52 protein-coding genes and 1 riboswitch (1 of these 53 running past the window's edge) are annotated in these 56,939 nt (G+C 52.4%); of the genes, 27 read left to right on the forward strand and 25 right to left on the reverse strand.

Features of this window, described 5'->3' with window-relative positions; all coding sequences use genetic code 11:
* Nucleotides 1-158: 158 nt before the first annotated feature.
* Nucleotides 159-1,169, reverse strand: coding sequence for an asparaginase (ansA, locus tag FCL42_RS02940; RefSeq protein WP_136861898.1), 1,011 nt, complete (start codon nt 1,167-1,169; stop codon nt 159-161).
* Between the two features lie 134 nt (nt 1,170-1,303).
* Complete coding sequence (sppA, locus tag FCL42_RS02945) at nt 1,304-3,142, reverse strand: signal peptide peptidase SppA (RefSeq protein WP_136861899.1); 1,839 nt, start codon at nt 3,140-3,142, stop codon at nt 1,304-1,306.
* 234 nt (nt 3,143-3,376) lie between these two features.
* Here sppA and FCL42_RS02950 point away from each other — a divergent pair, with 234 nt between their 5' ends.
* Complete coding sequence (locus FCL42_RS02950) at nt 3,377-5,398, forward strand: NADPH-dependent 2,4-dienoyl-CoA reductase (RefSeq protein WP_136861900.1); 2,022 nt, start codon at nt 3,377-3,379, stop codon at nt 5,396-5,398.
* A gap of 249 nt (nt 5,399-5,647) precedes the next feature.
* Here the strand turns inward: FCL42_RS02950 and FCL42_RS02955 are convergent, their stop codons facing one another.
* Complete coding sequence (locus FCL42_RS02955) at nt 5,648-7,177, reverse strand: ShlB/FhaC/HecB family hemolysin secretion/activation protein (RefSeq protein WP_136861901.1); 1,530 nt, start codon at nt 7,175-7,177, stop codon at nt 5,648-5,650.
* Nucleotides 7,170-8,636: an MltF family protein gene (locus tag FCL42_RS02960; RefSeq protein ID WP_169308267.1), complete on the reverse strand. Its 1,467-nt coding sequence runs from the start codon at nt 8,634-8,636 to the stop codon at nt 7,170-7,172. The genes FCL42_RS02955 and FCL42_RS02960 overlap by 8 nt, the downstream gene beginning before the upstream one ends.
* 181 nt (nt 8,637-8,817) lie before the next feature.
* Here FCL42_RS02960 and FCL42_RS02965 point away from each other — a divergent pair, with 181 nt between their 5' ends.
* Together FCL42_RS02965 and FCL42_RS02970 are read left to right on the forward strand one after the other, a co-directional pair.
* The gene (locus FCL42_RS02965; RefSeq protein WP_136861903.1) at nt 8,818-9,897 is read left to right on the forward strand and encodes a hypothetical protein; all 1,080 of its coding nucleotides are present in this window, start codon (nt 8,818-8,820) and stop codon (nt 9,895-9,897) included.
* Nucleotides 9,898-10,048: 151 nt separating this feature from the next.
* The gene (locus tag FCL42_RS02970) at nt 10,049-10,846 is read left to right on the forward strand and encodes an alpha/beta fold hydrolase (protein ID WP_136861904.1); all 798 of its coding nucleotides are present in this window, start codon (nt 10,049-10,051) and stop codon (nt 10,844-10,846) included.
* A 73-nt stretch (nt 10,847-10,919) separates the two neighbouring features.
* Here FCL42_RS02970 and FCL42_RS02975 read toward each other — a convergent pair whose 3' ends face one another.
* On the reverse strand, nt 10,920-11,570 hold the full coding sequence (locus tag FCL42_RS02975; RefSeq protein WP_136861905.1) for a rhomboid family intramembrane serine protease: 651 nt from the start codon (nt 11,568-11,570) through the stop codon (nt 10,920-10,922).
* Nucleotides 11,571-11,731: 161 nt separating this feature from the next.
* Between FCL42_RS02975 and FCL42_RS02980 the strand changes: the two genes are divergently transcribed.
* Both FCL42_RS02980 and FCL42_RS02985 read left to right on the forward strand, forming a co-directional pair.
* Nucleotides 11,732-12,520 (forward strand): ABC transporter permease, encoded by a 789-nt coding sequence (locus FCL42_RS02980; RefSeq protein ID WP_136861906.1) that lies wholly within the window; start codon nt 11,732-11,734, stop codon nt 12,518-12,520.
* Nucleotides 12,521-12,726: 206 nt separating this feature from the next.
* Entirely contained in the window at nt 12,727-13,065 is a 339-nt protein-coding gene (locus FCL42_RS02985) for a YajD family HNH nuclease (protein WP_136861907.1), read from the forward strand.
* 215 nt (nt 13,066-13,280) lie between these two features.
* Here the strand turns inward: FCL42_RS02985 and FCL42_RS02990 are convergent, their stop codons facing one another.
* Entirely contained in the window at nt 13,281-14,183 is a 903-nt protein-coding gene (locus FCL42_RS02990; RefSeq protein WP_136861908.1) for a hypothetical protein, read from the reverse strand.
* Between the two features lie 1,059 nt (nt 14,184-15,242).
* Here FCL42_RS02990 and FCL42_RS02995 point away from each other — a divergent pair.
* Nucleotides 15,243-16,139, forward strand: coding sequence for a LysR family transcriptional regulator (locus tag FCL42_RS02995; protein ID WP_136861909.1), 897 nt, complete (start codon nt 15,243-15,245; stop codon nt 16,137-16,139).
* A gap of 144 nt (nt 16,140-16,283) precedes the next feature.
* Nucleotides 16,284-16,883 carry a short chain dehydrogenase gene (locus tag FCL42_RS03000; protein ID WP_136861910.1) on the forward strand — a complete coding sequence of 200 codons (600 nt, stop codon included), beginning with the start codon at nt 16,284-16,286 and terminating at the stop codon, nt 16,881-16,883.
* Between the two features lie 103 nt (nt 16,884-16,986).
* Here the strand turns inward: FCL42_RS03000 and FCL42_RS03005 are convergent, their stop codons facing one another.
* The 3 genes from FCL42_RS03005 to FCL42_RS03015 all read right to left on the reverse strand — a co-directional run bounded on the left by FCL42_RS03005 (nt 16,987) and on the right by FCL42_RS03015 (nt 19,134).
* Nucleotides 16,987-17,712, reverse strand: coding sequence for an amino acid ABC transporter ATP-binding protein (locus tag FCL42_RS03005; protein ID WP_136861911.1), 726 nt, complete (start codon nt 17,710-17,712; stop codon nt 16,987-16,989).
* Nucleotides 17,705-18,334: an amino acid ABC transporter permease gene (locus FCL42_RS03010; protein WP_136862281.1), complete on the reverse strand. Its 630-nt coding sequence runs from the start codon at nt 18,332-18,334 to the stop codon at nt 17,705-17,707. Before FCL42_RS03010 ends, FCL42_RS03005 begins: the two co-directional genes overlap by 8 nt.
* 74 nt (nt 18,335-18,408) lie before the next feature.
* On the reverse strand, nt 18,409-19,134 hold the full coding sequence (locus FCL42_RS03015) for a basic amino acid ABC transporter substrate-binding protein (RefSeq protein WP_136861912.1): 726 nt from the start codon (nt 19,132-19,134) through the stop codon (nt 18,409-18,411).
* 270 nt (nt 19,135-19,404) lie between these two features.
* A riboswitch (purine riboswitch) is annotated at nt 19,405-19,504 on the forward strand.
* Between the two features lie 39 nt (nt 19,505-19,543).
* Here FCL42_RS03015 and FCL42_RS03020 point away from each other — a divergent pair.
* The gene (locus tag FCL42_RS03020; protein ID WP_136861913.1) at nt 19,544-20,089 is read left to right on the forward strand and encodes an HD domain-containing protein; all 546 of its coding nucleotides are present in this window, start codon (nt 19,544-19,546) and stop codon (nt 20,087-20,089) included.
* A gap of 89 nt (nt 20,090-20,178) precedes the next feature.
* Here the strand turns inward: FCL42_RS03020 and FCL42_RS03025 are convergent, their stop codons facing one another.
* Genes FCL42_RS03025 through potA form a run of 4 tightly spaced genes read right to left on the reverse strand, consistent with a single transcriptional unit; the run spans nt 20,179 to nt 23,994 of the window.
* Nucleotides 20,179-21,222, reverse strand: a complete 1,044-nt coding sequence (locus FCL42_RS03025; protein WP_136861914.1) for an extracellular solute-binding protein — start codon at nt 21,220-21,222, stop codon at nt 20,179-20,181.
* 46 nt (nt 21,223-21,268) lie between these two features.
* On the reverse strand, nt 21,269-22,051 hold the full coding sequence (gene potC, locus FCL42_RS03030) for a spermidine/putrescine ABC transporter permease PotC (RefSeq protein WP_136861915.1): 783 nt from the start codon (nt 22,049-22,051) through the stop codon (nt 21,269-21,271).
* Nucleotides 22,044-22,898 carry a spermidine/putrescine ABC transporter permease PotB gene (potB, locus tag FCL42_RS03035; protein WP_136861916.1) on the reverse strand — a complete coding sequence of 285 codons (855 nt, stop codon included), beginning with the start codon at nt 22,896-22,898 and terminating at the stop codon, nt 22,044-22,046. The genes potC and potB overlap by 8 nt, the downstream gene beginning before the upstream one ends.
* Nucleotides 22,885-23,994 carry a spermidine/putrescine ABC transporter ATP-binding protein PotA gene (gene potA, locus FCL42_RS03040; protein WP_136861917.1) on the reverse strand — a complete coding sequence of 370 codons (1,110 nt, stop codon included), beginning with the start codon at nt 23,992-23,994 and terminating at the stop codon, nt 22,885-22,887. The genes potB and potA overlap by 14 nt, the downstream gene beginning before the upstream one ends.
* 519 nt (nt 23,995-24,513) lie before the next feature.
* Here potA and FCL42_RS03045 point away from each other — a divergent pair.
* The 3 genes from FCL42_RS03045 to FCL42_RS03055 are packed head-to-tail and all read left to right on the forward strand — an operon-like array spanning nt 24,514 to nt 26,598.
* Entirely contained in the window at nt 24,514-25,197 is a 684-nt protein-coding gene (locus tag FCL42_RS03045) for a hypothetical protein (protein ID WP_169308268.1), read from the forward strand.
* 12 nt (nt 25,198-25,209) lie between these two features.
* Nucleotides 25,210-25,995: a glucosaminidase domain-containing protein gene (locus FCL42_RS03050; RefSeq protein WP_136861919.1), complete on the forward strand. Its 786-nt coding sequence runs from the start codon at nt 25,210-25,212 to the stop codon at nt 25,993-25,995.
* The gene (locus FCL42_RS03055) at nt 25,996-26,598 is read left to right on the forward strand and encodes a DUF2987 domain-containing protein (protein ID WP_136861920.1); all 603 of its coding nucleotides are present in this window, start codon (nt 25,996-25,998) and stop codon (nt 26,596-26,598) included. It abuts the gene before it with no gap.
* Between the two features lie 27 nt (nt 26,599-26,625).
* Here the strand turns inward: FCL42_RS03055 and FCL42_RS03060 are convergent, their stop codons facing one another.
* The 7 genes from FCL42_RS03060 to FCL42_RS03090 are packed head-to-tail and all read right to left on the reverse strand — an operon-like array spanning nt 26,626 to nt 35,016.
* Nucleotides 26,626-27,768 (reverse strand): acyl-CoA dehydrogenase family protein, encoded by a 1,143-nt coding sequence (locus FCL42_RS03060; RefSeq protein WP_136861921.1) that lies wholly within the window; start codon nt 27,766-27,768, stop codon nt 26,626-26,628.
* A 4-nt stretch (nt 27,769-27,772) separates the two neighbouring features.
* The gene (locus FCL42_RS03065) at nt 27,773-28,600 is read right to left on the reverse strand and encodes an SDR family oxidoreductase (RefSeq protein ID WP_136861922.1); all 828 of its coding nucleotides are present in this window, start codon (nt 28,598-28,600) and stop codon (nt 27,773-27,775) included.
* Nucleotides 28,587-30,548: an acetyl/propionyl/methylcrotonyl-CoA carboxylase subunit alpha gene (locus tag FCL42_RS03070; protein ID WP_136861923.1), complete on the reverse strand. Its 1,962-nt coding sequence runs from the start codon at nt 30,546-30,548 to the stop codon at nt 28,587-28,589. The genes FCL42_RS03065 and FCL42_RS03070 overlap by 14 nt, the downstream gene beginning before the upstream one ends.
* Nucleotides 30,549-30,557: 9 nt before the next feature.
* Entirely contained in the window at nt 30,558-31,349 is a 792-nt protein-coding gene (locus FCL42_RS03075; protein ID WP_136861924.1) for an enoyl-CoA hydratase/isomerase family protein, read from the reverse strand.
* 17 nt (nt 31,350-31,366) lie between these two features.
* The gene (locus FCL42_RS03080) at nt 31,367-32,521 is read right to left on the reverse strand and encodes an acyl-CoA dehydrogenase family protein (protein WP_136861925.1); all 1,155 of its coding nucleotides are present in this window, start codon (nt 32,519-32,521) and stop codon (nt 31,367-31,369) included.
* 9 nt (nt 32,522-32,530) lie between these two features.
* Nucleotides 32,531-34,141 carry an acyl-CoA carboxylase subunit beta gene (locus FCL42_RS03085; protein WP_136861926.1) on the reverse strand — a complete coding sequence of 537 codons (1,611 nt, stop codon included), beginning with the start codon at nt 34,139-34,141 and terminating at the stop codon, nt 32,531-32,533.
* Complete coding sequence (locus tag FCL42_RS03090) at nt 34,141-35,016, reverse strand: SDR family oxidoreductase (protein ID WP_136861927.1); 876 nt, start codon at nt 35,014-35,016, stop codon at nt 34,141-34,143. Before FCL42_RS03090 ends, FCL42_RS03085 begins: the two co-directional genes overlap by 1 nt.
* Before the next feature lie 191 nt (nt 35,017-35,207).
* Here FCL42_RS03090 and FCL42_RS03095 point away from each other — a divergent pair, with 191 nt between their 5' ends.
* On the forward strand, nt 35,208-35,813 hold the full coding sequence (locus FCL42_RS03095) for a TetR/AcrR family transcriptional regulator (protein WP_229359764.1): 606 nt from the start codon (nt 35,208-35,210) through the stop codon (nt 35,811-35,813).
* A 309-nt stretch (nt 35,814-36,122) separates the two neighbouring features.
* Nucleotides 36,123-37,886, forward strand: a complete 1,764-nt coding sequence (locus tag FCL42_RS03100) for an acyl-CoA dehydrogenase family protein (protein WP_136861928.1) — start codon at nt 36,123-36,125, stop codon at nt 37,884-37,886.
* Nucleotides 37,887-37,952: 66 nt separating this feature from the next.
* Here the strand turns inward: FCL42_RS03100 and FCL42_RS03105 are convergent, their stop codons facing one another.
* Entirely contained in the window at nt 37,953-38,261 is a 309-nt protein-coding gene (locus tag FCL42_RS03105) for a hypothetical protein (RefSeq protein WP_136861929.1), read from the reverse strand.
* A gap of 37 nt (nt 38,262-38,298) precedes the next feature.
* On the reverse strand, nt 38,299-39,582 hold the full coding sequence (locus tag FCL42_RS03110) for a nucleotidyl cyclase domain-containing protein (protein ID WP_136861930.1): 1,284 nt from the start codon (nt 39,580-39,582) through the stop codon (nt 38,299-38,301).
* Between the two features lie 459 nt (nt 39,583-40,041).
* Here FCL42_RS03110 and pssA point away from each other — a divergent pair, with 459 nt between their 5' ends.
* Nucleotides 40,042-41,382 (forward strand): CDP-diacylglycerol--serine O-phosphatidyltransferase, encoded by a 1,341-nt coding sequence (pssA, locus tag FCL42_RS03115; RefSeq protein WP_136862283.1) that lies wholly within the window; start codon nt 40,042-40,044, stop codon nt 41,380-41,382.
* 264 nt (nt 41,383-41,646) lie between these two features.
* Entirely contained in the window at nt 41,647-42,837 is a 1,191-nt protein-coding gene (locus tag FCL42_RS03120; protein ID WP_136861931.1) for an amino acid aminotransferase, read from the forward strand.
* A gap of 83 nt (nt 42,838-42,920) precedes the next feature.
* Here FCL42_RS03120 and FCL42_RS03125 read toward each other — a convergent pair whose 3' ends face one another.
* A complete protein-coding gene (locus FCL42_RS03125; protein WP_169308269.1) occupies nt 42,921-43,832 on the reverse strand; it encodes a glycosyltransferase family 2 protein in 912 nt (303 codons plus the stop codon).
* Between the two features lie 276 nt (nt 43,833-44,108).
* On the opposite strand from FCL42_RS03125, the gene FCL42_RS03130 reads away from it, so the two are divergent.
* The 9 genes from FCL42_RS03130 to FCL42_RS03170 all read left to right on the forward strand — a co-directional run bounded on the left by FCL42_RS03130 (nt 44,109) and on the right by FCL42_RS03170 (nt 54,745).
* Complete coding sequence (locus FCL42_RS03130; protein WP_136861933.1) at nt 44,109-45,266, forward strand: glycosyltransferase; 1,158 nt, start codon at nt 44,109-44,111, stop codon at nt 45,264-45,266.
* Between the two features lie 14 nt (nt 45,267-45,280).
* Nucleotides 45,281-46,675: a lipopolysaccharide biosynthesis protein gene (locus FCL42_RS03135; protein ID WP_136861934.1), complete on the forward strand. Its 1,395-nt coding sequence runs from the start codon at nt 45,281-45,283 to the stop codon at nt 46,673-46,675.
* On the forward strand, nt 46,672-48,069 hold the full coding sequence (locus FCL42_RS03140) for an O-antigen ligase family protein (RefSeq protein WP_136861935.1): 1,398 nt from the start codon (nt 46,672-46,674) through the stop codon (nt 48,067-48,069). Before FCL42_RS03135 ends, FCL42_RS03140 begins: the two co-directional genes overlap by 4 nt.
* Nucleotides 48,066-48,731: an acyltransferase gene (locus FCL42_RS22025; protein ID WP_324612851.1), complete on the forward strand. Its 666-nt coding sequence runs from the start codon at nt 48,066-48,068 to the stop codon at nt 48,729-48,731. The genes FCL42_RS03140 and FCL42_RS22025 overlap by 4 nt, the downstream gene beginning before the upstream one ends.
* Entirely contained in the window at nt 48,728-49,861 is a 1,134-nt protein-coding gene (locus tag FCL42_RS03150) for a glycosyltransferase (protein WP_136861936.1), read from the forward strand. Before FCL42_RS22025 ends, FCL42_RS03150 begins: the two co-directional genes overlap by 4 nt.
* 108 nt (nt 49,862-49,969) lie before the next feature.
* Nucleotides 49,970-50,443, forward strand: a complete 474-nt coding sequence (locus FCL42_RS03155; RefSeq protein ID WP_136861937.1) for a hypothetical protein — start codon at nt 49,970-49,972, stop codon at nt 50,441-50,443.
* Nucleotides 50,433-51,878, forward strand: a complete 1,446-nt coding sequence (locus FCL42_RS03160; protein ID WP_136861938.1) for a GumC family protein — start codon at nt 50,433-50,435, stop codon at nt 51,876-51,878. The genes FCL42_RS03155 and FCL42_RS03160 overlap by 11 nt, the downstream gene beginning before the upstream one ends.
* Nucleotides 51,879-52,973, forward strand: a complete 1,095-nt coding sequence (locus FCL42_RS03165) for a glycosyltransferase (RefSeq protein ID WP_136861939.1) — start codon at nt 51,879-51,881, stop codon at nt 52,971-52,973.
* On the forward strand, nt 52,970-54,745 hold the full coding sequence (locus FCL42_RS03170) for a sugar transferase (protein ID WP_136861940.1): 1,776 nt from the start codon (nt 52,970-52,972) through the stop codon (nt 54,743-54,745). Before FCL42_RS03165 ends, FCL42_RS03170 begins: the two co-directional genes overlap by 4 nt.
* A 194-nt stretch (nt 54,746-54,939) precedes the next feature.
* Here FCL42_RS03170 and FCL42_RS21755 read toward each other — a convergent pair whose 3' ends face one another.
* A complete protein-coding gene (locus FCL42_RS21755) occupies nt 54,940-55,443 on the reverse strand; it encodes a hypothetical protein (protein ID WP_205729215.1) in 504 nt (167 codons plus the stop codon).
* Nucleotides 55,436-55,795, reverse strand: a complete 360-nt coding sequence (locus tag FCL42_RS03180; protein WP_136861941.1) for a putative quinol monooxygenase — start codon at nt 55,793-55,795, stop codon at nt 55,436-55,438. Before FCL42_RS03180 ends, FCL42_RS21755 begins: the two co-directional genes overlap by 8 nt.
* On the opposite strand from FCL42_RS03180, the gene FCL42_RS03185 reads away from it, so the two are divergent.
* From FCL42_RS03185 to FCL42_RS03195, 3 genes are all read left to right on the forward strand, one after another.
* A complete protein-coding gene (locus tag FCL42_RS03185) occupies nt 55,743-56,456 on the forward strand; it encodes a substrate binding domain-containing protein (RefSeq protein ID WP_169308271.1) in 714 nt (237 codons plus the stop codon). The two genes, FCL42_RS03180 and FCL42_RS03185, sit on opposite strands and share 53 nt — an antisense overlap.
* 149 nt (nt 56,457-56,605) lie before the next feature.
* A complete protein-coding gene (locus FCL42_RS03190) occupies nt 56,606-56,938 on the forward strand; it encodes an STAS domain-containing protein (RefSeq protein WP_136861943.1) in 333 nt (110 codons plus the stop codon).
* On the forward strand, nt 56,935-56,939 hold the 5' portion of the coding sequence (locus tag FCL42_RS03195) for an OmpA family protein (RefSeq protein WP_136861944.1). 919 nt of this gene lie beyond the right edge of the window; 5 of the gene's 924 nt are visible here — the first part of the coding sequence; the start codon lies at nt 56,935-56,937; the stop codon falls past the right edge of the window. The genes FCL42_RS03190 and FCL42_RS03195 overlap by 4 nt, the downstream gene beginning before the upstream one ends.

A 56,939-nucleotide genomic window follows, 5' to 3' on the forward strand; every position in this document is an offset into this window, starting at 1 on the left:
AAAGGTAAGCTGCGACATCGAAACGGCTGGTGGCTGGTGAGTGGTTTTGTTTGGCGATGAAACTCTAACCTAACCAGCCGTTTCTGTATCTATTCCCCGCTCATCCGCGAAGAACCTTAAAAAAGGGCGCCAGTGGCGCCCTTTTTAGTATGCAGCAGTTAAGGGGTGAGCTCCCCTCGAAGGCTTATCTCCATCAGCTGACATCGCTTGTCAAAGCTCAAATCTTGGCTTAACAGGAAGTGAAGCTTGGCCAAGGCTGCTTCGGTGGTCATGTCGTGGCCGCTGATCACCCCAACTTGCGACAGGGCGTTGCCGGTAGCGTAGCCAGCCATATTGACCTTGCCTTGCAGGCATTGGGTCAGATTTACAATCAAGATTTCTCGCTGTTTGGCTTCGGCAAACAACTGTAAAATTTCAGGCTCTTCTGGGGCATTACCGACGCCAAAAGAGAGCAAAATCAAGGCCTTTACCGGCTGCTGTAAAATGTTGCGGATCACCTCGGCACTGATTCCTGGGTACAGGGTCACCACGCCGATGGGCTGAGGCGTAATAGGGTGTACCTGCAGTTTTCCCTTTTGTACCAGCGGTGCCACGCCTTTATTGGGCTCAATGTGGATACCGGCTTCCAGCAGCGGTGAGAGGTTTGGGCTGCCAAAGGCGTTAAAGCCGTCGGCGTGAACCTTGGTAGAGCGGTTGCCCCGAAACAGTCGGTTATTGAAAAACAGGCTAACTTCGGCAATGGGATAGTTGGCGGCCAAGTAGAGGGCATTAAGTAGGTTCTGCTGGCCGTCAGAGCGAAGCTCTGCAAATGGAATTTGCGAGCCGGTGATGATCACTGGCTTGCCTAAGCCTTCAAACATGAATGACAGCGCTGAGGCGGTAAAGGCCATGGTGTCGGTGCCATGGAGGATCACAAAACCATCAAATTCATCGTAGCGGCTGTGGATGTCGTCAGCGATGATCTGCCAGTCGTCGGGAGACATGTTGGCGGAGTCCATCAGATCCTTGTATTCGAAGATCTCAAACTCCGGCATTTCAGCTCGTTGAAATTCAAGGTTCGCGCGGACTTTTTCGGTGAGAAAGCCGGGCGTCGGGGCATAACCATGATCGGTTTTCTGCATGCCGATGGTGCCGCCGGTGTAGGCGATGTAGATCCGTTTATTGTTCATCTTGGTAAGGGTCTAACTAACTAATGGCGGGATTATAAACCCAAACTCGACAAATATCTGGTCAAACTTAGTTGGTGATGTACCAGAGACAAAAAAGACTCCATCTAGGAGCCTTTTGGCAGGGAAATCTGAGGCTAAAGCTCAGAGCATTCCAGGCACAACAGGAAGGCGTTCTTAGGATCATTGAGAATCAGTTGTTGCTCAATGGGGGCCAGCAGCTCGCGCTTCACCATCTGCATTAGCGGGCTGGTGGAGGACTGTGGCAGCTCAATATTGGCTTCCTTCATAAACTCGCGCAACAGTTCCTGCTCTGGGCTTAGTGGTCGCTTGATGTTTTTCACATCGTATTGCTCCAAGCCTGCCAGCTCAGCGGCACCCTTGATGGCATCTTCCAGTCCGCCTAGCTCGTCAACCAAGCCAAGCTCTTTGGCCTGGATACCACTCCACACTCGACCTTGGGCCAGCTCTTCTACCTTATCCAGTTCCAGACCTCGTGAGGTGGAAACCAGAGTGATGAAGTCTTTATAACCCTTATCTAAGCTCAGCTGCATGATCGCCTTAAAGCGATCCGGAAGCGGCGATAGGGCGTTGATGCCAGCCAGTTCCGTGGTGCCGACACCATCAAAGTTTACGCCAATGGTCTTGGCAGTGTCTTCGAAGGTTTGAATCATGCCGATGATGCCAATGGAGCCGGTAATGGTGGATGGCATGGCATAGATGCGGTCAGCATTGGCGGAGATCCAGTAACCGCCGGAAGCGGCTACGGAGCTCATTGAAGAAACCACGGTTTTGCCTGCAGCCTTTAGAGCCAGTACCTCTTGACGGATCTGCTCAGATGCAGAAACGCTGCCTCCGGGGCTGTCGACACGGATAACCACCGCTTTCACGTCGTCGTCTTCACGCGCTTCGCGCAGCAGTTTGCTCATGGAGCGGCCGCCAACCAAGTTGTTAGGCTGATCGCCCGGTACGATGGCACCTTGCGCCACAATCACCGCCACTTTCGGGTTGGCACTTGGCAGATCAAATGGCATCTGAGTTTGGGCCTGATAAGCGCGCCAGCCAATGCCGTTGAACTTGCTGTCATCGTCAGCTAGAGTGCCGAAACGCTCAATCAGATCGTCACGCATGGCCACCGAAGTCATCACCTTGTCCACCAACCCAAGTTGCAAGGCAAACTGAGCGAAGTCGCCGTCAGCAGCGCGAAGACCGGCTTCTACCTCTTCTAAAGAGGCATCTAACAGGGCAGGGTCGATGTCACGATTGGCACTCACCAAGGTTTTGTAATGGCCCCAAATGTCACCAAGTAGTGCCATGTTGGCTTCTTTGGCTTCAGCGGACATGTCGGTGCGGGTGTAACCTTCGGCGAACGATTTGTACTTACCAACGCGGAAAAGATGGGTTTTTACGCCAATTTTGTCCAGCACCTCTTTATAGAACAGGCGGTACATGCCCATGCCATCGATGCTGACCATGCCGCTGGTGTCCAGTTGAACTTCATCAGCGTAGCTGGCAAGCAGGTAGGGGTTTTGGCCAAACCAGCCGCCTTGGGCGATAACCGGTTTGCCGCTGGCTTTAAAGGTCTGCAGTGCATCACCCAGTTGTTGCAACTTGGCGGTGCCTGCGCGAAGACCCGCTGGGCGAAGCACAATACCGCTGATGCGTTCGTCTCCGGCAGCGTGCTCAATCATCTCGATGAGCGCTTGAAGTTCAATCTCTTGTTCCTGCTCTTCGCCGCCACTGGCCAGCAGCGTAAATGGGTCAAGTTCTTGCTCTTGCTCAACCAAGGTGCCGGTCAGATTCAGTACTAATGCTGCGTCTTGTGGTACCTGAGGTGCGGATTCTTGGTTCATCGCCACAACGATGGCGGCTAAGATCCCGAAAAAGATCAGGTTGAGCACCAACTTACGGAAGCCATTAATGGTTTTCCATAGCAGTGAAAATACTCGTATTATGAAGGGTTTTTTCGAAGGCATTAGGCCGCATTTCCTCGCGTAAATCGTTTCGTTCACTGAATACTTAAGTATCGAATATTCTCGATCTTTTTCATCGTAAACCCGAGTGCTAAAACTCTATCCTATCCAAGGTTTTACTCACTTGCACCTTCCAATTGTAAGTCTTTTTGATGGTGCATTAGACAAAAGTTGTGATCTGGGTCACCTCAGGGTAATCTGGACACACGTTTTAAATGGATGTTTAAAGGTTGGACCATGTCATTTCCGCAGATGTTATCGCCCTTGGATTTGGGCTTTACTACCTTAAAAAACCGTGTGTTGATGGGATCGATGCACACCGGCCTTGAGGAGGAAAAGGGCGGCTTTGATAAGCTGGCGGCCTTCTTCGCCGAGCGTGCTCGCGGAGGCGTGGGGCTGATTGTGACCGGCGGGATTTCGCCAAACTTTCGCGGCCGAGTGGCACCGCATTCTGCTCAGTTGAGCTTCCCGTGGCAGGTTTCCAAGCACCGAAAAATCACCGATGCAGTGCATAAAGAGGGCGGTAAAATCGCCATGCAGCTACTGCACTCGGGTCGTTATGGCTACCACCCATTCAACGTGTCGGCCAGTAAGATCAAAGCACCAATTAACCCATTTAAACCATCAAAGCTCAGTGCTCGTCAGGTTCGCGGTACGGTAAGGGATTACGCCAACTCTGCTCGCTTAGCGCAAAAGGCGGGTTACGATGGGGTTGAGATCATGGGCTCTGAAGGGTATCTGCTCAATCAGTTCCTATGTACGCGCACCAATAATCGTACTGACGAATACGGCGGTGATATTGAAGCCAGAGCCAAGTTCCCGCTGGATGTGGTGCGCTCGGTGCGTGAAGCCGTGGGCGAGAAGTTCATCATTATCTTCCGCCTGTCGATGCTGGATCTGGTTGAAGGCGGTAACGATTGGGACGAGGTGGTGCAGTTGGCGAAATGGCTTGAACAAGCGGGCGTGACCATCATCAATACCGGTATTGGCTGGCACGAAGCTCGAGTTCCTACCATTGCCACTAGCGTTCCTCGTGCGGCGTTTTCTGGCATTACTGAACGTTTGCGCAGTGAAGTGTCGGTACCTCTGGTTGCCACCAACCGCATTAATACTCCAGAGGTGGCTGAAGAGATTCTTGCGAGTGGTCAGGCAGACATGGTGTCTATGGCCCGTCCACTGTTGGCCGACGCTGAATTTGTGAATAAAGCGGCCCGCAATGAAGCGGAAGACATCAACATCTGCATCGGTTGTAACCAGGGCTGTCTGGACCACACCTTTAAGCTAAAGCGTGCCACCTGCTTGGTGAACCCGTTCGCCTGTTATGAGACCGAACTTAAGCTGGAAGCCAACGCATCTGGCAAATCGGTGGCCGTGGTGGGTGCTGGTCCTGCGGGCATGGCATCGGCCTGTTACGCGGCAGAGCGAGGCTTTAGCGTTACCTTGTTCGAAAAGAGCGATACTTTGGGTGGCCAATTTAATCTGGCCAGTAAGATTCCAGGTAAAGAGGAGTTTCAGGCGTCACTGGCGTACTTTACCCAGCGCCTCGAGCGTCTTGGCGTTAAGGTCTGTCTGAACACCCCAGCGCAGGCGGACAGCCTAAAGTCCTTTGACCACGTCATTGTGGCCACCGGGGTAACGCCAAGAGTTCCTAAGTTGGACGGCGCTGATCATGCCAAAGTGGTTACCTATCAGCAGGTACTCAGTGGCGAGGTCGAAGTGGGCCGTAAAGTGGCGCTGATGGGCGCCGGCGGCATTGGCTTTGATATGGGCGAGTTTCTATCAGAAGCTCATGAGAGTGCCACTTTGCATCCTCAGGTGTGGCTCAAGCAATGGGGCGTCGATACTCAGTACCAAGTTGGTGCCGGATTGACCGAGCGTGACAGCACCGCATTTGAGTCTGCTCGTGAAATCACCTTGCTGCAGCGTAAAACCACCAAGCCTGGAAAGGGCTTGGGGAAAACCACCGGCTGGATCCACCGAGCGGTCCTGACCGATCGCGGCGTGACCATGTTGAGTGGGGTGGATTACCTGAAAGTTGATGATGCTGGCTTGCACATTCGTCACGAAGACCAAGATAAGGTACTGGATGTGGATCATGTGGTGCTGTGTACCGGACAGGAATCAAACCGAGGTTTGCTGCCTGAGCTGGAAGCGGCTCAGATCCCTTACGTTATGGTTGGTGGTGCCGAGTTAGCGGCAGAGCTGGACGCCAAGCGAGCCATTCGTCAGGCGGCAGAAGTGGTTGGCAGCTTAAACTAGGATCTATTTATCTTTGGTAATTAGATTTTGACCTAGGATAACGGCTTTTAATCAAGGAAAACGATTGAAGGTACAGTAGTTCTACGTCGAAATGGTTTGATGCTGGTTCTAAAGAGAGATTTTCTAACGCAGCATGGGGGCCGATTAAATTGGCCCTCCGGGAAGCCCTATAAACCACACGAGCGATTTAACTCAGAACAAAACAAGTCAATGTATGGGGCAAAAATAAGCACGAAAGGTAAACGGGCCCTAAAAGTAGCTTCTGACTTCAAGACGCCACTCAATCTCATCCACCTCATCGTCGTCGCTGATGGGGTGGCTGAGATCCATATGAATGACGTTATTGCTGGAGTGTGAGGAGTACAGCCTCAACCCCACGCCGACGCTTTGTAACAGATCCTGATCGTCACTCTGATAGGGACTATCGCCAAAGGCTTGGCCGATATCCCAAAACATCACCGCGCCCACTTCCAATAATTGATACCAGCTCCAGCCTGGGTAGTAACGCATCTCGTTGGTGAACAGTGCCGTGTGCTCCCCATGTTGGTAAGCCACAGGAAAGCCTCTAAGGTCGGTATCGCCTCCGAGGCTGACCGGTTGGTCGTCATACTGGTTGTCACTGAAGGTGAGATCCAACCGATTGAACCAGACCCAGCGCTCCGCCAGTTGCCAAAAGTGGTGCTGATAGCCTTGAATCAGCCATTGATAGTCATCTTTAGTGGGGCGCAGTTCTGCATTGGCACCGATGAACCAGCGCCGTTTGGAATTCAGCTGCCAACCTTGCTGAACTCCAGCGGCAAACGTGGGTTTGTTGTAAGCAAAATCGAAGCCGGCTCTTAGCCAGTAATCACTGCCGAAGTTGACGTCTTCCACCGTATTGATGAGGTAGAGGTTGGTGACTTCGGTAAAGTGATCTTCAAGGTAATGCCACTGCAACCAAAGGTGGTGACTTTCTCGATTTTGAGGCAATAGGGTGGTGGTGTCGATGGCATCAAACTGCAGATCTTCATAGTCGTAACCCACTCGCCAGCGCTGACTGTGATTGCCCTCGCGGCCCTGTGACCAGCCCCAACTGAGATTGGCACCGTGAATGATTCGAACAAACTCGTTGACGGTGTCGCCCCCTTGTTTGATCGGATGTTCCAGTTGTTCATGTTCATAGGCTAGGTTGGTAGACCAGCGGGTGTCCATGGCGAAAAAGGGACGGTTGAGCTGAACGTATTGTCGCTCGCCATCGTCGCTGTCAACTAGAGTGAGGCGGCCATCAAAATGTTGGCCTAAAAACAGGCCGGAGCGTACGTCGATTACGTAGCCGCTGCGGTCGGTTTCATCGAAGTAGGCAAGCTCAGTGCTGATCCCAAGTCCAAGAAGGTTATCTTCCATTATCCCAAGACCTAGTTTGGACTCACCGCCTTGTCGGGAAAAATCGAACTTGGGGATCAGCGACCAGGTGTCCCAGGTGTGAACCACCACCTCGTCTTGCTGCTTGGTGATCTTGGCGTCTCGTAGGTAGCTTAAGCTGCGTAGATAGCGCTCGGCTTCGTACGTGGCCTTGGGATCGTTGCACAGATCAAAGCCAACGAGCTTGTCCTCGATGGTTCGCTCTTGGGTGATAAGGTGCAACCAGTTGGCCCAATCGTGCAGCCAGGTAAAGCCCGGCTCGCTCTCCTCAAACACATTAAAATTGGTGATCACCGTTTGGCAGTCATCTTTGGTCTGCTCGCTTGCCCAGCTTGGCGCGAGCAAGCATAGGCTCAATATGCCAAAGCCCTTAGTCATCAATCACCTCAGGCGTAGGGCTAAGCAGCAGCGGCCCTTTCTGGGCCTGCTCAGACAGAATGCGTTTATGGATCACGAAGTGACGATAGATGTTGGCCACGTAGGTCACGGTTTCCCGGCCAATGTAGGCCGATGCCAGCAGTTCAACATTTTGAAACCACACATCGGGGTCCAGGCCTCGAGATTTGGCCATGCGTCGTAATCGGTTGATGCGGTTCGGGCCCGCATTGTAGGCGGCCATGGCGAAGATCGTGCGGTTAAATTCATCCAGATCAGGGTCATTAAAGTAATCGTCTCGAAGTTTGGCCAGATAGCGGGTGCCGGCGTGGATGTTGGTATTAGGGTCGGTCAGATTACTAAAACCCAGCTCTTTGGCGGTGGAAGGCAGCACCTGCATGATGCCGATGGCGCCGGCGTCGCTCTTGGCGTTGGCATCGTACTTAGACTCTTGAAATGCAAAGGCGCTGAGCAGCACCCAGTCAAACTGGTATTGTTTGCCAAACTCTTGAAACCACTGTTTGTATTGCTTTTGTCGGTCTCGGGTCTTTTCTGATTTCAGTCGAGTAAGCCAGCGATCGCTTTCCAAAAAGCGCTGCTTGAGAATGTTAAAAGTGCGGCCGCCATCTTGGTAGGTGAGGGCATAGCGGTCGACCAAGGCTTTTAGCTCGGGACTCTGCTTGCGAATCCCGTAGGCTAGCTCTCCAAATGCGCGAATGGGCTCGGCAAAGGCGACTAAATCCGGCCACCACTGCTGCCACACTGGTAATTTATGTTGGTCTATCACCGTGGCTTCAATTAAGCCGGCGTTGACCCAGCGCAGCAGATCTTCATCTTGTAACCTAGGGTCGATAAGCTCGATGTTAAGTGGGGCAAGGTTTTGGCCAATGAGAGTGCGATTGAGCTTAAGCACGCTGTCGTAATAGCTGGACTCTTCTCGAAGCCAGATGGTGGTGCCTGCCAGTTCGGCCATGGTGGCAGGGGCGTTGTCTTTGTGGGTGATAAGCAGTTCTTTGACGTCCGACGCATAAGGTTTTGAAAAGTCGATGAGTTGCAGGCGACGAGTGGTGATGGTGAGGTTCGCAAAGATCACATCGCCATAGCCTTCAACTAGATAGGGGATGAGTTTGTCTCGGCTAACCGGAATCACTGTTACCTTAAGCAGTTTGGCCTTTGCCCCTAAGGCGCGCTTGATAAAGGCTTCAAAGTTGCGGGTGTTTTCAACGGTGATACCTCGGGGATGACCGGCATCGAAATAGAACCAGCCCAAACCAAAACTGGTTAGCACTCGAATTTCGCCGCGCTCGAGCATATTGTCCAGATCGCCCCCCCAAGGCTCGGTGAGAACTGGCCAAACGTCATCCAATGGCGATGGCTCTAGCTCCTCACCATGGAGGTTTCCTGTAACAAAGAGTAACAGGGCAAACAACCACAAATTAAGAGTTAAGGGGTGTATTCTCATATGCGCTCGTTGAGTAAACCATTGATAATAAGTGTAGAAGGTTGGCGAGCCCCGTGTTGAAGTCGTGACAAATTTCATCAAATACCGCCAAAACTGTTAATCGGGTAGTTTTTGCGCAGACATCCTTGGGGATTTTGGATAACCTTGTGGTGAGATCGACCTTAATTTTGTGGGAATGGAATTGAACACCCTGTTTTGTTTGCGTGGGTACGATAACGCCGCGCGTTTTTTAGCGATTCAGATCGCTCTGCTGTTTTCAGCCCTTATCTTCATTGGCCTGTTCTTGAGCTTACCGATGGCGTCGAGCTACGTCGCTTTGGTGCTGGCGTGGTTGGCGCTGCCACTAAGCTGGATGACCGCAAAACGCCGAGGTGCGGAAGCCAAAACGTCAGGCCTATTGGTGATGTTACCGCCGTTGGCGCTAGCGCTGTTTATTGCGTTGATTCCCTACCTTAATGCCGTGGGTTTTTGGCTTGGATTTGTGCTAGTGGTGGCTGCCAGTGCCGCGTTGGCTATTAAGCCTGCGAAGGCCAATACCAAGGCCGTATCTCTCTATGGCTATCGCGGTCCTCTGGGTCATCTTCTTAGTGCCAAGTCCTACCATGGTAGCCGAGTTGAGCCATCCTTAGTGGGGGGCGAAGCGCCGGCCTCAGAACCTGAGCCGACAGAGGAGGTCGACGCCGAGCCGGCCATTCCGGCAACCCAGCTCTATCTGCAAGGTGTTAAAGCGTTTGCTGGCCAGTGTGTTGGTAAACTGCGCATCGCTGCAGGTGCAGTTACTTTAGTGTTGGTGGTTTTACCTTGGGTGAGCACCATCGATTGGAGTGGCATGATGTCACAGCCTGACGTGGTTGAAAAGGCTGAAAAACCAGTGGAGCCAGTGGTCGAAAAACCTCGTGCCGAGGCGATTTTGGAGATGCCAGATCAATACTGGTTATGGCTTAATGATGGCTTGCTGTCGGTTCGCTGGCAGGGAGACGAAGCTCCTGTTGGTGAGTTGTGGAACTACGCCACCGCCAAAGGTGATGCCGACTGTGCCGAACTGGTTTTCAACGACGACAGCGCATTTCGCCCATTCCGTGTCGATGTTGAGGCTGACAGCTACTATTTGGCGCAGTTCTCTCCGTTGGATACCGAGACCATCATTCGCCAAATCGCTCGCCGTGGCTCTTTTGAGCTCTGTGGTTATGACTTTAGCCTCAAGGGCAGCACCAAGGCGCTGAAAAGCCACAGCCACTTTGAATGGTTCTTAACGAGATAGCCGTCACGCCCACAAGTCGAACAATGAAACCGGTCACAATGACCGGTTTTTTATTGCCTAATGTTTAAATAACCGAGCTTAGATCAAATTATTCGCCAAAAAATAACATTAGAGTGATTGCTCTAATTGAGGTGATTTCAAGGAACTAAGGATGACTGAGCGAATCTACGTTGGCGAGATGGAGGTGCATCTCGAAGGCAGTGGCGACGAAACTGTGGTGATGATTCACGGCTGGCCTGATAACCATACCCTGTGGGATCCTCAGGTTGAGATGCTCAAAGGGCATTTCCGCTGTGCGCGTTTTACCCTGCCTGGCTACGATCCTAACCACGTTCGTAAGTTGCACGACGTTGATGACCTTGTGCTGCAGATCTCCCGCGTGGTGGATGCCGTTAGTCCAGACAAGCCGGTCACCTTATTGATTCACGATTGGGGCAGTGTTTGGGGTTATCAGTACTACCTGCGAAACCAAGACCGCGTTAAGCGCATTGTGTCTGTGGACATTGGTGATGCGGGCTCTAAGCATCATGAGCTTTCCACCAAGGCCAAACTGTTTATCTTTGGGTATCAGATGTGGTTGGCCACTGCGTGGAAAATCGGCGGCAACCTAGGCGACCGCATGACTCGGTACATGGCTGGCGTGGTGAAGGCTCCCGGCGCGCCTGAAACCATCCATTCAGGAATGACATACAGCTATTTCTGGAAATGGCACTCTACCTTTACCGGTAAGCCTCTGAATATGTTGCCATTAAAAGTTGAGTGTCCACTGCTGTTTATCTACGGCGCGGACAAAAAGGCCAGTTTTCACTCCGAACATTGGCAACAACAAATGGCAGAGATCCCAGGCAACCGAGTGGAAGGCTTGCCCACTGGCCACTGGGTGATGCGAGATGAACCAGAGCAGTTTAATCGCATCGTTTTTGAGTGGCTGACCAAACCCGTTAATTAATGAAACTGACTTTAGGGCTGCTGAGCTTTTTTACTGATTAAGACGCAAAATGAGCACCAAAGCTCAGTAAGCCCTAACCTTTTTTGTCCGATGAGGAGTCTGTCTCCAGCCAATAGGGCTCCTCATCGTCATCCTCTTTCTCTCCTTCCCAATCGTATTTTTTCCGCTCCGGCATGGGATCCCAGCGTTTAAACATCAACGCACAGGCCAGCCCAGTAAGTCCCCCAAAAAGGTGATACTCAAAAGAGATTTCTGGATCGCGTGGGAAGATGGTCATCAACATGCCGCCGTAGAGAAAAAACGCGATCATCATCAATGCAATAGAGCGGCGGTCGCGGCGAAATAGGCTGACGAAAAATAGATAGAAAAATAGCCCATGAGTAATGCCACTGGCTCCAAGGTGATACGCGCTGCGGCCAAACACCCATACCCCGAGTCCCGAGCCAATCCAAACCAGCAGCAACACCCAAAATCGAGACTTAGGGTAACCGTAGAGTAGGGCGGCACCCAAAATCAGCAGCGCCATGCTGTTTGACGCAAGATGTCCCACAGAGCCGTGCACCAAAGGCGCCGTTAAAATACGCCAGAGGGTGTGAGTGTGCCTTGGGTACACAGCCCACTGATGGGAGTCGATGCCAAACAGTGGCAGCGCGATCATTAAGCACCACAGCGCTGCAACGGCAATGGCCGCCCATTTAATGCTGTTTAGCAATCGATTTGGCATAGCGACTCCTTGATGCAAGAACCGATCTGCAGCTTAGAAGATCGGTTAATAAAAACTAACAAGCAAAGACAATCAATAATTTAGTAGCATGGGGGATTACTATCCTTGGGGCGCCACTGTGCCTTTGCAAGGGCTGACGTTGGCGGAATGCACACATAATTATGATTGATGTCTCTTGGCTGTTGTTGACCAGCTTTCTATTTATCCTAGTGATTCCTTGGGGAATCGACCGCTACTTCGGCCTTGGTTTGGCCAGAGAGGGCGCTGTTGCTGTAATACGAATGGTGGCGCAGTTGGTGCTGGTTGGCCTGTACCTAAACTATCTGTTTGCGCTGGATAGCCCATGGGTAAATGGCGGCTGGGTGATGTTGATGATCATCATTGGTGCCAGTTCGGTATCGGCGAAGTCAAATCTGCCACGAAAACTGGCAATGGCGCCAATTGCCACTGGCATGGCGGTGGCGATGCTGCCGCTGCTGATGGTGATCATTATTGGCGTGATTCAGCCTAGTCATTTTCATGATGCGCGTTATTTGATTCCCCTTGCTGGCATGCTACTGGGTAACAGTTTGGGGGCGCTTATCATGGCGCTGCATCGATTGGTGACCGCATTCGAGGAGCGAAAAGGGGAGTATCACGGCGCGCTGGCTCTTGGTGCCACGCCAAGACAAGCCTGCGCCCCTTTTGTTGAGCACGCTCTTAGGCAAGCGTCGGCGCCAATTTTGGCCTCCACCAGCACCACTGGTTTGGTCACGCTGCCAGGAATGATGACCGGTCAGATATTAGGCGGCGCCGATCCTCTGGTGGCAATTAAGTATCAGATGCTGATCATGGTTGCGATTCTCGTGATGGTGACCAGCTCCGCCGCGCTGACACTGGCGCTGGCGGTAGGTCGACTTACCGACCGCAATGGCCGACTATTGGTGCCGCCTCCTGCGAAAGCGAAGTAGAGGATGAGTATTTCGCGTTGGTAGAACGTGATTAGCCGATAATTCGCAGCACAAATTCTGCATCGCCCAGTGCTCATCACAAGCGCTAGATTGCGGACTGAACGGCGAATTGCGCTATCGTGATTTTCAGCGCAATTCGAGGCTTCTGTCTGCGCCAGAGTTCTTGTTATAGTGTGCCGATAGATGTTGTATTCACGGAGAGCCTGATGGCCATCATCCCAAAAAACTACGCGTCGTTGGAACAAGGCTACCGCGACAAAGCACTGAAACTTTTCCCTTGGGTTTGCGGCCGCTGTGCTCGCGAGTTTCAGTACTCCAATTTGCGTGAGCTAACGGTTCACCACATTGACCACGACCACACCAACAACCCGTCCGATGGTTCGAACTGGGAACTTTTGTGTCTGTATTGCCATGACAACGAGCATGAGAAATACACCCAGGCTGCGGAATACGGCAGTACCGTACAAGCGGGTGAAGATCTCAACCGTGAAGCCGCCACCCACAATCCCTTCGCCGATCTTAAAGCGATGATGGGTAAGAAGTAAGGTTACAGCTCTAGGCAGAAAGCCCCTGCAGTCTTCGATTGCAGGGGCTTTTTAGACTTTGGTACAAATCAGTTAGTTTGCTGGCATTAAATATCGCTTAGTCCTCCAAACGCTGAAAACTAGCTGCAGACCATCAATCAAAACTTCTCTTTTGTTGAAAGCTAACCTTTGGAATTAGCTTGATGCAGAATTGTCAGTTTCCTCTAAGAGAGCGACTATAGGCATCGAGCTACAGATTCACAATGGTTTTCGTCACACTCAAAGGTGAATTCACAATGAGAGTTACCACCGCCCCCTCCACCCATGGTTAACCCTAACATTGTCATCCAAGAAGAGAATGAGCCGTAACTGCCTGCCGATATATTTCCTTGATAATTCCTTGCTTGGATTTTAGATCTTGGAATAATTTGCTTATTTATATCCCATGCGTATTGTGTTGGATAGTATTCAATGTACAAGTCTTTTCCTAACAACCCTGCCTTTAATTGAACTGCTCTGGTTGTACCATCTGAAAACTCAACGACAACCTTTACTGAATCTAAAACTTTAGTACTCACAGATACCAACAATCCATCTAAGGTTATTTGAGCATTCGAAGCTAAAATATTTCCAATCATTTGAACTTCTGTGAGTTGTTGTTTTACACTTTCTAATCTATTCAGGTGATCAGTGATGTAAACTTGAAAGCCTGTATCATCAATTAAACTGTCATAGACATTTTTGTATGGCCCTGTCGCAGGTATTCTTACTTTGCCGTCTACCAAATCAGGTATTTCTTTTATTTCATCAATAATACTATTGAAATCTTGCTGTAGTTGCATATTCCTGGGTTTTATTGCAGCAGATACAATCGTAGAATATGGATTATTGTTTTTTGACGGGGAAAAATCTAATTCGGAAGGCTGAATCGTTACCGTAACTTCGGTGAAACGTCTATTCATGGTATCGATAAACACAAGGTCATAGGTTCCAATATCAGCCCTGCTGAACAAAGTCTTAGATTTGAGACGAATATCAGTATCGCTGCAGGATTCACATTCAAATAGATTGGCTGCACTTGCAGGGTGGCTTAAAAAACCAAAGCCCAAAATTAAAAGTGCCAATATTCTTAAGTACATGCTTCATATCTTCCTTTAAAACTCTAATTGTATCTTGATTGTATTTGAATTATAGGAAGTAGCTTTTCTTTTAATTCACACTATTCGCTTCTGCTTTTTTTGTTGTTTATTATCAATTAGATACGGCATCAAGGTAATACTTATCTCACAAGAGAAATGAAATAGATCTCAATAGATTCTAGGCCATTTATGGGCGGCTTTGCTATCTCTTGACGAGCAAGACCAGAAGCTGGACAGATAAAGTAGAAGGGGGCTTGTTGTACACTAATCCGATTGCTCAACGACGATGAGCGTTTGTAGACTGTCGCCCAACCGCAGCTCCGTGCCACCATATACTTTCACCGTCCCCTTAAATTGTGGTGTGAATGAAAACTCGAACGTGCCGTTAAATATGACGCCATTAACTTCCACTTGGCTCATCTGTCCTTTTACATAAACATCTGCTGTACATACTCTGTATTCAAGCGTCGGAGCCCCGTCAATCACCCACGCTTTTCCAAATGGGACTGTATAACTTTCTTGTAGCTTTAGCTCAAATTCATTGGCGAAAACTGAGTTAGAAAGGAAAAGAAGTATTGGTAAGTAAATGCGCAGGGTGCACCTTTGCGTACAATCGTATGTTTAGTTGAATTCTGATTAAACCCAAGGCAACTCGAGCGACTTGTCGCAGCATCGGCTTTCGCAAGAGACGAACCAAATATAATATTGATTAAAATTCAATAAGTTAACTTTTTGGGGCATTGTTAGGTTCATAGGTGCTTGGGGTGGTGGTCACATAAAGGTCACCTAAATAAGTGGATACCGAATCAGACCAATGGGTTTCCTTAAGTTTAGAGTTTTGAACATCGGCCTTCGTCGACTATGTGGTAATTGGTCTCAAGGGCACTGGTCGCATTTGACAACAACCTGACTTTCACTTCAGAGAGTTTGGGTAAGTTTGGTCTGATTACCATCTTTTTAACAACCAAATAGAGCAGGGGACAGAACTCTGTTATAACTATTGGTTGAAACTAAAGCCAATTCTCAACACGTTTTAAACAGTTTGACAGAGAGTCTCCCATGCTGCCATCCCAACTTCCGCTATTTGTCTGTGCCGCCCAAGAGGGCAGTTTCTCTGCTGCAGGTCGCAAACTGGGTATCTCAGCAGCGGCAGTGAGTAAGGGAGTCGCTTCGCTGGAGAAGCAAACCGGGGTGCGGCTGTTCCATCGCAATACGCGCCAGTTCTCCTTAACTGAGGATGGAGCTAACTTACTGAGGCGAGTTGGGCCACTGCTGAGCGAACTGGAAGAGAGCATTGATGGCCTAACTGAGCAGAACCGCAGTCCTTCAGGGCGACTAAAGGTCAATTTGCCTGACAGCTATGGCCGCAAATTTGTCATGCCTTACATTGCGGAGTTTATGAACCTCTATCCAGACATTGAGCTGGATTTGGTGCTTAGCGACAGCGTGCTCGACATCATCGATGAGGGGTTTGATGTCAGTGTGGGCAATCGCATTAACGAAGACAGCCGTTTGGTGGCTCGAACTATCCATCAGATGCAAAGTGGTATTTTTGCTAGCAGAGAGTATGTCGACCAATTTGGTTTGCCGGATTCTATTGAAGCGCTGAGTCAACACAGTGCTATCATCTATCGGCCCCTGTCTAGTGGCCGCCTCTACAACTGGCCGTTAAAAGATGCTGAGGGGCACCACATTCAGTTTATCCCTAAAGGCAAGGTCTCCATCTCTAATATCAGTTCGGCCAAGATGCTATTACGGCAGAATGTCGGTATCGCTTACATGGGCCGCTGGCATGTTGAGCAGGAGCTTGCTAAAGGCGAGGTGGTGCCAGTGTTAGAGTCGGCCTGGGCTGAACCTAAGCCGGTTTGGCTTTACTATTCATCCCGAGAGAACCTTCCTAAACGAACTCGCCTGTTTATCGACTTTTTAGTAGAAAAGATGGCTAACGCTAGTTAGAGGTAAGCAGGGACTGCCTAGGTTAACTTTAAACTTCAGGTTAAAGGTGAAACAACGTTTACCCCACTACCGGGAATGACTGCTAAGGACAATAATGGGTCCATCTGATGCCGCTGGCATTGTAATACCCTCTCGGAGTAAGTCATGAAAAAAGTTCTTGTACTGGGCGCCACAGGCCTAGTTGGTAAGGCGTTAGTTGAGCAGTTAAAAGGTGAAGCAGAAGTGGTGGAAGCTTCTTTTAATCACCCTGAAAATCCGTTTGATATCGCTAAGCCAGAGTCGCTTAAAGCGTTGTTTGAGAAAGTGGGTAAGGTTGACGCCATCCTATGTACAGCGGGTGTTGTCACCATGACCGATTGGCACAATGACAACGATGATGAGTGGAACTTTGGTATCCAAAACAAGATGATGGGCCAGATCAACACCATGAGATTCGGCGAAAAATACGTTAACGATGGCGGTGCCATTGTGCTCTCCACCGGTATTTTGGCTCAGTATCCGTTCAAAGGCAGCAGCATAGTAACTACAGTCAATGCCGCCGTTGAGGCTGCGGTAAAAGCAGCGTCGGTTGAAGTGGATCGCATTCGTTTTAATGCCGTGTCCCCAGGGTGGGTTGCGGAAACCATGGTGGCCATGGGGATGGATCCCGAGCCAGGCCTGCCAGCCAATGAGGTGGCCAAACGCTATATCGACTTGATGGATAGCAGCACCAGTGGCGAGGTTGTTTTGGCGGTAAAACAGTAAAAAACCGCACTGTCTGATTTGATTTACAACAAGGCCAGCACCTCGGTGCTGGCCTTGTTGTATTAGGGCATTAACGGTGCAAACTTTGGCTTATGCAAAGCGGTTAACGCAACACCTTGCTGAGGAAGCTTTGGGTTCTTGGATGCGTTGGCGCATCAAAGATCTGTTCTGGCGTGCCAGACTCCATGATGATCCCCTGATCGATAAACAGCACTCGGTCGGAAACCTCTTTGGCAAACCCCATTTCGTGAGTCACGATCACCATGGTCATGCCTTGCTCGGCAAGCGCCTTCATCACGTCCAGCACATCGCCAACCATCTCGGGGTCCAGCGCTGAGGTTGGCTCATCAAACAGCATCACCTTTGGCTGCATCGCCAAGGCTCTGGCGATGGCGACCCGCTGCTTTTGGCCACCGGATAGGCTGGAAGGGTAGACGTCGGCTTTATGATCCAGTCCCACCATCGCCAGCAGTTCAATGGCTTTGTCTTTTGCGTCACTGGCGCTGAGTTTACCCAGTTTTACCGGCGCAAGGGTGATGTTGTCGGCCACCGTTAGATGAGGGAACAGGTTAAAGTTCTGAAATACCATGCCCACTTTTTGTCGTAGGGCATCTACGCAAGCGCCCGGTGCAGACAGGGATTCGCCCTCGATAAAGATCTCCCCCTGTGTTGGGGTTTCCAGCAAGTTTAAACACCGAAGAAAGGTACTTTTACCGCTGCCGCTGGGGCCGATGATGCTTACCACTTCACCGGTGGCGATGGACTCGCTGATTCCTTTAAGCACCTCGGTTTGGCCAAAGGTTTTATGAATGTCGGTTACCTTAATCACTTTGCTTTAGCCTCTTTTCAAACTTGGACAACATAAAGGTGAAGATGTAGGTCAGCATCAGGTAGATAAGGGCACAGGTAAACAGTGGCACCGTATCTTCAAAGGTTCTGCTTCGGATAATCTCGCCAGCCCGCATTAGATCCACGCCGCCAATAAAGCCGATCACCGCAGTTTCTTTCAGTAGCACGATAAATTCGTTACCCAGCGCCGGTAAAATGTTCTTGATTGCCTGAGGCAAAATCACCAGCTTCATGGTTTGGTTGTGGGATAAGCCCAGCGACCGCGCCGCTTCCGCTTGCCCTTTATCAACCGCATCGATACCGGCTCGGATGATCTCTGAGATATAAGCGCCGCTATTAAGACCAAAGGCGATGACCGCTGCGGTGATCTTATCCACGTCCAGTGAAGCCAATACGATGAAGTAGAGGATCACCAACTGAACCACCACCGGAGTGCCTCGAATGACGCTGACGTAGAAGTTGGCAGGCCAACTTAGGTACCACTTACCGGACTGCTTCATCAGGGTGGTGGCCACCCCAAGTAACGAGCCTAAAATCGTTGCCAGTAGGGTGACCATCAATGTCACCTTAAGGCCGTTAAGAATCAGATAGATTCCCACCATGCCATCGTTGCCGATGGGGGTGAACAGGGACTGAATAATGCTTTCCACTACGCTTTCCTCAACCACGCCCTAGGCTATTGCATGTGCTTGGCGAGTAGTGCGTCGAAGCTGCCATTTTGCTTCATGGTATCGATGCTGGCGTTGATCTGCTTAAGCAGTTCAGGGTTATTCTTAGCCACGGCCAGTCCGTAGTACTCTGCATCAAAATTCAGTTTCTGCATCTTAAGCTGTGGGTTTTTGGCTAGGTGCTTCGCCGCCGGTTCGCTGTCAAACAGTACCATGTCCACTTTGCCGTTTTTCAGCTCCATAATGGCTTCAAAACCGGTGTTGAAAGCGGTGACATTATCGCTTAGCTCTTTGGCCATGATGTCGCCGGTAGAGCCCAGCTGCACGGCAATGTGCTTGCCTTTAACGTCGTCAACGCTGTTGATGCTGACGTTGGTTACCGGCGTGATCACCACCTGAGTGGCTTCATAGTAAGGTTGGGAAAAATCCACGCTGGCTTTGCGTTCTGGGGTGATGGTCATGCCGGCAGCCACCATATCCACCTTACCGGCGTTAAGGGCCACAATCAGCGAATCAAACTTCATGTTTTCCACTTTTAGGGTTTTGCCCTGATCGGCGGCAATCTGTTTCGCCAAGTCGATGTCAAAGCCCAACACCTCATCGCCAGTAGCACCGCCGATGTATTCGAATGGAGGGAATTCGGCGTTGGTGCCTACCACCAGATATTCCTCTTTCGAGCCGCATCCGGTTAGGGTCAGGGTAGCGAGTGTCAGTGCTGCAATGGTCTTTTTCATAATCTGGCTCTCATCATCAGGAGTGAATTCTTCTGTTGGGAGCACTATAGGAATTCCCCATTCTCGAATCAACTAAAAATTCACTGTTTATGCATAAATATATTGTGAGTGGTGATTTTGTGCTCACAGAGGTTGTAGAGTATTCAGCGGATTAAAACCTAAGAGACAAATGTCGATAAAAATCCACCCGTGAATAACAATTCATTAGCATTTGGGGGCGTGCTTGGCGTTTGCGATGACATAACGTGGACGCCGTGGCCTAAAGCCATTAGTATTTGCCGCCACAACGTTCGTATAACCCCACTAAAACGGTGTGGGGGTCTCTACCAGGTACCGACAGCTCCTGCTTACGACTCGCTGATGCGCCAACCACAATTGGGCGCTAAATCCAGCCTGAAAGGAGAGTACGATGAGACAGGGTAAATGCATAAATACCTATTCTGGTGGTGAGTTTTGGCCACTGGATCCCAGAGAAGACGAGATACACATCAAAGACATTGCCCACAGCTTGTCGTTATTGTGTCGAGCTAATGGCCAGTTTCGTCATTTTTACAGTGTGGGACAGCACTCCATTAACTGCGCTAATGAGGCTAAGGTTCGAGGCTTTTCCCGACGAGTCCAGCTAGCCTGCTTGCTCCATGACGCCTCGGAGGCGTATTTAGGTGACGTCACCCGCCCGGTAAAGGCCTTTATGCCGACTTACTTGGAATATGAATCCAAGTTGCAGCAGATGATCTTTTCGGTGTTTGGTCTTGGGGATCTGACAGGTGACGAGCACCTGCAGGTGAAAACCGTCGATGACGCACTGCTGAAGCTGGAGATGGCAGAGCTAATGAACCTACATAGCATCGAAGCTGAGCCGGTTAAGGGGCACTATGATCTGTCGTTTCGAATGATGGATAGGGTAGAAGCCCAGTTTCTCACTATGCTGGATGAGCTACTTTCTGCAAGTTAACCTAGAGTCTGCCAGTTAATAAACGATAGAAACTAAAAAGGCCGCACTGGATTCACAGTACGGCCTTTTGTTTTTACATCTTACGGCTGTTAGTTGCCGGTACGAAGCTTCTGCCAGTAGTTGTCGTACAGGCGAACCGCTTCACCTACGTCAGATTGGAATTCGCCAGCTTCAATCACGTCCGCAGGTGGGAATACGATTGGGTTGTTGGCAAATTCTGGGTCTAGCAGCGACTTGGCGGTTTTGTTTGGCGTTGGGTAGCCAATCTCTTCACACACCTTGGCGGCAACTTCGGGACGCAGCAGGAAGTTAATCAGTTGGTGCGCTTCGTCAACGTTGGTGGCACCGGCTGGGATGGAGATGTTATCCATCCAGAAGATCGCACCCTCTTTCGGGTAGATCATGCTGATGGCAGGATCGTTCTTCTGGGCTTCGAAAGCGGAGCCGTTCCAGATCATCCCCAGAGACACTTCACCCGCCATGTAAGGCAGAGACGGCGTGTCTGAGTTAAATACCAATGCATTTGGCATCAGCTTTTTCAGCAGCTGATAGGCTTGCTCCAGCTCCTTAGGATCGGTGGAGTTTGCGGAGTAACCTAGAATACGCAGCGCCATGTGGAACACTTCACGCTGGTCGTTCATCAGCATCAGCTGACCACGCCATTTGGGATCCCACAGATCTTCCCATTTGGTGATGCTGTCTGCGTCAACGAAATCGGTGTTAATGCCAATACCCGTCGCGCCCCAAATGTATGGGATGGAGTACTTATTGCCTGGATCGTAAGGCTTATCCAGCATCACGGGGTCCAGGTGTTTAAAGTTACTCAGCTTGCTGTGGTCGATGGGCTGAAGCAGGCCTTCATCGCGCATTTTGGCCACGAAGTAGGTGGATGGCACCACCAAGTCATAGCCTTTGGCTCCGGTCAGTTTCAGCTTGGCATGCATGGCTTCGTTGGAGTCGTAGGTGGTGTAGATCACCTTAATGCCGGTCTCTTTCTCAAACTCATTGAGCAGCCCTTCAGGGATGTATTCAGACCAGTTGTAGAAGTAGACCACCTTATCGGCGGCCTGGGCGGCGAGGCTCCACATTCCAAAAAGCGCAGCGGCGGCAGTGAGTGCCAGAGTGCGGATCATGGCGAAGTTCCTTAAGGTTAAAGTAAACACAGGCGTAGGCAAGGGCCTACGCCGCTTTTCGTTTTAGAATAAATTGCGCCAAAGCGACCAAGCTCAGGGACAAAATCAGCATGATGGTGGCCAGCGCGTTCACCTCAGGCGACACACCCACCTTAACCATAGAGTAGATCTTAAGCGGTAAGATCTCATAGGCAGGGCCGGTGACAAAGGAGCTGATGATCACATCGTCCAGCGACAAGGTGAAGCTCAGCAGCCAGCCCGCAAAAATGGCCGGCGCCGCGAGGGGCAAAATGATGGTGTTAAAGATGCGCCATTCGCTGGCTCCTAGGTCTCGCGCGGCTTCCAAAATGGCGTTATCAAAGCCTTTCAAGCGAGCGTAGACGGTCACCACCACAAAGGGTAAGCAGAAGGTGATGTGGGCAATCAATAGCGACCAGAACCCTAAACTGATGCCGATGGTGACAAACAGTGCCAGTAGGGAAACCGCCATTACGATATCTGGCGATGTCATCACCACAAACAGCATGCCGTTGAGGGCGGGTTTGCCGCGGAAGCGGTAGCGAAACAGCGCCACGGCTGCTAGGGTGCCGATGGCGGTTGCCAGCGTTGCCGATAGGATGGCGATGGTCAGTGAGTGCCCTGCGGCCTGCATCAATCCAGAGTTGTTGACCAGTACGTCGTACCATTTTGTGGTAAATCCGGTCCATTTAATGCCGTATTTGTGGGCATTAAAGGAGTTGGCCACCAACACCGCGATGGGCATGTAGAGGTAGGCAAACAGCAGTGCCAAAAAGCCCCACTTACTGAAATTCTTGAGGAATTTAGACATCGAGTTCCCCTTTACGGCGAATGGATACGCGGTAGTAAACCAGAATCATCACCGCCATCATTGCCAACAGAGCCACACTGAGTGCCGCGCCAAATGGCCAGTTTTGCGCTACCAAAATCTGATCTTTAATGAGGTTTCCGATAAGCGGATTCTTTGCGCCTTCTAACAGATCAGCGATGTAGAACATGCCCATGGCTGGCAGAAACACCATCAAGCTGCCAGCAATCACTCCAGGTAGAGTCAGGGGGAGGGCGATGGTGCGAAACACACGCCACTTACTGGCACCTAAGTCTCGAGCCGCTTCCAAGTAGGAGCTTGGCAGCTTTTCAATGCTGGAGAACAGCGGCAAAATCATAAACGGCAGCAGGATATACACCATGCCAATCAGCACCGCGGCTTGGGTGTACATCAGTCGCAGTGGCGCGTCGATGATGCCAAGTTCCATTAGGCTCCAGTTCAGCACCCCTCGGGTTCCGAGGATGATCTTAATGGCGTAGGTGCGGATCAGGGAGTTGGTCCAAAATGGCACAATCACCAGAAACAGCAGAAACCCTCGAACTCTTGGCGGAAACTGGGCGATGAACCAGGCTGCAGGGTAGCCAATGAACAGGCACAGTAGAGTGGTGATGGTCGCCAGATAGACCGAGTAACCCACCACTTTGGCGTAGATGGGATCGATCAGTTGACCGAAGTTTTCCCAGGTGAACTCAAGCTTAACCAGATCATGAACGTCAGAGGTCAAAAAGCTGGCAATGAGCACCATCAAGTTGGGGACAAACACAAAGCTGATTAACCATAGGCTGATAAGGCCAATGGAGAACGCTTTAAATTTGTTATTCGCCATCATAGGGCAGCACTACCTCCCAGCTTGGTACCCAGCTTACGGCCACGCGTTGGCCTAGGCTGTGGTCAACATCTGGGTCGTCTTCATTAAAGAACTCAGATACTTGAATAAACTGATCGTTTTCCAGTTTGATCAGGGAATCTAGGGTCATTCCTTTGTAGGTACGCTCAATAACCTCACCAATGAGGCAGTTGCTCTGCTGAGAGTCTTTGAGCTCCTCAAGGCGCAAGTCTTCTGGGCGCAGCAGCACGTACACCATGGCGCCGATGGTGAGCGGCTCAACGCTATACACTTGGTACTCTTTGCCACTGATGTCGCAGCGGTAGTGCTTGGCGTCGGTTTGCTCCAGTACTTTGGCGGCAAATAGGTTGGACTCGCCAATGAACTCGGCGACAAAACGGGTTGCTGGCGTCTCATAGATGGCTTTAGGAGAGCCCACTTGCACCACTTTGCCTTCGTTCATCACCATGATGCGATCAGACATGGACAGCGCCTCTTCCTGATCGTGGGTGACAAAGATAAAGGTGATGCCCAATCGCCGCTGCAGCTGCTTAAGCTCAATCTGCATCTGTTTACGCAGTTTGTAGTCCAGTGCGCTTAAGCTTTCATCCAGCAGCAGTACCTTTGGCCGATTTACCACGGCGCGGGCGATGGCAATGCGCTGCTGTTGGCCGCCGGAAAGCTGGTCGGGTTTGCGCTTGGCCATGGCTTCAAGACGCACCATTTTCAGAGCTTCCATCACTCGAGGTTCAATGTCGGCTTTGGCCACGCCTTGTGTTACCAAACCATAGGCAACGTTGTCATACACCGTCATATGGGGGAACAGGGCGTAACTTTGGAATACGGTATTTACATGACGGTTTTCTGCGCCAATGTGGGTGACGTCTTCGCCACCAATGATGATGCGGCCTTCGCTGCACTCTTCTAGGCCAGCAATGAGTCTCAATGCCGTGGTTTTGCCACAGCCGGACGGGCCCAGCAGAGTGACAAATTCGCCATCTAGGATCTCAAGGGAGAGGTTTTCGATAATGGTCTTGTCGCCGTAAGATTTGGTGATGGCGTCAAGTTGAACCAATGCTGTTTGAGGCGTGTGACTCATGAAGGATTCCCAGTTCAAAACAGCCGATAAAAAGGCCAAGCATTTCAATAAGGCGGCGAATTCTAAGTGCTAGTTGCGAAAACGCCAAGCACAAACTTGCTATTGTAATTCCCAGATAGCGAAACACTTAGTATAGAGTGTGATTTGGTTCACATCTTTGGGGCGAAATCTTTCGCATTTCGCTTATGACCTCAGTGAGTTGGCAAATATAAAATTCACTGGATGGTTGACGGCGGCATCGGGCAGCTTTATCGATGAGTTGGCCGCTGAGCATGGGGGCAAATGTACGGGGTTATCAATCTATTCAAGCCGTTAGCAGCGTTTTGTTGTCATACAAAATTGGGTAAGTGAGTAAACCTAGGTATAATGGCCGCTGAATTCGCTTGTTTTACCTGTTAGGAACAGATGCAAAACCTTAATTTACTCAACGTTTTAAGTACTACTTGGGCCTTGGTCCGTCAAAACCCAAAACCGCTACTTCATGCTATTTCGTTGAGCTTCGCTGTTATGGTGGCGGTGATGGCCGTTTCATACACGCTCATCCAGAATGTGTTTAGTATGCCCATCGCATGGGATCCGGAAACCGGATTCTCCAATGGCATGGTGGTACTGCAGATGCTTGCTGCCATTGCAATGGCACCCATTGAAGCGGGTCTGTCCTATATCGGGTTAAAGCGAGCCCAGTCACAGCCAGTAACCGGAAATACCGTCTGGGCTGGACTGCCCCATACCGCCGCATTGGTGCTCATTAGTTTGTTAACCGGCTTTATCAATCAGTTGGGTTTTGTGCTGTTCTTCGTATTGGGTCTGGGCCTGGTGGCTCTGACTAGCCTTGCGAACCTGTTCTATCTAGTGAATGTGGATAAACGCATCACCCCAATTACGGCCATTTTGGAGTCCGCGAAGGTGATGTGGAAGCAGTTGTTGCCTATTCTCGGGGCGTACATCGTTGCCGTGATGTTGATGGTGATGTCATCCATGCCGATGGCCATCGTGATGTCCGGCGGCGAAGGAGCTGCGCTAACCATGATGGAGTCCATCATTGCGGCCTTAGTGACCCTAATTGGTCTGGCGGGTGCCATGACCTTCTTCTTCCAGCTTAAAGGGGTGCTGTATCACCAACTGTTCGGTGAAACGCGTCAGGTTGAGCAACCTTCAAATTCCAATCAAAGCGGCGACCAAAATGGCAGCTTTGAGGCCTAATTAGGAGAGTCTATGCGCTTTCTCACGCCCATTCTTATCGCCCTCGGTCTGGTTGTTGCCGGCCTGCTGTGGATCAACAGCGAGCTTAATCAATCGGAACAAGAGCGCCAAGCCTCTTTGCCGATTCAGGCCAACCCTGCGCGCAAGCAGTTGCCGGATTTCTCGGCGATCGCCAATGTGACGGAAAAAAAGCGTACGTTCTTTGGTTTCTTAAAGCCCAAAATTGAGCAGCAAAATGCCAAGATTGCGGAGCAGCGCGCCTTTGTCGAAGCGATGCGACAGCGCCTCATTCGCGGCAGTGGTCTTGAGCGTACTCAGTTGCAGCAACTGGAAATGATTGCGTTGAATTATGGCTTTGAGCCCCGTCAGGTGTCGGTGGCAACGCTGGACGACCTGTTGGTTAGGGTGGATACGTTGCCACCAGAGATGGTGATGGTGCAGGCGGCCAACGAGACTGGCTGGGGCAGCTCCCGATTTGCTCGCGAAGGTTTGAATTTCTTTGGTCAGTGGTGTTTCAAAGCGGGCTGTGGCTTGGTGCCCCTAAGCCGAGACAGTGGCCGCAATCACGAAGTGGCGAAGTTTGACTCGGTGGACGAGTCGGTGGCCTCCTACCTGAAAAATCTAAATACCAATGCCGCCTACGCCGAGTTGCGCCAAATTCGCGCTGAACTGCGTCAGGCGCAAATGCCGGTGACTGCAGCCAGCTTGATTCCAGGACTTATTCGTTATTCTGAGCGTCAGCAGGATTATGTTGATGAATTGCTGGTGATGCTCGATTCCAATCAGAGGTTTATGTAGATGAAGTACACAGGGAAGTGGGTTGTTTCGCTGTTGATGGGATCGTTAACCCTTGGGGCGGCTTCCATGTCGGCGCAGGCGTTAACGCTAAATTACAAAGGCTTTTACGATCGCATGAAGCCCCTCTACCAAGGTGAAATCAATCAGCTGACGCTGGGGTTCTACTTTAACCATCGCTTGGAAAAGCGACCCTGCGAGATCAAATCTGGCTTTATTCAAGGCCGCTACGGCAAGCTTCCTTTGTTGGTAAGCGATGAGCAGCAACTGTTGCTGCCTTATGACATCAATCTGCGCAACAACAGCGCCACCATCACGGTAGAGCTGGAAGATGAGCCTCAGTGTGATTTCGCCATGCAGATACAGGCGCAGTTGTGGGGGCAGACTCATTACACTAAGCCGCAACTGGTTGAGCTTCAACAGCAGATGAACCTGCTGATGGAGGAGTACGCTGGGGTAGGATTTGGATGGATGCAGCCAAAAGTGGTGGGCTTGACCTTCAACTTTGATGGCAAAGAGGCGGTGGAAGTCAAACCGGAAAGCCTGCCTGACGATGCCGTGCTGGATTTTGACACCGCACCAACACGTATCTCGCCACTGATGTAACGCGTTTTTGTTGCGATTAAAAAGGGCTCAATCGATGAGCCCTTTTGCGATGATCTCATTCATGATTTCGCGGGTACCGCCGCCAATAGAGAGAATGCGGCTGTCGCGATAAAGTCGCTCGACCAATGACTCTCTCATGTAGCCCATTCCGCCGAAGATCTGCACCGCTTGATGAGTAACAAAATCACTGCAATCGGTGGCCAAGTTTTTCGCCATCGACAGCTCTAACGATACCTCTTCACCGGCGTCAAAACGGGCGGCGCAGTGATAGAGAAACTGCTTGCTGGCAGCGAGTTTGGTGGCCATCTCCGCCAGTTGATGGCGTATCACCGGCTTTTCGGTCAGCGCGCTGCCAAAGGCTTTACGCTGTTTGGCATAGGCGAGGGCGGAATCAAGCGCCAGTTGGGCGGTTTCATTGGCCATCACCGCCAACGACATACGCTCCTTTTGGAAGTTGGCCATGATGAGCTTAAAGCCTTGGTTCTGCTTGCCAATCAGGTTGGCTTTGGGCACCAAACAGTCGTCAAAGAACAGCTCGCAGGTATCACTGGCATGCCAGCCCATCTTCTCCAGCTTGCTGCCGCGGCTCAACCCTGGGGTGTTGGCCTCCATCAGCAGCAGACTGACTCCTTTGGGGCCAAAGTCTCCGGTTCGAACCGCTACGGTGAAGTAATCGGCGCGACTGCCGCTGGTGATGAAGGTTTTGCTGCCGCTGACTCGGTAATGATCTCCCTCGTCGATGGCTCGGGTTTTGATGCTGGCCACATCACTGCCACCGCTAGGCTCTGTCACCGCCAGAGCCGCGATGGCGCTGCCACTGAGCACCTCTGGCACCACGCGCTGTTTTAGGGAGTCAGAGCCGAAGTTCACCAAGGGTGGCAAGCCGATGTTGTGAGACAGCAAACTGGCTACCAAGCCCCCAGAACCGGCGCTCATTAGGGCTTCGGTGAGGGCGATAAGTCCAAAGGCGTTGCAGGGGGTACCTCCAAGGGCTTCTGGATAATCCAACCCCAAAATGCCTGCCTCACCGGCCTTGCGGTACAAAGACAGTGGAAACTCCTGTTGGCGCTCCCACTGGTCGATATGGGGAGCAACTTCTTGGGCGACGAAGCGCTCCGTCATGGTGCGAATGAGGCGGCTGGACTCATCAAATTGGTGACTGGGGCTCATCAAATTACTCCACGTAGAGGTCGGTAAAGAACTCGGTGTTGCCTTCCACATAGGCGTAGTGATCAAACTCGGTTTGGCCTTTGTCGCGTAAAATGGACTCATCTACCAATAGTTGACCGGTTAGCTCAGACGCTTGACTGGAGACGATGGCCAGAGCGGCATCGGCCATGATCTGAGTGGTACGACTGACCGCAAACATCTTCTCTCCACCGGCTTCATACTTGACCGCATCGGTGGCGATAAGCGTTTTGGGCCACAGGGAGTTCACGGCGATGCCGTACTGTTTAAATTCCTCAGCCATGCCCAATGTCAGCATTGACATGCCGTACTTAGTGGTGGTGTAGGGGGCGTAATCTTTGAACCATTTTGGGTCGAGGTTGAGCGGTGGCGACAGGTTGAGAATGTGGGCGTTGCTTGATTGTTTTAACAGGGGCAGAAACGCTTGAGAGCACGCCATCACCGCTCGATTGTTGACTTGGAACATCAGGTCATACTTTCGAGTTGGGGTATGTTCAACGCCACTTAACCGGATGGCACCGGCGTTATTGATCAAGCCATCAATGCCGCCAAACTCCGCGTTTACCGTTTCCACCAAGGCATTAATGGAGGCATCGTCACGCACGTCCAGTTTGACCGCCAGTGCCTTTGCGCCCAGTGCATGAATTTCGTCGGCGACGCTGTGGATGGTGCCGGGCAGTTTCGGGTGCGGCTTGTCGGATTTGGCGGCAATGACGATGTTGGCGCCTTGCTCGGCCAGGGTAAGGGCAATGGCGCGGCCAATACCTCGGCTGGCACCGGTGATCACATAAGTTCGTCCTTTAAGCGTGGTCATGGTCGTTCTCCTGATGAGTAATCTCAATGAGTGGCTGTTGCCGTTTAACTTGCTGGCCGGGCTGCGCCAGAATTTGGCGGATGATGCCATCGCCGTCGGCGATAAGCGGCATCTCCATCTTCATCGCTTCCATAAATCCTAGGGTTTGGCCTTTACTGACTCTGTCGTTAACATCGACTTCGATGCGCTGCATTACGCCATCCATGGCGGAGCGGATCACGCCATCGCCATCATGAACGTTTTTGGGTGACTGGCTATAGCCAAACTCCTCAAATTGGAAGGTTTGGCCTTGGTAACCGAGCCACAACTGCTGGCCGTGGTTAACGGCGGTAAATTTTTGGTGCAGGCCATCGATGCTTGCATGAACAGCTGCGCCGTCTCTGGAAAGGTTGATTTGGTGCTGCTGCCCATCAGCGGTGACGCGCCATCCCGATGAGTCGAATGACATCTGGAGCTCGGCCACATCCTCTTGGGCTTTTAAGCGCAGTCGGCTGGGGTTAGCGAGATTGAGTGCGCTGCCGCCGGTGTTTGGCTGCTGCGCCATCACGCAAGCGGCCAGCGCCCACAGCCATGAAGGGATGACCGCTTGGCTAAGGGAAGGGTCGCTGCCAAATTCGGTCTCGATAAACCCAGTTGTGGCCTCTCCTTGTCGAAACACCTCGTGGTTAAGCAGATTGATCAGCATGGCGGCATTGGTGTGCACCCCAAGCAGAGAGGTATTTTTCAGCGCTCGTATCAGCCTGCACCTTGCCTGCTCACGATCGTCGCCGTAGGCGATCACCTTGGCGAGCATGGGATCAAACTGGCTGCCAATGGGCTGATTTTGTACAAGACCGTGATCAACGCGAATGCCATCTGCTGAGTAGGGAGCCCAATGGAGTACACTGCCGGTTTGTGGGCAAAAGCCTTGGCTTGGTGCTTCTGCGTACAGGCGCACCTCAATGGCATGACCGGATAAGGGGATCTGCGACTGGCTGAGGGGGATGGGCTCTCCCGCGGCCAGTTTCAGCTGCCAAGCAACCAGATCCTGTCCGGTGATTAACTCCGTCACCGGGTGTTCGACCTGCAGTCGAGTGTTCATCTCTAAAAAGTAGAATTGGTTATTGTCGTCCAGTAGAAATTCGACGGTGCCAGCGCCCAGATATTGGCAGCTCTGACCCGCGAGCACCGCAGCTGCGCCCAGTTGCTCTCTGAGAGCGGCATTGACGGCGGGAGAGGGAGCCTCTTCGATCACCTTTTGATGTCGCCGCTGTATGGAGCAGTCGCGTTCTCCCAGGTGAACGACGTTGCCGTGTCCATCACCAAAAATCTGCACTTCGATATGACGGCTGCGGGTGAGGGCCTTTTCTAAGATCAACTCATCGTCGCCAAACCCAGACTTCGCTTCGGCTCTGGCACTGGTTAATGCCGCAACCAAATCCTCGGGGGTTTCTACCAAACGCATGCCCCGTCCGCCGCCACCGGCGCTGGCTTTGATCATGACCGGAAAGCCGATGGCTTGCGCTTTGTTGATCAGGGCGTCATCGGTTTGATTGATGCCTTGATAGCCCGGAATGCAGGGCACGCCGGCCTGCTCCATGGCAATTTTCGCCAACCGCTTGCTGGCCATTAGCGCTATGGTTTCCGGGTTTGGGCCGATAAAGGTGATGCCCTGTTCTTGACAGCGGCGGGCAAAGTCGGCGTTTTCTGACAGGAAGCCGTAGCCAGGATGGATGGCATCGGCGCCACTTCGCTTTGCGGCATCGATAATGGCGTCGATATTCAGATAACTTTGGCTAAGGTCATCTGCCCCTAAGTAGACCGCGCTGTCGGCCAGAGTGACCATGGGGCTGTGGCGGTCGCTGTCGGAGTAGATGGCAACCGCATCAAAACCTAACTGTTGCACCGTACGGATGATGCGAACGGCGATCTCTCCTCGGTTGGCGATAAGAACGGTAGTAAAGGCCATGAATTTCCCTTATTGGCGCCATTGGGGCGCACGTTTATCACGAAAGGCGCTCAGCCCCTCTTTGGTTTCGTCGCCAGTTAACGATTCGGCAAAGGCTTCTGCGGCCCAATCCAGCAACTTTTCTTGTGGTTCGGTTAAGGTGCGATGCAAAAGCGCCTTAGTGGTGGCATTGGCTCGAGGTGCGCAGCGGCCAAGTGTTGCCAGTATCTGATCTCGGCGAAGTGTCAGCTGCGCTGGCGAATCCTGTACCTCATTCACTAGGTTGATGGTGGCAGCCTGTTCGCTATTGAGTTTTTGGCCCAGCAAGGCGATGGGACGGGTATTGGTGAGTCCGATGCGCTTGACCACAAAGGGGGCAATTTGAGCCGGAATGAGGCCGAGGCTGGTTTCCGGTAGCCCGAACTGACAATCTTGGGTTGCGATTAAATAGTCGCACACACAAGCCAGCCCGAAGCCACCGCCCAGTACCGACCCTTCCAGAAGCCCCAGTGTAAATTGCGGCGCGTGCTCAAGCTGGGTGATCAGGCGACCAAAGGCGCGATTGGTATCTCGCAGTGCAAGTGCCCCATCTCCTTGTCCTTGAGCGGCGGTGAAATCCTTGAGATCGCCACCGGCGCAGAAATGGCCACCACTGCCCTGAAGCACAATGGCACGGCAACTGAGATCGCTGGCTACCGACTCAATGGCATGGCTCAGTTCCTCCACCATCTTTAAGCTCATGGCGTTACGACACTGGGGCCGATTTAAGGTCAGTGTCAAAAAGTCCGGTTCGCGCTGCACATTGATGCTGGTGTAGATCATGATGGCGATCCTCTGGGTTAGCCCTGACGTTTGGGCAAGATGCCCATCTTTTTGCAGATGATCCCCAACACCACCTCATCGGCGCCGCCGCCGATGGAGCACAGGCGCTGATCCCGATAGGCTCGGGATACTAAGTTGTCCCACATAAAGCCCATGCCACCCCAGAACTGCAGGCAGCTGTCGGTGATCTCGCGGCTAAGTCGGCCCGCTTTTAACTTGGCCATGGAGGCCAGATTGGTCACATCTTGGCCAGCGATATACTCTTGGGTGGCGCGATAGACCAAAGCGCGTAAGCACTCCAGTTCGGTTTGCAGTTCGGCGAGGCGGAAATGCACCGCTTGGTTGTCCAAAATGGACTGATTGAAGGCCCGTCGTTCTCGGGTGTATTCGATGGTGGCGTCGATGCAGCCTTCCAGGGATTTGATGGTCATGGCGGCACCAAACAATCGCTCCTCTTGGAACTGCAGCATCTGCATGGTGAATCCGGCGCCCTCTTCACCGATGCAGTAGCGCTTAGGCACTCGTACGTTGTCGAAAAAGATCTGCGCGGTGTCGGAACTGCGCATCCCCAGCTTATCGAGCTTTTCCGAAAAGCTGATGCCAGGCAGGTGGGTGGGCACCACGATGAGCGACTTATTGCGGTGTATGGCGCCGTCGCTGGTGTTGGCAAGCAGGCAGATAAAATCCGCTTGCTTGGCGTTGGTGATCCACATTTTGGTGCCGTTGATCAGGTAATCATCGCCATCGCTGCGAGCCGTGGTTTTGATAGCGGCCACATCGGAACCTGCACCGGGTTCACTGACGCCGATGGCGGCGACCATGTCACCGGCAATGGCGGGGGAGAGAAATTGCTGACGTAGCTCATCGGAGCCAAATCGAGCCAGAGCAGGAGTCGCCATGTCGGTTTGAACGCCGATGGACAGCGGCACTCCGCCGCAATGGGCGGCGCCGAGCTCTTCAGCAAAAGCGATCTGGTAGCTGTAGTCTAGATTCAGCCCTCCGTAGGCTTCTGGCTTGGTGATCCCCAGTAGGCCCAAGGCGCCCAGTTTTTGAAAAATGGCTTTGGCGGGATAGGCGCCGTCCCGCTCCCAGTGCTCGACATTGGGGTTTATCTCGGATTCAACGAACTGCTTAACGGTGTGCCTGAGCTGCTGATGTTCTTCGGTAAACATGGTGCTCTCCTAAAAGCGGCTGACGCCAAAGTGATTGGATTGAAGAGGGTGTTGTTGGGCGTTTTGACAAACAGACAGGCACAGAGCCAAGACGTGGCGACTGTCTCTGGGATCGATGATGCCGTCATCCCAGAGCCGTGCGCTGCAGGCAAGAGGGGTTGAACCTTGCTCCATCATCGCCTCGGTTTGTTGTTGAAGCTGAGCCAGTTTGGCTTCGTCCACCTCACCCAAACGGCGCATTTTGGCTTCGGTGACAATGCGAAGCACTTGTCCGGCTTGCGCAGGCCCCATCACCGCCGTGCGGCTGTTGGGCCAAGCGAAGATGAATCTGGGGTCAAAGCCGCGGCCACACATGGCGTAGTTGCCTGCACCGTAGGAGCCACCAACCAGCAGACTGATTTTGGGTACGGTGGCGTTAGCCACGGCTTGAATCAGTTTGGAGCCATGCTTAATGATGCCGCTCTGCTCGGAATCGCTGCCCACCATAAAGCCGGTGGTGTTGTGGAAAAACAGTATTGGTGTGGCGCTTTGCTCACACAGTTGAATGAACTGTGCCGCCTTATTGGCTCCTCGATGGGAGATAGGGCCATTGTTGCCGATGACACCGCAGCGCTGCCCTTCGATCTGCAGGTGACCGCAAACGGTATGACCGTCAAAATCGGCTTTAAAATCGAGAAACGATGAGTCATCGGCGATGCGAGCGATGATCTCCCGTACGTCATAAGGCTGCTTGGGATCGGCTGGGACAATGGCCAACAGCTCGTCGTTGCCATAGCGAGGCGGGCGCACATTAGGCTCAATCTGCTCAGATAAAAACTGATGACAGCTTTGTGCAACCACATCCCGGGCAATGGCAATGCCTTGAAGATCACTGTCGGCCAGATATTCGCCGGTGCCGGCAACCTCGATGTGCATCTGCGCGCCGCCGAGGGCCTCGTCGGTGGCGACCTCCCCAGTGGCCGCTTTCAATAATGGCGGACCAGCCAGATACATGGCGGATTGGTTTTTAATGAGGATGACGTAATCGGACATGCCCGGTTGGTAAGCGCCACCGGCGGTGGCTGAGCCGTGCACTACGGTAATTTGGGGGATGCCTAAGGCCGACAAGCGAGCTTGATTGGCGAAGGCTCGGCCGCCCTCACAAAAGGTGTCGGTGGCGTAGTGCAGGTTGGCGCCACCGCTTTGTGCAAGGGTGACGATGGGCAGGCGGTTTTCCAAGGCGATCTCTTGCGCTCTGAGCTTTTTCTTTAGCCCCATGGGGGAGACGGTTCCCCCTTTAATGGCGCAGTTGTCCACCACCACCATACAGCGGATGCCGCTGATGACGCCTATGCCGACGATACAGCCGCCACCGGCGCCGCTGCCGTCTTTGTCATCGTGCATGCGATAGCCCGCCAGAGACGCGATCTCCAAAAATGGCGAGCCGATATCGAGCAGCTGGGCTAAGCGCTCTTTTGGCAGCAGTTGACCGCGCTTATCAAACTTGGGGCGGGCACGCTCTGCGGTAGCGTCCACAAAGGCTTCGACGGCGCGCACTTGCTCTAATGCGGCCAGCATCTGTTGACGATTGGCATCACTGGCGGCGTCGGATAGGTTGAGTTTGGAGATTAGGCTTGGCATTAGGACTCCTGCTGCAAAACGCTCGGCACCACGGCGCGGTGGAAGCCCTGATAACTGACGCTGTTGCTGGCTTTTTGGCCGCGAATGGGCCACACGGCGCTGCCTTGTGAGGCCGCACCATCGACTCGGATGGTGGTACCGGAGATGAAACTGGCGCCCTCGGAGAGCAGAAACACAATGGCGCTAGAGACCTCAGATTCGGTGGCCATCCGTTTTAGCGGAATGTCTTCGCGCATTTTCGGGATCTTAGAGCGCATCGGTTCCTCGTAGGTGTCCATACCGCTGGAGGCAACCCAACCCGGTGCAACGGCATTGACGCGCACGCCCTTATGACCCCATTCCCAAGCGGCAGTCTTGGTGAAATTCTCCATGCCGGCTCGGGCTGCTCCACTGTGGCCCATGCCAGGCATTCCGCCCCAGTAATCGGCGGTAATGTTGACAATAACGCCGCCATGGTCGCTCATGGAGTGGCTAAACAGTGCCTTTGACATTAAAAAGCCACCCGTCAGGTTGGTATTGACCACAGCTTCAAAGCCGCGCTGACTGATCTGCTCGAGGGGAGAGGGGAACTGCCCTCCGGCGTTATTGACCAAGCCGTAGATGGGGCCGTGACGTTCAACCAAGGCTGCGACGGTGTTGTCGACGTCGGCTTCAATACGAATGTCCAGTTGGGCGTAGTCTGCCTGACCGCCATCTTCGTGGATCTCCTGTTGTACCGTCAGCAGCTTGTCCAGATTACGGCCAATCAGAATGACCTTTGCGCCTAGAGACGCAAGCTCATGGGCACAGCAGCGACCAATGCCACTGCCGCCTCCGGTGACGATGATGGTTCTATTCTGCATCGATTGCTTGGCGAATACGGAACGGTATGACATCCAACACTCCCTCTGAAGATTCAATGATCCTGTGGTAAACAGACTAGGTTCCTTGTCTATTTTTTGTTAACCTAGCAAGCGCTTGGTTTTATGGCAAGTCTTGAGTTAAAACAGATTTTTCTAAAACAACAAAGGGTGTTAGCATCCGTTTGGCAACGCGTTGAACTGTGACAGAAACTGGGGGGAGCATTTTGCTTCAAACCGTCGAACAACAATTAATAGAGCAAGGGATCCTCGCCGATCCTCAAAGCCCACGAGGTCGTTTGCTGGCTCATGCGGCCAAACTGTTTCGAAATAAGGGCTATCAGAGCACCACGGTTCGAGACATCGCCGCGGCGGTGGGCATCCTCTCCGGCAGTATTTTCCACCATTACAAAAACAAGGACGCCATTCTCAAAGCGGTGATGCTTGAAGGGATCTATCACTCTATGGGACAGATGCATGCCGCACTTGAGCAGGCACAAGGCCCTAAAGGTAAGCTCCGGGCACTCATCGCCTGTGAGCTTGACTCCATGAATGGCAGTCGTGGCGATGCCATGACGGTGGTGGTTAACGAGTGGCGTTTCCTCTCTGACGGCGGTCAGGCTGACATCTTGTCATTGCGAGAAGAGTATGAGCAGTTGTGGATCTCAGTGCTCGAGCAGGCCTTCGAACAGGAGCTGCTGCAATGCCCGCCAAGTGTGATGCGAAAGCTTCTCTATGGTGCGATAACATGGACAGACAAGTGGTTTCGCCCAGATGGAGAGCTGTCAGAGGCGCAGCTTATCGATGAAATTCTCAAATTGGCGATCCGCTAAATGCACAGGCGTTTCGCGACTGGCAAGAGTCTGAATACTGTTGATGAGAGGTTGGTTTAACAAGCGCGGCTAAAACCGTTTTGTTTTGCCGCCTAAATCAAGCATATGATTAAATTCAGATCGAGGATAATCAGCGCATAGTGCCCAAACCCGCGCAAAAGAACCACGGCTCCCAATTATCATCTCATTCGAAATCTCTTTCTCTGTCGCGCTAAATAAAGCGCGATAGAGCTTGATTTGCCCCCGATTATCTCTGAAACTAAACGCATGTTTAAAATTTGTGTTTAGAAACCCCGACAGGATGTGACCATGCAATACAACGCCCCCGTGAACGAGATGCAGTTTCTGCTCAAGGATGTGTTTGACGCGGATCGAGTTTGGCAGTCAGTCCCCGCTTTGGCTGAAGCCATTGAGATGGAGACCGCCACGGCGATTTTGGAGGAGGGTGCCAAAATCACTCAAAGCTTGATTGCGCCTCTGAACCGCGATGGTGACGAGGAGGGCGTTGGGTTCGACAACGGCGTAGTTACCACGCCAAAAGGCTACAAAGATGCGTATCAAACCTACGCCGAATCTGGCTGGGTTGGCCTATCTGGCGAGCCTGAGTATGGCGGCATGGGCATGCCGAAAATGCTGGGCGTGCTGTTTGATGAGATGGTCTATTCCGCCTCGAACGCTTTTGCCTTGTATGGTTCATTGACCGCCGGTGCGGCGCTTTGCATTGCCGCTCATGGCAGTGAGGAGCTAAAGCAGCAGTATCTTCCTAAGCTATACAGCGGTGAGTGGGGCGGCGCCATGGACATGACCGAGCCACAGTCCGGCTCGGATTTGAGCGGCCTGCGCACCAAGGCAGTGGCCAATGAGGATGGCAGCTACAACATCACCGGCTCTAAGATTTTCATTACCGGCGGCGACCACGATCTGACTGAAAACGTGATTCACTTGGTGCTGGCCAAATTACCTGATGCCCCAGGCGGCAGCCGCGGTATCTCTTTGTTCCTCGTTCCTAAAAACACCGTTAATCCAGACGGCAGCGTTGGTGACAATAACGGCGTCACCTGTGGCGCGGTGGAGCACAAGATGGGCATTAAGGCCTCGGCCACCTGTGTCATGAACTTTGACGACGCCAAAGGTTACCTGATTGGTAAGGTGAATCGTGGTTTGGTGGCGATGTTCACCATGATGAATTATGAGCGTCTCTCCATCGGTATTCAGGGGCTGGGTTGCTCGGAAGCGGCCTATCAACTGGCGGCGAACTACGCGAAAGAGCGCAAGCAGGGTAAAGGTGCTGGGCGCGGGTTAGGCGGAGAAGCCGATCCCATTTTGGTTCACGGCGACGTGCGCCGTATGCTGCTAGACATCGCGTCTACGACCGAAGCGGGTCGCGCCCTGTCGGTCTATGTGGGTATGCAGCTTGATTTGGCCAAACACGCCGAAGGTGATGTGCAAAAGCAGGCCAATGATCAGGTCGCTCTGTTAACGCCGCTGGCCAAAGCGTTCTTCACTGACATGGGCCTGGAGTCCACCGTGAACGCTCAGCAAGTATTTGGCGGCCACGGCTACATTCGTGAATGGGGCGTTGAGCAGTTGGTTCGTGACGTGCGCATTGCCCAGATCTACGAAGGCACCAACGGCATTCAGGCGCTGGATCTGCTTGGCCGTAAGTTGGTGGCCAATCGCGGTGACGCCTTAGCCAAGCTAAAAGCTCAGGTTGAAGCTGAGCTCGAGGGCTTGTCCGGGGCTTGGCTGCCGCAAAAACAGCAGTTACTAGAAAGCTTTGATGCCTTGATTGCTAAAGTGGGCGACATTGCCAATAGCAGCAATAAGGCGGATGCCGTCAACAGTGCTGCCACTGATTTCCTTCACGCCTGTGGTTACACCATTTATGGTTGGATGTGGCTGAAGATGGTCTTGGCGGCGGAGCAAGGCGAGTTTGAGAAAGCGTTTGTCGAACGTAAAGGCATGTTGGCGCGTTATTTCTTCGAGCGTAAGCTGCCGAAAGCGCACTACCATCTGAGCATCATTAAGCAGGATCCGGCGGCCGTGATGGCGATGCCAAACGAGTGGTTCTAAGTTAAGGTGATGGATGCAAAAGGGCTTGTCGATGACAAGCCCTTTTTGATGGCCGTAAAACAAAGGTTATCGCTGCTTTTGTGTCGATACTGGCATCAGGTGAACCTTAGGTTTTTCCGCATAACGGTCTTTGTGATCTTTCCAATACACCTTGGGCAGATACATCATGAAGTAGTTTTCTTTAAGGGCATCACTGATAAAACACATCTGATGCTGGGCTAGCTCAGAGTGTACATCGGCAATAAAATCCTGGCGGAAGGTTTGCCTTCCCGACAGGTCTTTGATGTCATCTTTGGTGAAATACAACCCCTGGGGACAATCTCCAAACCGCTCTTTCAACCACAGAGCAAACTCCTTTGCGCTCTTCATCGACATAGCATCGCTCCCTTGTCTCGGCCACCGGGCCCTTCTATTAAGTTATAGCAACTTCCCCGTTATTTGCTGTTTTTCCACGCCAATCTGTTGCGTTATCCGCTGAGAGCAGGTGGTCAATATCGCTATCCCAGCTGGTGATGAGCCGAATTTTTATCTGATGCTCGCCTTGAAAGCCTGAGGGAATCTGGTTTTGGCTAAGTACCCTATCAATTTTATCGGTTATTGCCGTCAGTTGGGTTCGTGGCACTTCGCCATGATTATCAAAGCAGGCGGTTAACAGCACCACTTGCCGGTCTAATGTCGCCACAAAGTCCTCTTTGCGAACCGTTGAGGCGATTTGGTCAATGGCAAATTCCTGCCAATGCTCGTGGCTGTGCATGGCGTTGATGCCAGCTCGAAAGTCGACGAAAACTAAGGCTGCGACCTCTCCCTTACGTTGAAGTCGTGCAAGCTCCTGCTCAAGCCGGCTGGCAAGGTGGTTGGGTTGGTGGGCGAGGGTGGCCATTTGAGCCCCTTGTTTGGCCAGCTGAATAACGTAACCGTCGCTGACCTGAGACAGTTTCAACTGCAAGTATTCGGGATTGCCCTCTTCATCCTGCCAAGGATGGGTCACGCTAATAGGGTAGCTTTGACATAGGGAGAAGGCGTGGGCGTCAAGTTTAGAAAACAGCTGTTGGACAGGCAATGACAGCATGCCATCAACGGGGGAACCTAAGGTGGCACTGAATCCAGGGGATGCCCAGCGCAGACGAAACTCTTTGTCCACCAGTGCCAAAGACAGGCTAGGGCATTCAGTTACCTGCTGTAATTGCATCAGGGCACTGCGTTGTTGTCGGTGTTTAAGGTCGTTAAGTACTCGTGCGCAGGCGCTGGTAAACAGGCTTCTGGGTAGCGCCGACTCCTCCACCAGTTGTGAGTGCAGGGCAAACAGGTGGTACTGACGGTGATCCACCGTATCCGCAAGGCGCATACCCAGATAGGAGCGAATGGGCAGGTGCTGCAGCAGTGTCCAATAGGGGAAACGTTTGACGTTGTTGCAGTAGATCATCAGTCCGATGTCGTGACTGTCGTGATAGAGCTGGCGGCAGGGGCTCTCCTCTAATGGATAACTGAGATTGGCCTTGGGCTTGCCCGCTTCACTCAGTACCCTGACACGAACGGTTTTGCCGTCGCATTCGGCTAAGGCGTACCACTGCCACCCTTGAAGGCGATAGAGCGCTTCACCTATCTGATGGATAAGGTGTTGTCCTGAAGCGGGCTGTGACAGGCGTCGCCACGCGTCCAACTCCAATAGCGTCTCTTTGAGTCGATTTGATTCCATATCCTCGTCTCTCCTTGAGGCTCACTTAATCAAGGCGACCCATAAGTCGAATTGATAAACCACTGTGAGTTGCTAAATTTCCCTAACACTGTCAATAATAGCAACAGGTCCATAACAAAGGAGCGTCACCATGAACTCAGATTTGCGTTTGGCCTTAATTAGTACTGTGGTCATTATGTCAGGCATTTTGGCTTTAGGGATCATCGCCATCAACTTTGCCTGAGTGTTATACTTCCGCCATCAGCCAGGTGGTATTACGGTCTGAAAGACTGTGATCTGGCTCTCTCCCCTTTGGAAATTGTTCATCAATTCAACATTTAACCCGTTCAAATGGCTGCAATACTTGCTGCCAACACTTCGGTTTGGTTTACTACTTGGCTAACTCTACCCTGATATTTCTGGCGCACATGCCAAAATGGGTGCCCATAACTGTAATGGAGTTCCGTCATTATTATGGAAATGACGTCTCAAGCGGATCCAACCTGGTTGAAAGATCTCGCTGGTACTGACATTGATCCCGATGGTGTTGAAATCTTGCTTGATACGGCAAGCTTTCGACAACGTCTGCTAAATGCCATCAAACAGGCCAAGCACCGCATCTATATGGCGGCCTTGTACCTGCAAGACGACGAAGCGGGCCGCGAGGTGCTGCATGCGCTTTACCAAGCCAAACAGGTGAACCCAGCTCTCGACATCAAGGTACTGGTGGATTTTCATCGGGCTCAACGCGGGCTAATCGGTAAAGGGCCTCAGGTGGGCAATGACGCGTTTTATCGCGCCACAGCTGCTGAATATGAGCACAACATTGAGATCCTCGGCGTTCCGGTGAAAAACCGCGAATGGATGGGGGTGTTGCACATGAAAGGCTATGTGGTTGACGATCTGGTGCTGTACAGCGGTGCTAGCATCAACAACGTCTATCTGCATCAGGGCGATCGTTATCGCTACGACCGTTATCATCTGATTCAAAGCTCAGCACTGGCCGATTCCATGGTGGCCTACATGGAAGACAACTTGATCGCCAGCAGCGCTGTACCTTCGTTGTTGGATGAGTCCATTCCTACCACCAAGCAGATGAAAGGTCAGGTGCGACAGCTGCGACAGCGACTGTCCCGAGCTCGTTATCAGCTTGATGATGCCCGCGGTAGCGGCGTTAATCTCTACCCTTTGGCTGGACTTGGCCGGCTAGACAATCAACTGAACAAAACCATTCAGAAATTGTTGACCAGCGCAGACAAGCGGGTATTTATCTGCACCCCATATTTTAATCTGCCCAAACCACTGATGTCGGTAGTCAATAAACTGCTCAAACGTGGCGTGGAGGTGGAGATCGTCATCGGTGATAAGACCGCTAACGATTTTTACATTCCGCCAGAGCAGGACTTTAGCCCTGTGGGCGCATTGCCTTATCTCTATGAGCAAAATTTACGCCGCTTTGCTAAGCGTCATCGTAAGGCGATCGATAAAGGATTGCTGAACCTGCGATTGTGGTGGCACGAGCAGAACAGCTACCACCTTAAAGGCATACAGGTGGACGACGATTTTTATCTGCTTACCGGCAACAACCTGAATCCGCGCGCTTGGGCGCTGGATCTGGAAAATGGCCTGTTGATTCAAGACAAGGGCCATCAGCTCAAGCAGAAGTTTGCAAAGGAGCGGCAGCAAATCCTAACGCACACCACACGAGTTGATCGTTACGAGCAACTTGAGTCCATCGACGTCTACCCAGAGCCGGTGAAAAAGCTGCTGAAGCGGTTACGCCGAGTCCGCGCCGATGTGCTGTTAAAGCGAATTCTGTGATTCGTTAGCCGAACAGCGAATAAAAAACATCAATAACCCGCTAATAATTTGATTATTAGCGGGTTGTTTTTTGCACTAAATTCGGTGTGATCTGCACTCATGCTGCGTTAGTAAGCCTCACTTTCGCGCCACTAGAGCCTCGCTTTACTGCCTGGCCTTAGAGCCGATTAATTTCAGCCTAATGATCAGTCCATTAGTGTAATTGGTATTATAGGCAGAAGGTGATATAACTGAGCCCTATGTGTTTTCCATCGAAGTAACCCCATGTTTGAAACCATTGCACAAGCCGCTGCCGACCCGATTCTGGGTCTTAACGAAGCTTTTAAAACTGATCCTCGAAGCAACAAGGTGAATCTAGGTGTGGGTGTCTATAAAGACGCCGATGGCCAGACTCCGGTACTGCAATGCGTAAAGCGCGCCGAAGCCAAATTGTTGGAGCAGGAGAAGACCAAGAGTTATCTCTCTATCGACGGTTTACCGGAGTACGCTGCGGCGGTTCAAGCGCTGCTGTTTGGCGCTCAAAGTGACATCATTGCCACCCAGCGCGCACGCACGGCACAAGCCCCAGGGGGCACCGGCGCCCTGCGTGTGGCCGCGGACTTTATCTTCAGTAATACCGACGCTAAGAAGGTGTGGATCAGCAATCCTAGCTGGGCCAACCACGCTCAGATCTTTGAAACCGTTGGTTTTGAAGTGGCGCAGTATCGTTACTACGATGCGGATGCGAAAGGATTAGACTTTGATGGCATGTGCGCCGATCTAGAGCAGGTTGCCGCGGGAGATCTGGTGATTTTGCATGGCTGCTGCCATAACCCGAGTGGCATCGATCCAACTCCGGCTCAGTGGAGTAAGTTGGCCCAAATCGCTAAAGCTAAGCAGTGGCTACCGTTGTTTGACTTTGCTTATCAGGGCTTTGCCGTAGACGTAGAGGAAGACGCCATTGGCCTACGCTTGTTTGCTGAGCAGCTTTCTGAGCTGATGGTGGCCAGCTCGTTTTCTAAGAACTTCGGTCTATACAATGAGCGAACCGGCGCATTTACGTTGCTCGCAGAAGACAGCGAGGGTGCCAATCGGGCCTTTTCGCAAGTTAAGCGGGTAATTCGAGCCAATTACTCCAACCCACCTGCTCACGGTGCCAAAGTGGTGGCAACCATTTTGGGAGATGAGCAGCTTAAACAGTTGTGGCTGGAAGAGCTCGCTCAGATGCGTGCCCGAATCAAAGCGATGCGCGGAGAGTTTGTCAGCCAACTGGCCAGCGCCGGAGTTGAGGGCGACTTTAGCTTTATCGAGCAACAAAATGGCATGTTCAGCTTCTCCGGCCTGACTCCTGAACAGGTTGAGGCGCTAAAAGAGGAGTACGGTATCTACATCGTTCGCTCTGGACGCATCAATGTGGCGGGGATGACCGAGTCCAACTTGCCATATCTGGTGAAGGCGATCGCTGCAGTAAGCTAATTCCAAAGTTAACCTAATTGCAAAACGGCAGACCTTTGAGTCTGCCGTTTTTCATTGGGCCTTAGTTTTACCAACCAGGTCGTCTAGCCAAACATTCCGTGACTGCCTCGCTTGCAGTAGCCCAACAGTGTCTTAAGGCTCCACCAACTGGGTTTAAGCCACAGCGCGGTTAGTTGGGCTTGGCACGCCTTCACGAACTGACGGTTTTCGTTATGCCACTCACCGTAACCTTCGGCGATTCGAGCTTTGGCCCATCGTAGTGCCCATTGAGCGGCGCTGAAGTGCCGTTGATGTTGCCGAACGATGGTTTCCATCGCTTGCAAGCGCTTGAGTCTGGCTCGAGTCATGGAGCCGCTTCGCATCAGATAGTTCATCAGCTCCTTCTGATCGCCAATACACAGGCCAGAATAGGAGAGTTTTAACCACAGATCCCAGTCCGACGCAGAGCGAAGCGATTCGTTAAATCCACCATGTTCCAGCAGCGCCTCGCGCTTTGCCATCACCGATGAGGTGCCGATGAGGTTTTGCGCCATGATCTGAGGGGATGAAAACATCAGCAAGTCGTTGTCTTCTTTAGGTAATGACCAGTAATCGAAGCAGCTGATGATGGCATTGCCCGCCTCATCAAAATGCTGATAGTTGCTAAACAGAAGCACCGCGTCTGGATGGTGGTGGCTTGCCTTAATCTGGCGCGCGATCTTATCTTGTGCCCAGCTGTCATCGGCGTCGAGAAAGGCGATCCAGCGGCTTGTACACAGCTTGATGGCCGCGTTTCTGGCCGCGCTGCAGCCTACACCGTCAAGACGCAGTGTTTTTAATCTTGGGTGCTGCAATCGCTGCTGCTGCAGCCAGTCCCAGGTACCATCATCTGAGCCATCGTCAACTACCCAGACCTCGCGAACCTCCAGGGACTGTGCCCACACCGAAGCCAGTGCATAGGGCAGATAATCTAAACAGTTGTGGCTTGGGATCACCACGCTTACGTCTGCAATCATCGCAATCTCCTTAAAATTGGCATTGTCACTGTCACCATCAAGCATGATTGATGCCAAAGCTAAGTTGTTGTTTTCAATGAGGCTGAATCAGGTTGTTGCAGTTTGCATCGAACCCACTCCGATTTGCTGATTCTGTTGTGGCATTTCGCGACGTGCCGTTACGCACCATGAGAAAAGTCATATATATCATGATGATAAAAGTTGGCCTGATAATTGTTTCCTCTCAGTCAAATCAAGATTGCGTGTGCAGAAGACTCGAGAGTAGGAGGGGGTGCGATGAAGAGGTTAGGGTATGTGTTGCCGAGCTTTCCCGTTGCGTCGGAAACCTTCGTGGTTAATGAGATGCAAGCTATGCGTGACAGGGGCCATGACGTGGTGGCGATGGCACTGACACAAAACGCGTCTGAGACTTTGTCTGATCTGCACAAGGCTTGGCTGCCTAAGGTTGGCTTTGCTGAACAGATCTCACCATCCAACGCCTGTATCACCATGACGCGGGCGAGCTTCAATCGGTCGATGTGGCAGTTTGTTAGCGCTCAGCAGGGGATCTCCGCCAAAAGTTTGTTGTGGTCAGCGGCAAAAGTCGCCTACGGTCTGCGCCACTGCGAACACATCCATGCACATTTTGCCCAAAGCACCGCAGCCATCGCCATCGTTGCCGCCAAAATGCTTGGCGTTACCGTCTCATTTGTTGGGCATGGTGCCGATGTCTACAGCGCGCCAGCGGATCTTCAAACCAAGCTAGCTCATGTTGACCTTTCCATTGCCGTGTGCCGACAGATGCAGCAGGACTTTCGGGATTTGAATCAGCCCCGAAACGTTAAGGTTGCCCTGGTCCCATGTGGCATCGATACCCGCTTATTTACCCAAAACCGGTTGCCGTCAAAGAGTGCAAACACTCTGCTATTCGTTGGCCGTTTGGTGGAGAAGAAAGGCGTCGATACGCTGATCAGTGCCATGGCCAAATTGCCAACGCTAAAGCTGCATATTGTTGGCAGTGGTCCTTTAGAAGCGCAGCTCAAAGCGCAAGCGGATGCGCAGGGCCTAACCAATGTGCAGTTTTTGGGGTGGCGGTCACAGCAGTGGCTGGCGGCTCAGGCCAATCGCTATTTGGCGTTGTGCGCGCCCTATCGAATTGCGGCCAACGGCGACCGAGATACCGGCCCCTTAGTGTGTAAAGAAGCCCTTGCCCAAGGAATTCCGCTTATCGTTTCCAATCTCATGGGGTTAAAAGAGATTGTTTCTTGTAACACTGGCTTTCAGGTGCAGCCCGATGATGTCCATGGCATCGTTCGCGCGGCCAGAACCCTTAACGCTCTGCCCATTGATGAATACCGAAAGCTAAGCCTTCAATGCCGCCTTCGCGCTCAGAAACACTTCGATGTGGGTCTGCAAGCGCAGCGTTTATCTCGTTTGTTTGAGGCCGTGGCGTAATGGGCGCCCGCCTGTTGAGCCCCCGCTGGGCTCACTACGCCTCGGCAACGGCGCTGCTTAAGGGCATCGGCCTGTTGCTGCTGCCATTGAGCGCAGCGTATCTCGGTAGCGCCGGTTTAGGCCAGTTGGGATTAATGGTGGCGTTAGCCAACGTGGGCAGCATTGTGATTGGCCTCGGGTTGCCTGAGTGCTGCCAACGCTTTGCCAGCGACCGTGTTCGATACGCCGACAGCAAAAAGCTGGGGTTGTGGGCGGCAGGACTTGCTATCGCGCTGTCGCCGCTGATGGCCATGGGGCTGAGCTTGTGGCAGGCCAGTGGCATCGCTTTCTGGGCTTGGCTGCCACTGCTCATTAACCTGGGGTTGGGTGCGCTTTTGTCGCTGCGCTTGGTTGAGCTTCGTATCGAGGACGATTCTTGGAATTATCTTAAGCTGGTGGCGACCCAGGCGGGGCTTCAGGTAACGCTGACTTTTGCTGCCCTCATCGGTCAGTTTGGGGTGCTGGGGGTCGCGTGGGCTGGATTGATGGCCACGCTGCTGGCGTTGCTTTCATGTCTGCCAGCCCTTCGAGCCCAGTTTCGCGGTTTAGTGGCGCCACTAAACTGGTCGCTGCTGGGCTTTGGTGCGCCTCTGGCGCTGGGAATGATGACCGCGTTTGCCTTAGGAGGCTATGAGCGCGGCTGGTTGGCAGAATCGCTGTCCCTGAGTGAACTTGGGGTTTACGTGCTGATGTTCCAGCTAAGTCTCATTCCGGCGCTGGCGCTGGAGCCGTTTATGTTGTGGTGGGGGCCAAAGCGTTATCAGCTCGCCGAGCAGAGGCGCTATGGCTACATCGGTGGCGTCTTGGCCAGCGCATCCTTGGTGTTAATGGCGGTAGTGGTGGCGGCGAGCTTGGTGCTTCCGCCTCTGGTGCTTACTCTGTTTGGTGCCAGCTACCTTGATGGCTTGCCTTGGCTCAGGCTACTGCTGATTGCCACGTTGCTCAGACAACTCTCATGCATGCTCAACCTTGGGGTGTATTGCCAAAACCACAGCGGCGTGGCGCTTATGATCAATCTGCTGGTCGCCGGTCCCGCGTTGGTGTTGATCCCTGTGGCCATCCATCATTTTGGCGTTGGTGGGGCATTGTGGACGCTACTGCTGCTGCAGGGAGCAAGATTGCTACTGTTCTACCAAGTAAGCCAGCGAATGCTGCCAATCCCCTATGACAGTCGATTGGGCTGGGGCTTAGGTATGGTTGTGCTCTGGGGAGTCAGTGGTGCGTGGCATGGTGCGGCTTCAACCGCGCTATTGCTACTGCTGCTGGGGCTCAGTGTCAGTTGCATTAAACGCACTCAGTCCATTGAGCGTGCGGAGCGATCACCTCAAAGCCATGGGCCTGCCATTGTTTCAAAGGTGGAGGTTAGATGATGCACTCCGGAGCCCTTCAGCCCACTTCTGCGTTTTTGCTGCTGCTCATCACCGCGTTGATGATGGCACTGGCAATGACCGTACACCCTGTGGTGCTGCTGGCGGGCTGGGCGGTTGCCATCGCCATGATTGCTCTGTGGCGATACTCTGTGTGGATGTGTGTGGCTTTTGCGCTGTTGTCGGCATTTCGATTGCATGAGCTGACGCCTGCACTGCTGCCACTGCGCCTACCTCAGCTGTTTGCCATGGCCACATTGGCGGTACTGATGTGGCAATTGGCAGTAACTCGTCAAAGCCGGCCATTTTTGGTGGGGGAGGGCAAGATTTTACTGGCGCTGTTCGCGGTGACTACCGTGGGCATGTTGCTGGCCTCAAACCGTGGATTGGCGATGGGGTATTGGAGCGGCAGTTGGATCAAGGTCGTGCTGATGTGCTTTGCCATCTCTTGGCTGCTAAAAACCCAAAAACAGATCGTACAAACCGGATGGCTGATCATCGCTGCCGGCGCGGTAGTGTCGTTGTGCGCGCTGTACAACAGCGTTAACGGTTTGGAGGTGGTTGAAGGCACCCGAGTCACCATCGGTCGAAGCTGGGGTTCAATGTTAGGGGATCCTAACGATCTGGCGCTGGTGCTGCTGTTTCCGGTGAGTTTTGCGTTTAACCGAGCGCTAGCCCAAGGCCCAGCGCGGTGGCCAGCGCTGCTGGTGTTGTGTGCCCTAGTGGCGGCGGTTCTCGCAACCCAGAGCCGAGGCGGTCTACTTGGGATCTGCGCCGTCGTTGGCATCAGCGTGTTCAGTCGTTATCGATTGCCGAAGTGGGTGTGGCTGCTGATGCCTGTTCTGCTGATGCTGCTGTTGTCTGTCGCTGGGGTGGCAGAAAGGCAGAGCGGCGGCGCTGCGGAGTCTGGCATCGATGAATCCGCCATGGGACGCATCTACGCATGGCAGGCGGCGATCTCCATGGGGCTTAGCCACCCGCTATTTGGGGTGGGGCTGGATAACTTTTATGTGAATTACTACTTTCATTCCCCCCATTGGGATGGCAAAAATCACGCGGTTCATAGTAGCTGGTTCCAGGTGTTGGCTGAGGCTGGCGTACTGGGATTGATACTGTTTGTGAGTTTTGTGATTGGCCTGATTCGCCGCTCCTACTCACTTATTGCTCGTGGCTCTTTAACTGACGAGCAGCGGGTGTGGCTGTTGGCGATACACTCGGGCATCGCCAGTTTCGCCGTTAGTGGCACCTTTTTGACCCAAGCTTTTACTTGGCCGCTTTACATCTTGGCGGCGCTGCTGTGGGCCTACCATCGAATCTTAACGCCGACGCCGGTTACGCCAGGCTATTCGGTCTCTATTTCCTGCGACAACCAATCTAAGAGGGGAGATTCCCTATGAATCAGATGGCGCTGAAACAACGATTAAAGCCGCTCTATTTTCGAATTCGAGGTTGGCAATTGCCTCCCCTTAAAGTGGTGTATCTCCCCATCGCGGCGTTGATTCGAGCCGTAGCAACCCTTTGGCATACTGCCATGAGATTTCTGCTGTGGACGCCGCTGTTTCGAAGCCAAGTTGAAGGTGGTGATGGGCTCTATCTCTATGGTGGTTGTCCGCAACTGCTGGGGCCGCTTCAGGTTAGCCTCGGTCAGGGCTGCCGTGTTAGTGGCGTGACCACATTGTGTGGGCGCCCTGGCAGTCGTCTCATCGTTGGTAGCAACGTTGATATTGGGTGGCAAAACACCATCGCTTGCGGCACTACCGTCGAACTTAAGGACAATGTGCGTCTGGCTGCGAAGGTATTTATTGCCGGTTATCCAGGCCATCCACTTGACCCTGTGGCGCGGGCAAATGGCGCGCCGGAGCTGGCTCATCAGGCTAAAGCGGTACTGCTTGAGCGAGACGTGTGGGTTGGTACTGGCGCAATCATCAATGCTGGGGTGACCATTGGCGAAGCCAGTGTAGTTGCCGCGGGTTCGGTGGTGACTAAATCGATGCCTGCGGGCGTGCTGATCGGGGGCAATCCTGCCCGAGTTATCCGCAAACTGGAGGAGTGCTCATGAAACCAACGTTATTGGTATTTGGTGAGGACTGGGGACGTCATCCCTCAAGCAGTCAGCATCTGGTGGCACAGATGGCAAAGACGTTTCGGATCATCTGGGTGAACTCCATCGGACTGCGTTCACCTGGCATGGACGACATGGGGCGTTTGATCTCCAAGGGGGTTGCCTTGAGCCGAGGGGCACCTAAAAAGGCGATAAGGGCGGGGCAGCCGGATAGGGTGATCGCGCCAAAGGTGTGGCCGATGGCGCAGTCGGAGTTCGTGCGCCGAATCAATCGCACCATGCTGGCGTCGCAGCTAAAGGATTGCGGCCCCATTGATTACATTTGGTGTGCGTTGCCCAGTGCCGTTGATTATCTGCCGATGTTTCCAGACGCTAAGGTGATCTACTACTGCGGCGACGATTTTGAGTCGTTGGCTGGCGTGGATCACCAACTGGTGGCGGATCAGGAGCAGCGGTTGGCAAGTCGCGCGGATTATCTGTTTTGTGCCAGCCGAGCGCTGGTTGAAAAACACAAACACCACGGTGCTCAATATCTCCCTCATGGGGTGGATTATCGCCGTTTTGCTCAGCATCGCGAGCGAGCCCAAGATCTCCCTGATGGGCCCATTGTTGGGTTTTATGGCAGCCTCTCCCAGTGGATTGATTACTCGCTGTTGGAGTCCATGGTTGATCTGCTACCTGAAATTCAACTGGTGTTGATTGGCGAGAATCACTGTTGCCCAGACTCTTTGCTTAACAAGGATAATGTGCATTGGCTCGGCCCTAAGCCTCATCATCAATTGGCTCAGTACAGCCAATACTTCGATGTTGCCCTGCTGCCATTCGTACGTAATGGTCAGATAGCAGCGTGTAACCCCCTTAAGCTCAGGGAGTACTTGGCGGCGGGGGTGCCGGTGGTTAGTGTTGATTGCCCTGAGGTGGAGGAGTTTGCAGTGGGCGTTGCCGTGGCCACCAGTGATGAGGAATACATCGCCAAGGTACTGATGTGCCTGCTAAACCCAAAAGACAAACCGGCAATACGCACTCAAGTGGTTGGACAAAGCTGGCAAGCCCGCGCGGAGGCAATAGTCAGTCAGTTGCAGCCTGAAAAAAATCAGCTTTGCAATCTGCAAAATAAAGCCAGCTAATTTGGATAAGATACTGATAATATTGCAATAATAATAGTTGGCCTAACTTCTGCTTACTCATGGCTACTGGTGATAGTTCATCGCCACTGAGTAACCGAGGAGGCCAACATGATCTCAAAAGCGACCGAACTAGCCGCTAACATCAAGGATCACTTCATCTTCAGTCGCTCCTCATGCCTTGGGCTTATGGGAGCGGGCGTCTTAGTGTTACTCACTGGCTGCCAGTCGACGTCACCCCAGCAGAGCTGGCAGGCCGCCTCCACCTTAAATGCGACCAATGGGCAGGCGGCTACGGCTGAGCCTGTGGCGAGCTTTGAGTGGCCCTCATCCGATGCAGGTTCCACCTTATCGATTCTACAGCAACAGTTAACCCCTGAACTTTACCGAAGCGCGCGGCTACAGATAGGCCTAGGGCCGATTCAAAGCCCAAGCCCATGGGAGAGTGCTGCTGCCAGTCAAACCCGTTTGCGTGAGTTGACACAGGCACTGGCGTCCATGGGGTATCAAGGCACGGTTAACGGGCACTACAACCCGGATCTAAAGCGTAATTGGGTTGAGATACGGGCCGGTCATGAATACTAATCAGCTCTACGTCATCGGTTATCGGCTGCTGTGCCTAATTTGGCGCTGGCGCTACCTGTTTGTGGTGCCGTCGGTGCTGCTGGCGGTGGCCATGGGTTTTTACGCATCCACCAGTCAAACCTACTTTATGAGCCGCACCTCGTTGCTGCTGCAAGAGTCGGCACTGGCGAACCCGTTTTTGAAAGACATGTCGGTAGCGGTGAAGCTGAAAGAGCGGATCCGAGGCTTAGATGCGTTGCTGCATTCTCGATTTGTGATGGCGGAAGTGGCACTGGACAACGGCTTAGTTACCGAAAACAGCAGCGATTGGCAGCGAGAGGCGGTGCAGCGTCAACTGGCGAATGCAACCACCATGCGCCTGATTGGGGATTCCATGGTGCACATTGAGCTTATTTGGGACGATCCGATATTGGCTCAGCAACTGCTTATCTCCATCAGTGACAGTTTCCAAAAGCGTTTGATGGCACCGGCGCAGGCTGCTGTGGAGCAGTCGGAAACCTTTTTAGCCGCACAGCTCGAGCGTCAACAGCAGAGCGTATTGGCGGTTGAGGCACAGTTGGCTCAGTTTAAGCAAGAGAATGCGGAACTGTTGCCCAACCTGATCGGAGCCAACAACATGGCGCTGCTGGAAGCTCAGCAGCAGATTCGAGTGAAAACCATGGATCTGCAAGGAGCAAAGGCCAGATTTTCCAATCTTAAGCAACAGCTTTTGCTTGCTAATCCGGTGGTGTCGGAGATTGAACGTCAAATTGTGCAGGCGCAAGCTGAACTGACTCTGCTGAAAAGTCGCTATACCGATAAACACTCTAAAGTGAAAAGCACCCAAGCGCGCCTCAATCAACTGCAGAAAGAGAAAGGCAGATTGCTGTCACAAGCAAGGGAGCTCAAACAGAAAGATGAAGCGGCGCACATCGACGATCTTTGGCAGTTGGCCACCGAATTCCAGGGCACGGACAGTGGTCAGGTACCCAACCTGCTGTCGTCCCAGCTTCAACAATTACAGCAAGCCTCAAGCCTAATCGCCACCTTAGAAGGTGAGCTTAAAGTGCTCAATGATCACCAGCAAAGCATCTTGTCTCGAATGTCAGAGAGTGCCGAGGTGGAGCAAAAATTGAGTGAGCTGCAGCGGCTGGTTGATGGACGCAAAGTGCTGTACCAAGAGCTGCTGGTTCGGTTTGAAAAGGCTCAGGTAACTGAGCAGTTAGGCCGCTTTGAGGCACCTCAAAAGATTCAGGTGATCGACCGCCCCAATCTCCCTAAATCCAGCATCAATCGCCCTTGGTGGCTCAGTGCCCTGTTGGGGTTCTTTGGTGGGATTGGGCTTGGGGTAATGGCGGTCTCCATCAGCTTCATATTAGACAGACGTGTGCACAGTGCTGAGCAGTTGCGACAGCTGCTGCCGCAGCATCTGGTTATCGAGTTAAAGGAGAGGTAGATGATCCATAAACCGGTATTGGTGCAACTGGTGCAGCATCTTCGAGTCGGGGGGCTGGAAACCATGGCCTTGACCCTAGCTCAGCAGCTTAGTGCGCAATTTGACGTTCACCTGGTCTCCCTTGAGGGCGATGAAGATAGCCTAAGGGCTAACTGGTCCAAGCTTGAGCTGTTTCCCAAGGTGCATGGATTGAGTAAGCCTGAAGGCGTGAGTGTGTCTACCATCTCAAACCTTCGCAATTATTTGGTAACACATCGGGCTCGCTACCTTCATAGCCATCACCTTGGACCTCTGCTCTACGGCGGCGCCGCGTGCGTTGGGCTAAAGGTTGGCCATCTGCATACCCATCATGACGGCTGGAGCCTTGAGAGAGGCAATCAAGCCAAACTGACTCGGTGGGCCGTCAATCTGTTCAACCCAGTGAGTGTGGCCGATGCTGACAGCGTGGCCGAGCAGTGCCAACGTATGGGCGTTAGGGTAGATGAGGTGATTGCCAATGGCGTCGATCTCAGCCACTTCCGATTCGGAGACAAGCTGTTGGCCCGTGACGCGCTGGCCTTGCCTCTTGATGCCAAGATACTTGGCTGCGTTTGTCGACTGGAGTCGGTGAAAGCCATCGACCATCTAATACAGGCATTGGCTGAGTTGCCCGGCAACGTTCATCTGGCGCTGGCCGGAGGTGGCAGCCAACGGCGGGGGCTTGAACAGATGGTGCAACAGCTTGGTCTGGAACAGAGGGTGCACTTTCTCGGTCATATCGATGACCCAAGCTTGGTGTATCACGCTCTGGATCTGTTTTGTTTAGTCAGCCACAACGAAGGGGCACCGATGAGCCTTATCGAAGCCCAAGCTTGTGGGGTTCGCTGCATGGTCAATGACGTAGGCCATTGCCGCTCACTGCTGCATCCCACTCAAGGGGTGCTGCTAGCCAATAATCAGCCAAGAACCATCGCCCAAGGGGTTATCTCGGCATTTTTAGAGCCCGCCAAGGTATCGGTGATGGCTCAGCAACTGCGCAGCTTTGCCATCGAAGTTGGTGATGGCGAACGGATGGCAAATCGTTATCGTCTCTACCTTCAGGGGAATGCATCATGATCTGGATACTGTTTGTCGCATTAACGGCTGTGCTGCTACTGCACTTTGTGGTTCATCCCCTGTGGATGGGGCGGTTAGCGGTGCAATCAAGTGCTTTGGCACCGGAGCGCCCTAACCAACGCCGGCCTGAGCCTTGGCGTAAGCGCCACACCATTGAGGTGATGATTCCCTGTTTTAATGAGGCTCGTGCCCTGGGGTTCAAACTCAATAATCTATTGAAGACAGAGTATTGCCCAAAGCACCTAACCGTCAGTGTGCTTCTTGATGGTTGCGATGATGACAGCCCTAAGGTCGCCGCTGATTTTCGCCGACGTTTTGCTCAGCGAGGCATCCGTTTTCAGGTGTTTAATCACCAGCAAAACCGGGGCAAGATTCACCGCCTTAACCAGCACATTGCCCGGGCCAAAAAGCGTGCACAGCTGGTGGTGTTATCAGACTGTTCGGCTTTGTTGTCCCACGATGCTCTTGATCATGTTGATTACGCCTTCGACGATCCCAACCTTGGGGGACTGTGTGGTCACTATTTTCATGGCACCGATGTGCGCCTTAAGCCTCACTGGCAAAGATTGAATAAAAACCGCATGGGCGAGTCCGCCCTTGGGGCGGTTATCGGTGGCACTGGCGCGGCGATGGCGCTAAGAAGCTGCTGGACCCAGGCTCTTGATAGCAACTGCATTAATGATGACTTTGAACTGTTAATGGCGATGACGCGTAAGGGTAAGCGTACCGCCTATGAGGACCGATTTAAGGCTATCGACATGGCGCCTCGCTCCGCCGAACGCATCTTTAATCAGCGGCTGCGGATTGCCGCCGGTAATGTGCTGCAGCTGCCCACTCTGTTTGCTTGTTTGCCCAAGTTAGGTGTTCAGGCAGCCGCGGCCGCACTCATGGGCAAAGGGCTGCGGGCCTTTGTACCCATGCTTCTGCCGCTTTGGGCCATCAGCTTTGTGATGTTGATTGAATCTTTGTCTGCTGGGCTTGGCATGACCCTAGTCATCGTCGGACTGACGGCGGCACTGCTTTCTTTGGCCATGGCCAAAGGCAAACTGCCTTGGCTGAACTGGGTCAAAGCGCTGGCCGGTGCCTGCATAGGCTCAGCGTTACAGATGCTGGGGGTTAAAGTGTTGTGGCGTCGGCAATGGATGAACTACAAACCCAAGGCCGTTGCCGCCATCAAGAGAGGACTGGATCTGAGTTTAGCGGCTATTGGCTTGGCTCTGGTGCTGCCCCTGTTTCCCTTTATTGCGTTGGCCATTGTGCTGGATTCAAAAGGCGGGGTGTTTTACAAGCAGCTTCGTGTTGGAGCCCGGCACAGCGATCGAACCGAGCTTATCTACGTGGTGAAGTTTCGCACCATGAGCAGTGACGCGGAGAAAAGTGGCGCCCAATGGGCTAAAGCTGGAGACTGCCGCGTGACTCGTGTGGGCCGGTTTTTGCGAAATACCCGATTGGATGAACTGCCTCAACTGTTTCAAGTTTTAACTGGCCAGATGTCGTTGGTTGGCCCGCGTCCTGAACGTCCTCAGTTTTGCGGCGAGCTTGAGCAATCCTTGCCATTTTATCTTGAGCGCACCTATGAGCTCAAGCCTGGCCTGACCGGCTTGGCTCAGGTACACCAAAGTGGTGACACCTGCTTGGAGGACGTGAAGAATAAGTTGATGTACGACCACGCCTATGCAGCCAGCCTCACCGGTATTGGCAGTTATCTGGCAATGGAAGCGCAAATACTGTTTAAAACCGTCTATGTGGTGATCGCAGCGAAGGGGCACTGAACCAGTCTTGCAGTGACAACGTAAAAGAGAGCGCTTACTGAATTTCCCTCATAGGTTCTCTCTTCTGCGTTTGTTCATCGCGCTGTTTTGAGAGTCCAGGGTTCTCCTATGAGTGGTGGTGAGCAATTGGACACTGGACTCTCGTTTCTTTTTCCCGTCAGACATCGAATTTGAGTGAAACACGATCCCTCTAGTTAGCGCTCCACGTCACCGGCAGTCATCGCAGGGATGTGGTTGGCCAATCCCACCAGATAGCGTTCAATGGTCGGGTGGTCTTTGTCATCTTGCTCGCGCATCAGCCACTGTTGCTCCACCTTAAGGTCGGTATAGCTGCCATCTTTAAATTCGCCGCGCCAACGAACGAAAAACTGGGCGAGGTACTTACCGTTGGTTAGATACTCCACCCGAATTTTCTCAATCTCGTGATCGTCTGACACCAGCTTGCCATGAATCCAGCGATGCCAAGTCTTAAATTCCTCTCGAGAGCGTATCTGATAATCGGGAAAATCCACGTAGACCGCCTCATCCACTAAATCATGAAAGGCTTCTGCGTCGATATGCACATTGCTACAGGTAGCTCGCCCATACATGGAAAAGATTTTGTAAACGTAACTCTTAATGTCGTTTTTGGTAAATTTGTGGCTCCGAAATGCCTGCATTAGGCCTTGATATTCAAGGGTTGGGCTGTCGTTATTCATGGTTAGATTCCATTAAGTCGAACACTTGGGCTTCAAAGGTTTTCATCTCAACCCAATCAAACCACGGCCGAGCTTGTTTCAGGTGCTGTTGCATATGGCTGCTGGCCAAGTGTGCATTGAGTAGAGCCTGAGATTGCCACTGCTCATACAGAAACAGGGTGAGTGGTTCATCGACGCTGATGTTTTGCTGGTAGCTGATGCAGCCCTGCTCTTGACGCACAATCGCTGAAAGCTCAGCCATATGGTCAAGAAAGGTTTGTTTGAACTGCGGTTTCACTTTTCCGGCAACGGGAAAGCGAGTGTATGAACACGCACAGCAACTTAACGAGTTAGTGAGAAATGTGGCCGCCATTACCGAAGAGAAAACCGACAGCTTGTCAGGTACTTTGAGAATTACCAGTGCGGTTTATATTGGTCGAAAGTTCGTGTTTCCTGCGGTGGAAGCGCTGTGCGACCGGTATCCGAATCTTACCGTTGATCTGCAGTTAAGCGATGCCCATGTGGACATCATCAAAGAACGATTTGATCTGGCTTTTCGGATTTGGAAGCCAAAAGATGTGGATCTTATTGGGCAAAACCTACTGGATGTGCAGTTTATCATCGCCGCTGCGCCGTCATTCATCGAAAAATATGGTACGCCGGACAGCATTGAAGCGCTGCAATCTCTCCCTGCCATTGCATACAGCCGCAAAGGGCACACCAATAAATCCTTTAACTACCCAGATGAAGCAGGCAAATGCCGCAGTTTTTCCCTCAATGCCAATCTAGTGATCAATGACGCGGAACAGTTGAGCCAGAGTGTGGCTCGAGGAGAGCGCTACTTTGTGCCCACCAACTTCATGGCAGCTGAGGCGATCCGACAAGGACAATTGATACAGCTGCTACCCAATCTTAAGATTTCGGTTCAGGAGTCGGTGTACGCGGTGTACCCCAATCGCGCACTGCCAAAGGCGGCTAGGATGCTGATTCAGGAGGTTAAGCAGTCTCTGTCGGCTTGTCATATGAGCGTGTAGCGATTTGCAAACTGCTATACCAGAATGCAAATTTTGGTGTGTTGATGATTCTATGTGTCTGAATAATAAGTCAATAATTGGTTTGGCATAACACTTGCTATTTCTGGATGCACTGTTAAGACCTTTCGTCTTTCACCAAGGAGCAGACCATGAGCATTCCATTAGAGCAGTCTTTAACGCCAACCCGCATAGAGGCACCCGCTTATTTTGACGTGGAATCCGTTGCGGCCATTAAGGATCAGTTTGATGAGCTGTTGACTCAGCCAAGCCACAAACAGAGTTGTGCCATCGAGGTGGATCTCGGTCATACCGAGTTCATCGACTCCTCTGGGATCGGCGCCATCATCTACCTATTTAAGCGATTGCGTCGTCAGGAGCGTCAGCTGCAACTGGCCAAGGTTCATGGTCAGCCAAAACGCATTTTAACCATGTTGAAAGTGGATAAAGCGATCCCCTTCGTTGAGTCGGGGGAGAGCGCATGAA

Origin of the sequence: Ferrimonas aestuarii, from assembly GCF_005116665.1 — a bacterium.
Lineage (GTDB): Bacteria > Pseudomonadota > Gammaproteobacteria > Enterobacterales > Shewanellaceae > Ferrimonas > Ferrimonas aestuarii.

What these genes read in the sequence shown, in the direction of transcription:
- ansA (WP_136861898.1), bottom strand. Translation starts at nt 1,169, where the DNA reads ATGAACAATAAACGGATCTACATCGCCTACACCGGCGGCACCATCGGC.
- sppA (WP_136861899.1), bottom strand. Translation starts at nt 3,142, where the DNA reads ATGCCTTCGAAAAAACCCTTCATAATACGAGTATTTTCACTGCTATGG.
- FCL42_RS02950 (WP_136861900.1), top strand. Translation starts at nt 3,377, where the DNA reads ATGTCATTTCCGCAGATGTTATCGCCCTTGGATTTGGGCTTTACTACC.
- FCL42_RS02955 (WP_136861901.1), bottom strand. Translation starts at nt 7,177, where the DNA reads ATGACTAAGGGCTTTGGCATATTGAGCCTATGCTTGCTCGCGCCAAGC.
- FCL42_RS02960 (WP_169308267.1), bottom strand. Translation starts at nt 8,636, where the DNA reads ATGAGAATACACCCCTTAACTCTTAATTTGTGGTTGTTTGCCCTGTTA.
- FCL42_RS02970 (WP_136861904.1), top strand. Translation starts at nt 10,049, where the DNA reads ATGACTGAGCGAATCTACGTTGGCGAGATGGAGGTGCATCTCGAAGGC.
- FCL42_RS02975 (WP_136861905.1), bottom strand. Translation starts at nt 11,570, where the DNA reads ATGCCAAATCGATTGCTAAACAGCATTAAATGGGCGGCCATTGCCGTT.
- FCL42_RS02980 (WP_136861906.1), top strand. Translation starts at nt 11,732, where the DNA reads ATGATTGATGTCTCTTGGCTGTTGTTGACCAGCTTTCTATTTATCCTA.
- FCL42_RS02985 (WP_136861907.1), top strand. Translation starts at nt 12,727, where the DNA reads ATGGCCATCATCCCAAAAAACTACGCGTCGTTGGAACAAGGCTACCGC.
- FCL42_RS02990 (WP_136861908.1), bottom strand. Translation starts at nt 14,183, where the DNA reads ATGTACTTAAGAATATTGGCACTTTTAATTTTGGGCTTTGGTTTTTTA.
- FCL42_RS02995 (WP_136861909.1), top strand. Translation starts at nt 15,243, where the DNA reads ATGCTGCCATCCCAACTTCCGCTATTTGTCTGTGCCGCCCAAGAGGGC.
- FCL42_RS03000 (WP_136861910.1), top strand. Translation starts at nt 16,284, where the DNA reads ATGAAAAAAGTTCTTGTACTGGGCGCCACAGGCCTAGTTGGTAAGGCG.
- FCL42_RS03010 (WP_136862281.1), bottom strand. Translation starts at nt 18,334, where the DNA reads ATGGTGGGAATCTATCTGATTCTTAACGGCCTTAAGGTGACATTGATG.
- FCL42_RS03015 (WP_136861912.1), bottom strand. Translation starts at nt 19,134, where the DNA reads ATGAAAAAGACCATTGCAGCACTGACACTCGCTACCCTGACCCTAACC.
- FCL42_RS03020 (WP_136861913.1), top strand. Translation starts at nt 19,544, where the DNA reads ATGAGACAGGGTAAATGCATAAATACCTATTCTGGTGGTGAGTTTTGG.
- FCL42_RS03025 (WP_136861914.1), bottom strand. Translation starts at nt 21,222, where the DNA reads ATGATCCGCACTCTGGCACTCACTGCCGCCGCTGCGCTTTTTGGAATG.
- potC (WP_136861915.1), bottom strand. Translation starts at nt 22,051, where the DNA reads ATGTCTAAATTCCTCAAGAATTTCAGTAAGTGGGGCTTTTTGGCACTG.
- potB (WP_136861916.1), bottom strand. Translation starts at nt 22,898, where the DNA reads ATGATGGCGAATAACAAATTTAAAGCGTTCTCCATTGGCCTTATCAGC.
- potA (WP_136861917.1), bottom strand. Translation starts at nt 23,994, where the DNA reads ATGAGTCACACGCCTCAAACAGCATTGGTTCAACTTGACGCCATCACC.
- FCL42_RS03045 (WP_169308268.1), top strand. Translation starts at nt 24,514, where the DNA reads ATGGCCGTTTCATACACGCTCATCCAGAATGTGTTTAGTATGCCCATC.
- FCL42_RS03050 (WP_136861919.1), top strand. Translation starts at nt 25,210, where the DNA reads ATGCGCTTTCTCACGCCCATTCTTATCGCCCTCGGTCTGGTTGTTGCC.
- FCL42_RS03055 (WP_136861920.1), top strand. Translation starts at nt 25,996, where the DNA reads ATGAAGTACACAGGGAAGTGGGTTGTTTCGCTGTTGATGGGATCGTTA.
- FCL42_RS03060 (WP_136861921.1), bottom strand. Translation starts at nt 27,768, where the DNA reads ATGAGCCCCAGTCACCAATTTGATGAGTCCAGCCGCCTCATTCGCACC.
- FCL42_RS03065 (WP_136861922.1), bottom strand. Translation starts at nt 28,600, where the DNA reads ATGACCACGCTTAAAGGACGAACTTATGTGATCACCGGTGCCAGCCGA.
- FCL42_RS03070 (WP_136861923.1), bottom strand. Translation starts at nt 30,548, where the DNA reads ATGGCCTTTACTACCGTTCTTATCGCCAACCGAGGAGAGATCGCCGTT.
- FCL42_RS03075 (WP_136861924.1), bottom strand. Translation starts at nt 31,349, where the DNA reads ATGATCTACACCAGCATCAATGTGCAGCGCGAACCGGACTTTTTGACA.
- FCL42_RS03080 (WP_136861925.1), bottom strand. Translation starts at nt 32,521, where the DNA reads ATGTTTACCGAAGAACATCAGCAGCTCAGGCACACCGTTAAGCAGTTC.
- FCL42_RS03085 (WP_136861926.1), bottom strand. Translation starts at nt 34,141, where the DNA reads ATGCCAAGCCTAATCTCCAAACTCAACCTATCCGACGCCGCCAGTGAT.
- FCL42_RS03090 (WP_136861927.1), bottom strand. Translation starts at nt 35,016, where the DNA reads ATGTCATACCGTTCCGTATTCGCCAAGCAATCGATGCAGAATAGAACC.
- FCL42_RS03100 (WP_136861928.1), top strand. Translation starts at nt 36,123, where the DNA reads ATGCAATACAACGCCCCCGTGAACGAGATGCAGTTTCTGCTCAAGGAT.
- FCL42_RS03105 (WP_136861929.1), bottom strand. Translation starts at nt 38,261, where the DNA reads ATGTCGATGAAGAGCGCAAAGGAGTTTGCTCTGTGGTTGAAAGAGCGG.
- FCL42_RS03110 (WP_136861930.1), bottom strand. Translation starts at nt 39,582, where the DNA reads ATGGAATCAAATCGACTCAAAGAGACGCTATTGGAGTTGGACGCGTGG.
- pssA (WP_136862283.1), top strand. Translation starts at nt 40,042, where the DNA reads ATGACGTCTCAAGCGGATCCAACCTGGTTGAAAGATCTCGCTGGTACT.
- FCL42_RS03120 (WP_136861931.1), top strand. Translation starts at nt 41,647, where the DNA reads ATGTTTGAAACCATTGCACAAGCCGCTGCCGACCCGATTCTGGGTCTT.
- FCL42_RS03125 (WP_169308269.1), bottom strand. Translation starts at nt 43,832, where the DNA reads ATGATTGCAGACGTAAGCGTGGTGATCCCAAGCCACAACTGTTTAGAT.
- FCL42_RS03130 (WP_136861933.1), top strand. Translation starts at nt 44,109, where the DNA reads ATGAAGAGGTTAGGGTATGTGTTGCCGAGCTTTCCCGTTGCGTCGGAA.
- FCL42_RS03140 (WP_136861935.1), top strand. Translation starts at nt 46,672, where the DNA reads ATGATGCACTCCGGAGCCCTTCAGCCCACTTCTGCGTTTTTGCTGCTG.
- FCL42_RS22025 (WP_324612851.1), top strand. Translation starts at nt 48,066, where the DNA reads ATGAATCAGATGGCGCTGAAACAACGATTAAAGCCGCTCTATTTTCGA.
- FCL42_RS03150 (WP_136861936.1), top strand. Translation starts at nt 48,728, where the DNA reads ATGAAACCAACGTTATTGGTATTTGGTGAGGACTGGGGACGTCATCCC.
- FCL42_RS03155 (WP_136861937.1), top strand. Translation starts at nt 49,970, where the DNA reads ATGATCTCAAAAGCGACCGAACTAGCCGCTAACATCAAGGATCACTTC.
- FCL42_RS03160 (WP_136861938.1), top strand. Translation starts at nt 50,433, where the DNA reads ATGAATACTAATCAGCTCTACGTCATCGGTTATCGGCTGCTGTGCCTA.
- FCL42_RS03165 (WP_136861939.1), top strand. Translation starts at nt 51,879, where the DNA reads ATGATCCATAAACCGGTATTGGTGCAACTGGTGCAGCATCTTCGAGTC.
- FCL42_RS03170 (WP_136861940.1), top strand. Translation starts at nt 52,970, where the DNA reads ATGATCTGGATACTGTTTGTCGCATTAACGGCTGTGCTGCTACTGCAC.
- FCL42_RS21755 (WP_205729215.1), bottom strand. Translation starts at nt 55,443, where the DNA reads ATGAATAACGACAGCCCAACCCTTGAATATCAAGGCCTAATGCAGGCA.
- FCL42_RS03180 (WP_136861941.1), bottom strand. Translation starts at nt 55,795, where the DNA reads ATGGCGGCCACATTTCTCACTAACTCGTTAAGTTGCTGTGCGTGTTCA.
- FCL42_RS03190 (WP_136861943.1), top strand. Translation starts at nt 56,606, where the DNA reads ATGAGCATTCCATTAGAGCAGTCTTTAACGCCAACCCGCATAGAGGCA.